Raw genomic sequence first — 57,671 nt, 5'->3', positions numbered from 1 at the left:
TTTGATTTTAACCAAAACGACCTGTTATATAATCTTCTGTCCGCTGGTCAGATGGATTTTCAAATATCTTATCAGTCTGATCAAATTCAACCAGATCTCCCATCAAAAAGAAGCCGGTATTATCGGAAACACGCGCCGCCTGCTGCATACTGTGGGTAACAATTACAATAGTATAATTATTCTTTAGCTCATCTATTAAATCTTCAATTTTAGCTGTTGCTACTGGGTCAAGGGCTGAAGCCGGCTCATCCATTAATAAAACTTCAGGTTTAACTGCCAGAGCTCTAGCAATACAAAGTCTCTGCTGCTGTCCTCCAGAAAGACCCAGAGCTGAATCATCAAGCCTGTCTTTCACTTCCTCATATAAGGCAGCCCCCTTTAAACTTTCAATTACAATTTCTTCTAATTTATCTTTGTCCTTAAGGCCGTGAATTCTGGGCCCATAGGCGACATTATCAAATATTGATTTCGGAAACGGATTAGGCTGCTGAAAAACCATTCCAACTCTTTTTCTTAATTCAACTACATCAACATTTTCCTTGTAAATATTTTCATTATCAAAAAGAACTTCTCCCTCTACCCTGCTACCCTCAATAAGGTCATTCATTCTATTTAAAGTCCGCAAAAATGTTGATTTACCACAACCTGAAGGCCCAATTAAAGCAGTTACTTTATTTGATTCAAGCGGTATATTAATATTTTTTAGAGCCTGAAAATCATCATAATAAAAATCAAGATTTTTTACTTCCATTTTAATTTCACTCATAAATTTACTCCTTCCAGCTTAATTTGTATTCTTTTTGCTAAATTTAATTCTCATAAAAATAGCAACTAAATTAATCAATAAAACTAATACCAGTAATACTACAGCTGTACCATAAGCAATTGGAATCTGCTTTTGGGGAAAAGTACCGGTAGCAACCAGTGCATAAATATTATATGGTAAGGCCATTACTTCTGAAAATACTGAGTTGGGAAGACGCATTGAAAAGAAAGTAGCTGCCGTAAAAATTATAGGTGCCGTCTCCCCAGCTACACGTCCTACTCCCAGTATACACCCAGTTAAAATTCCGGGCAATGCAGCTGGTAAAACTACATTTTTTATCGTCTGCCATTTAGTTGCCCCCAGTGCCAGAGAAGAACTTCTGTATTCATCGGGAACTGACATTAATGCTTCTTCTGAAGCTCGAATTATAGTTGGCAAAATAACAATAGCCAGCGTAAGAGCTCCTGATAAAATGGAAACTCCAAAATTAAGATATTTTACAAAGATAGATAGACCAAAAAGCCCAAATACAACTGAGGGTACACCTGCTAAATTATTAACACCTATTCTAATTATTCTAATTAATTTTCCTTTTTTGGCATATTCAGTCATATATATTGCTGCAAAGACTCCAAGCGGGGTAGCAACTAAAATTGCTCCACTAACCAGATAAAAAGAACCAACAATTGCCGGTAAAATTCCACCCTCTGTCATTCCGTTCTTAGGCATAGAGGTTAAGAATTCCCAACTAATTACCCCCAGACCTCTTTTAAAGATAAAAAATATAATTACGCCCAGGACAGCTATTGAAGACAGCATTAATAATCCCAAAATACTAAATACTATTTTTTCTACTGCTTTTCTTTTAGTTAATTTATTTTCCATTATTCTCCACTCACCTTTTTCTTAAATCTCTGCTGAGCAAAATCTGCAAAGATATTAAAAATAAGAGTTATTAAAAATAAAATTATTGCTATTCCAAATAATGCCTGATAATGCTCACTTCCAACCGGAGCTTCTCCCATTTCGGCAGCAATTGTTGCAGTCATTGGCCTAACAGGTTTTAAAATATTACTTGGAAACAGCGAAGCACCCCCAGCAACCATTAAAACTGTCATTGTTTCTCCAATGGCTCTTCCCATTCCTAAAATTACAGCTGTCACAATACCAGAAGAAGCTGTGGGAAGTATAACTCTGAACATGGTTTCTAATCTATTAGCCCCTAAAGCCAGGGAGGCATCTCTGAAATTTTGAGGAACTGCTGTAATTGCATCTTCTGCCAGACTAACAATTGTCGGCAAAGCCATAATTCCCAGCATTATCATTGCATTTAAAGCAGTTAATCCGGTAGGCAGGCCAAAAACTTCTCTTAAAAATGGACCTAAAATCTTCATTCCAAATAGTCCATAGATAACAGAAGGCACTCCAGCCAGCATTTCTATTGTTGGCTTAACAATATTCTTAAATTTTTTGGGCAAAATATAAGCAATATGAATTGCAGATGCAACTCCAAAAGGAACTGCAATAACCATTGCTCCAATTGTTACCACTATTGAGCCTGACAAAAGATTAAAAATACCATAACCTGGCGGATCATAAGTTGGATACCAGTCACTGGTGAAAAGAAATTCCAAAATTCCTACTTTAGAAAAAATTGGAGCTCCCTCTTTAAACAAAACAATAATAATCCCTGTTAAGAAAAGTATTGATGAAAAAGCAAAAAATAAAAGTATATTTTTAATTATTTTTTCTTTAGTCTTCCAATTTAACATAAATTTCACCTCTCAAGTATAGAAAAAATTTTATAAATAAACATTGAAAAAGGGAGAGGCCTCTCCCTTTTCCAGGTTGATACTAGTATATTTGATGTTTATCTATTAACTTTATAAAACTTTATAATTTATCTTTTAGTGAAGAGGTACAAATCCCTGCTCTTTTACTAGAGCCTGGCCTTCAGCACTTAAGATAAAGTTGATAAATCTGGCTGTTAAACCCTCTGGCCAGCCATCAGTAAACATGAATAGCGGACGAGCAATTGGAAATTCTCCACTGGCTACTGTTGCATTAGAAGGTAGAACCCCATTAACTTTAACAGCTTTAAGTGAATCAGATAAATAACCAAGTCCCACATAACCGATAGCACCTTCAGTATCAGAAACAACTCCGGCAACTGCACCATTAGAAGCCTGTAATAAAGCTGCTTTAGTCAATCTTTCTTTACCAAGTGTAATCTCATTAAACACTTCAAAAGTACCAGAACTTGAATCTCTAGAGACAACTACTATTTCCATATCTGGTCCTCCAAATTCTGACCAGTTAGTAGCTTCACCAGTATAAATTGATTTAATATCTTCCAGGCTTAATTCTTCAACCGAATTGGCTGGATTAACTACAACAGCAATTCCATCCATTGCTACTCTGTGAGGCACAGGATAAATTCCATTTTCTACTGCAGCTTGAACCTCTGCTTGCTTAACAAATCTAGAGGCATCTGCAATATCAACAGCACCATCAATCAAAGCAGCAATACCGTTACCTGATCCACCACCACGAACAGAAATATTTACATCAGAATTTTGCTCCATATAAACCTCAGCCGCTTTTTGAGCAATCGGCAGAACTGTCGAAGAACCCTGAATTGTAAGTTCTTCCTGAGCCATTACACTAAAGGGCATAACAGCTACCAGTAAGAGTGCCAGCACAACAACAAAAGAATTAATTTTACTCATTAATTTTTTCCCCCTTAAGGAATTTTTATTTTCTTTATTAACTTGACTCTGATTAAATGATAACAGCCTAATGTTACAACAGTATGTCACTAATGTTAAAATAATGTAAACAAAAAAACCGCCCTCATTGATATAATACTTCCAATGTAGGCGGTCTAATTAAAAACTTATTTAATTTTTTAAAAGTAAAAGAAGCTTAATTTTATCTTAGCATAATTGAGTGCTTAAAATAATTTATCAGCTTATAAATACATTTAAGCAATTAACTCTTTAATTTCTTCTACTGATGCAACCCTCCCTTTTATCTTAACCTTTCCATTAATACCAATTGCAGGAGTACTCATAATTCCAGCCATTGCAATTTCTTTCATATCCTCAACTTTAATTATCTCTGCCTCAATACCTGCTTCTGCTACAGCTTTCCTGGCATTGTCAGCAAGATTGACACAATTTTTGCATCCTGGTCCATAAATAGTAATTTTCATCTTTAACACTCCTCAGATTTGATTTGTAATTTAATTTCTTAAATCAATTTATAATAATCAAATTTCTATACAGGTTATTTAATTAAAAATTAGATAATTAAATTAAACATATATCCTACCCCAATAATTGAAACTCCAACAACAGTTACAAAAACGGCAATCAATTTAGGTTTAATTACTCTACGCAGAATAATCATTGCTGGCAAAGATAAAGCAGTAGTTGCCATCATAAAACTTAAAGCTGTTCCCAGAGCAACACCTTTACTCATTAAAGCCTCCACAATTGGTATGGTACCAACTGCATTAGAGTAAAGAGGTATCCCAACAATAACAGCAGCAATAACTGATAAAGGATTATTTACTCCTGCATATTCAGCCAGTAATTTGGCCGGTGCATATCCGTGTATTACAGCACCCAATCCAATGCCAATTATTACATACTTCCAGACTCTACTCACAATCTCTTTAACTTCGGCCCGAGCGAAATCAATTCTATCACTCCAGTTTAGCTTTTCAATCTCACTTTCCTCTGCGCTGATCTGGTAAACATATTCTTCTACCTGTTTTTCCATTCCTAAAATCTCAATCACAATTCCACCAACAATTCCGACAACAATACCACTGATCAAATAGATAGTCCCGATTTTCCAACCAAAAATTGTATAGAGCATAACCAGAGCTACCTCATTAACTATTGGTGAAGTAATTAAAAAAGAAAAGGTAATTCCAAGTGGAATTCCAGACTCTACAAAACCAATAAATATTGGAACAGATGAACAGGAACAAAATGGTGTCACAACTCCAAGTAATGAAGCCATAACATGTCCTGTAATTTTTCTATAACTACTTAAAAGTTTTTTTGTTTTTTCTGGGGGGAAATAACTCCTAATAATTGAAATAAAAAAGATCATTATAGAGAGCAAAAAAATTATCTTAGTTGTATCATAGATAAAGAAATGAACAGAGTCTCCCAATCTACCTGCTGAGTCCAGGCCAAAGAAATTATAAGTTATCAAATCTGCCAATTTTTCAAATAATAAAAACATTAACAACAGCCTCCTTTAGAAGCTGATTTAATCTCAGCTGCTGTATCTAAATTATCTATCTTAGATTGAAGTTCTGGCAAATTTAATTCAGTTAGCGAATTTGAACTTAAAGAAATCAGACTGGCTAAATAACTGTCATAGACCCCTCTATCGATTGAATAATAAATCCACTTACCACTTTTTTCTTCTATTAAAAGATCCAGCTCTTTAAAATAACTAAGGTGTTGAGAAACACTTGATTGAGATTTTCCCAGCAGCTGTTGAAGCTGACACACACAGTACTGACTATCCAATAAAAGTTTAAGTATTTTTATTCGATTTTCATCAGCTATACACTTTAAAAAATTAAGTAACTTATCCATCAAAATTCTCCTTTTGGCTTTTAATATTAATAAATACTAATATGATAATAACATTAAATATTAGTTAAGTCAATATTTTTTATACTAATTTCTACTTTTTTAGTTGTTAAAGCTTGTCATAGCAAAATTATATTTTAATTTTATAGTTTATCAACTACAAAATTAAGCAAAGAAAATACCTGCTCATATTAGTCAGAGCAGGTATTAAAGTTAAGACTTATTCAGCTGCTTTTAAATAAAAAGAAAATTCACTTCCAGCACCTTCACGACTTTTGACCTGAATATCACTTCCATGTTGTTTTATAATATTACGGACAATTGAAAGACCAATCCCGGTGCCACCAAGAGCTCTACTCCGAGCTTTATCGACTCTATAAAATCTTTCAAAAATCCTTTCCTGATCAGATAATGGTATTCCAATTCCATTATCTTTCACAGAAATATAAACTTTATCAGCTTCAGCTTCTACATTAATGCTGACTTTTCCACCTGCAGGAGTATATTTAATTGCATTATCAATCAAATTAATCATTACCTGCTTTATCTGCTCCCGAACCATATAAACAAGCGGCAGATTGGCTGCTATCTCAATTTTTAGATCAATATTTTTATCTTCTGCTTTTTTTTCTAATAAATTAACTACTTTAGTTAATACTTCCCCTAAATTATCTGCTTTAAGATCAAAAGACTGAGACTCAATCTTTGATAAGTTAAGTAGATCTTTAATTAAAACTGATAAGCGATCAGTTTCCTCTTTAATTATTTTTAAGAATTTGTCTCGTGTCGCCGGGTCTTCAATATTACTTTCTAAAAGTGTATCTAAATAACCAACCATCGATGTAAGCGGAGTTCTTAATTCGTGTGAGACATTGGCCACAAAATCATTCCTAACTGTTTCTAATTTTCTTAATTCAGTAATATCAGTTAATACAATTACCCCACCAGTAACATTTTTCTGCTCATCCAGTAGGGGGATAAATGTTGCATGAATAATTTTTGGCTCAGGATTTTTATACTTAATCTCCCTGCTTATACTTTCTTTTTTATCAAAAGCACGCTGCAGGTACATATCAATTCTGTGACTAAAAAGAGTGCTAATCAGTTCTTTTCCCTTAACCCTCTCTGCCTCAATATTGAATATTCTACGTGCAGCAGGATTAATTAAGGCCACTTTTCCTTCTTCATTAACAGCAATTACACCATCAACCATACTTTCTAAAATTGCTTCAATCCTATTTTTTTCCTGTGAAATCTCTGTAATTTTTTCTTCCAGTTCTGCTGCCATAAAATTGAACATTCGAGCCAGTTTTTCAATTTCACTATTATATTTTCTTACAGGAATTCTCTGGCTTAAATCACCCTCAGATATTTTTTCTGCTGTTTCAGTAACGGTTTCCAGCGGTTTAACAATACTGAAGGTAAGCCGCCAAGCTAAAAGAATTGTAATTACTGCCAGAATGAGAAAGAAAAAAAGATAACTTTTTATATCTTCTACTAAAACACTTCTAATAAATTGAAGCGGACGCGCCGTCCTTAAAATTCCAATTATTCTATCCTGATCTTTAATTGGAACAGCATAATACAGCATTTCTTCTCCAATTGTTTCACTATAACGAATTTCACTGCCTGAATTCTGATTGCGAAAAGCCTCAGCCACTTCCGGCCGATTTCGATGATTATCCATCTCACTGATCTCATAATGAGAATCAGCCAGTACATTCCCATCAGCTGCAATAATTGTAATTCTGGTTTCCGAATCTCGGGACCAGTTGGCAGCTTTTTTTTCCAGACTTGGGCTTAAATTATAGATTTCTTCTGCTTTAATATTATTAAGCATCAATTGAGAATAATGATCCAGACTAATTCTCTCCTGTTCTAAATAAAATTCTCGATGATTTGTACTAAAGTAGTAAAAACTTAATGCAATGATAAAAAGCTGCATTACAACGAAAATTATAATCAAACGATTCTTGATACCTAAATTATTCCATTTTAACAAATTTATATCCCACCCCTCTAACTGTGGCTATATAATCAGCTTCAATTTTTTTGCGCAGTCGCCTAATATGAACATCAACTGTTCTTGTATCTCCAGCATATTCATAGCCCCATATTTTTTCTAAAAGTAAATCTCGACTTAAAACTCTTCCCTGATTGATAAGCAGATAGCGGAGAAGTTCAAATTCTTTGGGAGTTAAAACAATCTGCTCTTCTGCATAAATTACTTCATGACGAGAAATATCCAGTTTTAATTTTCCGGCTTCAATTATCTCATCTTTTATTTTTTCACTATCTTCTCTAAACTCTTTAACCCTTCTAAAGATTGCCTTAATTCTGGCAACTAATTCTCTGGGGCTAAATGGTTTTGTCATATAATCGTCTGCACCCATCTCCAGGCCAAGAATTCTTTCAACTTCTTCCCCTTTAGCAGTTAGCATGATTATCGGGATCTGCCGCAGTTGTTTATTAGCTCTTACCCGGCGACAGACTTCCATACCATCAATTTCGGGTAACATTAAATCTAAAACTATCAGATCAATTTCTTCAGAAAGTTTTTCTAATGCTAGTTTACCATCTGCAGCAGTCTCAACTGTATAGCCCGCGTTTTTTAAATTAAATTTGATTAATTCTCTAATATTTTTTTCATCCTCAACAACAAGAATCTTTTCCATTATAAATCCTCCTGGATTTCTGATTTTTGAGCAAATTAATCTTTTTTATTTATTTTATATTTATTCTTAAAATCTTTTCTGGCTTCAGCAGTCCACTTTGTAATAAAATTTGTTTTTGCTTCCGTATAACCATCACGATTATTTTTATACTCTGCTTCTAAATTCTTTTTTAAAGCTCCATAATTTTCTGCTATTTTTGGATGAGCAATCAAATAATCTCTAAAATATAATTCATCCCAGTCATCAAGATAGCGTAGATGTAAGTGAAACACTTTGTCTGCAAAGCCGTGTGGAGTATAGCCTTTATTAAAAACTAGATTAAGTTCTTGAGAATCCTCATTTCTATGCATCAAAGTCCAGCCGGCATTTTTTAGCTCTGCTTCAATCTTTGCGATCCCAGCTTCTCTGCTTATTTCCAGCAAAATATCAACAGTTGGCTTGGCCAGCAGCCCAGGAACTGCAGTACTACCAATGTGATTAATCCGTTCAATATATTTTTTCGGCAGAGCAGCTAGTAAATTCTTCTTTTCTTCCCGGTACCACTCTTTATATTCCGAATTATGTTTTTTTAAGATTATGGGAAACAGCTGCCATAATTCTTCCAGCGACATTTCAGAAAATGATTTAGTCATAGAAACCTCCTTAAATCTTTATCTGATTTTGTACTTCAGACAAAATAGCTTTGATTATAATTTATTAAATTATCATTAGAACAATTCTTTAAATTAGGATAACAATCCAAACTTCAAGCATCCCCAGAGAAAAGAGTTTTTTTAATTGGCCCTTTAGTCGAAACAGGTTTGAGTATAGCTAATTATGAAAAGTTTTTTCCCTGTCTGAACGAAGTGAGTTAGAAAAAACTAATAATTAGCTATCAACGAAAACCGTTGTGAAGACTATGGACAATTAAAAATAGCTCTTTTCTCCATTATAGCAAAAAGAGCCTCCTATAAAAAGGAGGCCCCAAGCAAATAAATCTATATCAATGTTAAATCTTTGTAAATTTAAACCACATCTACTTCCTGAACATCTTTACCTGTGCTTTCATCTTCATAAATTTCAATTATGCTGTAAGCAATATCAGCCATTTGATCACTGATATGCTCAAGATCATCAAGTAATTCTAAAAGAATAATACCGGAATTAGGATCACAGCTTCCTTTATCGGAACCTTTGATTCTACTAATACTTTCCTGTCGAAATTGAATTTGCATTTGATCTAATCTTTCTTCTGCTTCCAAAATTTCAGCAGCGATTTCAAGGTCATCAGTTTCAATCAATTCCAAAGTCTTATCCAGTACATCACAGATAATTGAATATACTTCCTGAATTGTTGCCTGAGCATCAGAGGAAAACTTGAGTTTATTTTCTAATCTATTTTCGATTAACTCTGCAATATCATCAGCATCATCAGCAATACTTTCAATATCATCAACCACAGCAAAATATTTATCTAAAGTTCGGATATCAACATCATTTAATTGCGCCTGAGGTATTTTCTGAATAAAATGTAAAAGTTCTTCCTCCATTTCATTTACTATATCCTCATGATGTCTAATCTTTCTGATTACTTCACCATCTTTACTCAAAAATCCGTCTACAGATTCGCAGACCATATCTCGAGAAATTTTACCCATTGCCGCAATTTCTTTTTTAACCTGATCAATTGCAACATAGGGGGTACTTAACATTCTATCATCTATAAAAGTAGTTCCTCTTTTTAGAGTTAAGTCTTCACCTGGAAGCATTTTTTTAACTAAATAAACCATAAAACCTGTAAATGGTAACCAGACAAGTGTATTCACAACATTAAAGAATGTATGCGTATTCGCCAGAAGCCTTTCCTCAGAAGGATTTATCTGGCCAAAAATTCCACTGATATTTAAAATTAAATTTTCAAGTAAAGAACCAAAATCTGGCACTATATAAAGAAATGCAATCATTATTCCAGCTCCCAGAACATTAAATAAAAAATGGGCAGCTGCAGCTCTTTTAGCTGTTAAATTAGCACCTATCGCGGATAAAATAGCAGTAACAGTTGTACCAATGTTACTACCTAAAAGAATTGGAATTGCAGCTTCGTAATGAATAGCTCCTGCAGTCACCAGTCCTAAGAGAATACCAAATGAAGCTGAACTACTCTGAATAGCTACTGTAACAAAAATACCTGTTAAAATACCCAAAATTGGATACTGAGCAAAACTTTCCATCCAGTTGACGAAAACAACTGAATCCTTTAGGGGTTCCATGGTATCCCCCATAGTTTCTAAACCTAAAAATAATAAACCAAAACCTAATAAAATCTGTCCAATATACTGAAATTTTTTGCTTTTAGAAAATAAATATGTAAAAGCACCAATTGCTATTGCATGAAAAGCATAATCACCTAATTTAAAAGCAATTAACTGAGCAGTTACTGTAGTACCTATATTGGCACCCATAATTACTCCAATTGACTGGAATAAAGTCATTAAACCAGCATTGACAAAACCTACAACCATAACTGTAGTTGCACTACTACTTTGAATTATGGCGGTAACAATTGTTCCAACTCCAACTCCCATAATTGGTTTTGAAGTCATGGCAGCCAAAAAATGACGCAGTCTTTTCCCGGCAGTTTTTTGTAACCCCTCACTCATCTGCTTCATCCCATAGATAAAGAGGCCCAGACCACCGAGTAATCCTATAGCCATATCAATTCCCAAACCTATCTCCCCTTTCGTTTTTTTGAGTTTATCCCGTTATTAAATTACCCGTTTATGAATAATACTTAGATAATACAGATTATCTTCTTAGAAATATATTCTTTTTTTGTAAAATTTTATTTAAAAAATAACAGGAAAAAAAGCAGCCAGCTACGGCTGCTCTATTAAATTTATATCCTCTATCTTAAATTAAACACCTATCTTTACTTCATCATCTTTAGACATGACTACTACATCATCTGTTAAAAGATCTGAGTAAGTATAAGAAAGTCGCCTAATTTGATTGTGATCTTTAATTCTAACTACAAAAACATTTTCATGAGTTTTTTCCAAAACCCCTTCTTTTTCTACCGCTTTTCGTCTGCCTCGATTGGCTTTAACACTTACTCGATGACCGACAAATGATTTTACTTCCTCTTTTATTTTATCAAGAACATTTTCTTCCATTCAGATTCACCTCATTTTGAAAACAATTCAAAAATAATTATATCATAAGTTGCCCATTTAAGCAAAACTTATGCCCTTATAAGTAGTAGTGATAAGAGATGATGATAATGGAATTTTTATTCTTTTGGCTCATTCTTATTCAAGTTTTCATTTTCAAAGGCAAATTTGTAAGGTGACTCATCTGCAAATTTATCAACATATTTTGCTCCCCGTTTGGTAGCCAGCAAAGTTCCAGGACCACCAACACAGCCGCCCTCACAGGCCATTCCTTCAATCAAATGTCCAGCAAGAACTCCAGCCTTTGCTTTCATTAAGGTCTTTCTACAATCTGCCAGTCCATCTGCTTTAGTAATTGGCGGATCTATTTCATATTTTACTTTCAAATTCTGCCTGATTGCTTCAGCAACTCCACCTGCATTAGCATAAGCGCGACCATAATATGATGCATCTCTAATTTCCTCTTCTGCATCAACTTTGGTCAGCTCAATATCTGCCGCTACAAAAATCGCTGCTAGCTCTTCAAAGGTAATTACAAAATCCACCTCATCTTTTACTTTATCACTTAAGGCCTCCAGTTTTTTAGAAACACAGGGGCCAATAAATACAACTTTACTGTTCTGATTATCTTCTTTAACTGATTTAGCTGCAAAAATCATTGGTGAGCTAGATTCAGATATATTATCCTTAACTTCAGGCACATGTTTATCTGCCACATAAGTCCAGGATGGACAGCAGGAAGTGCCAAGATAGGGCTGCTTTTCTGGAATATCTTCTGCAAATAATTCAGCTTCATGCAGAGAAGCAAAATCAGCTCCCAGGCTAACCTCGCGCACTTCTTTCATACCCAGCTCTTTTAAAGCAGTTACAATTTTTTCTGCAGAAACTAAAGGACCAAACTGACCGACAAAGGAAGGTGCAATAATTGCCCGGACATCTTCCCCTTTTTTAATTGATTTTAAAAGCTGATAAATCATAGATTTATCTGCAATAGCTCCAAATGGGCAGGCTATAATACACTGACCACAGCTTACACATTTATCCTGATTTATTTGAGCTCGATTATAATCATCACTTTCTATGGCATCAACACCACAGGCAGCTGCACAGGGGCGCTCGTAGTTTACAATTGCCTCATAAGGACAGGCTTCCTTACACTTCCCACAGTTGATACATTTTTCCTGATCAATAACTGCAGCGTGCTCTTCAATAGTAATTGCATCAACAGGACAGACAATACTGCAGGGATGAGCAAGGCATTTACGACAGTTATTAGTTACAAAATGAGCATTTGTCGGACATTTCTCACAAGCAAAACGAATTACATTGACCAGAGGTTCCTTGAGCTGATTATCGTTTTTAAGAAAATCTCTGATTCCCTCTGAAAGCAGTTTATGTTCCTGGTTTGTTTCATAGTCCATTCCCAGTCCCATCCGAACCCGGGCAGCAACTATTGCTCTTTCTTTAAAAATACTTGATCTATATGTAGCTTCTTCAGTATCAATGATTCGATAAGGTATTTTATCAAATTCTTCACACTCAGCATCTTTGAGAGCCAGCCTTGCCAGCTCAGCAAAGACCATCCGTCGAATTTTAACTATATCAGTATAAATTCCTTTTAATTTGCTCATTTTATCCTCTCCATTACTTTACTGATTACCATCTGAGTTTGAGCTGAGGTAATAAGATCATCATCAACTTTAACTACAGGAGCATTTTTGATATCTCCGCACATATCCAAACATTCAACTCTATTTATCTCAATTTGTTCTGGATACTCCTCCTGTAATTCTTCTAAAGTATCTAAAATATTTAATGCTCCTACAAGTGAACAGTGGCTGCCCACACAGATTTCTACTTTAACCATTTTTCTGCCTCCTTCCAAAATTCCAGCTAAAAATTTAATTATTTAACCTAAATCATTTATTTTCTTTCATTTCATAAATTCTATTACTTATTGAAATCATTTCCGAAATAGAAAGTTTTTCACCACGTTTTTTAAGACCAATACCTTCATCTTCTAAAGCTTGAGTTACAAGATCACGGTCAAGATTGATTACAGCTGATTTACTCAAACTATTACGCAGGGTTTTACGCCGCTGCTGAAATATTGATTTTACAACCTGAAAGAAGAATTTTCTGTTAATTACCTCTTCCTGATAAATATTTTTCTCATAGGGAGTTAAACTGACAATAACCGAATCAACATCCGGCTGAGGTATAAATACAGATGCAGGGACCTGATGTACGATTTCTGGCTGCATGTGATACTGAACTGCAACACTTAAGGAACCAAATTTTTTGGTTTCTGGTCCGGCACAAATTCTTTCTCCAACCTCTTTCTGCACCATAAATACCATCTGTTCAAGCTCCAGCTCACTCTCTAAAACCCCCATAATTATTGGAGTAGTTACATAATAGGGAAGATTTGCAATCAGCTTCATCTTCCGATTTTCAGGATTATATTTAGCTGCTGTTTCTTCCCATTTGATTTTCAGCGCATCCTGATTAAGCAAAGCTAGTTTTTCCTGATCTGCAAAAATATCTTCTAGAACTTCAACCATTGCTGCATCTTTTTCTACAGCCAGCATATTACCACTCTTTAGCTTTTCTAGTACTGCCTGAGTTAGTGAGCCAATCCCAGGACCAATTTCAATTATAAATTCATCACCTTTTATCTCTGCTGCTGCTGTAATAATATCAATAATATTAGAGTCAATTAGAAAGTTCTGACCGAGACTCTTTTTTAAATTTAAGTTGTGCTCACGCAAAATCTTTTTTGTTGCTGAAGGTGTTGCAATCTTATTTTTCATATTAATTTTAAATCATCCTTATTAAATTATTTGTTATAATTTTATCATATTCACTCAGTTCAGGCAAAGTTGGAAGTTCTGATAATCAAGCAATCTTTTAACTTAAGCTGACAATTTATTTTTAAGCTTCAATAACTTTTTCAGCCAGACGATGAGTTAATAAATCTGCTGCCAGTTCCTTTTTATTATTCTCTCCTTTTCTTACCCTTTCTAAAAATTCACTGATCATATCTACAAAACCCCGATCATATCCCATCTTATTCCAGCCAGCTGTCTGAGAAATAATTTCTTTACCATCATTATAATTAACAATTTGAGTTATGTTTTTTATCTTCTTTTTCTGTTTAAAGCTCATTAGTTCAAGAGTTTCTTCAGTAATTGCATTATCTCGATTCATAATTCCAATTGCAGTGTTTTCTCCCTGACTGAGCTTTAAGATAACCTGAACTAATTTATTATTTCTTTTAATTTTATTGACATCAACTTGATTCAAATCAACTTCGCCCATTAAATACGAAATCATATCAATTACATGAATAAAATCATCCATTATAAAACTGCGGGGATCCCCGGGAAGTTCTCTTCGATTTTTCTCCATAATTATTGTTTTAGGATTCTCAATTGCCAATAAAGGCCTATAAGTTGGAACATAACGACGATTAAATCCGGTCATCAAAATCACATTATTGTTTCTAGCCAGTTTAATCAGCTCTTCAGTCTGTTCTAAATGATAGGTAAGTGGTTTATCAACAAAAGTGGGAATATTATTTTTTAAAAGTTTTTTGGCTAAAGAATAATGTGCTTCTGTAGCTGCATGAATAAAAGCAGCGTCTAAATCTTCTTTTAGCAGCTCATCAACTGAGCTATATAAGTTATCAACTCGATATTTTTTCCCCAGCTGCTTTAGAGTAGTTTTGTTACGAGTACAGAAATAAGGATCTACAGCTTCCATTTGCGTAATTAAAGGTAAATATGCTTTTTGAGCAATATCTCCCAGCCCAATTATTCCTATTTTCATTTAAATAGCCTCCCTGTTTTATCTTCTTTTTAAAGACTTTTAGACAGCAAATTTAAAATTTCCAAATTTCAATTAAATTTTAAAATCCATAGATTCTTTCAGCATTTTCAGTTGTAATTTCTCCCATTTTTTCAGCAGTAATCCCTTTTATTTCTGCAGCCTTTTTTACAATTTGTTCTAAATAGGCCGGTTCATTTCTTTTTCCCCGATAAGGTGCTGGAGTCAGATAGGGGGCATCAGTTTCCAGCAAAATTCTATTCAACGGCACTTTTTTTAAAGCATCTCTAATCGGCTGAGCACTGCTAAAGGTAATTAAGCCCCCAAAGGCTGCATAATAATCTCTATTTATAATTTCTTCAATCTCTTCCGGCCCATAGGCATAACAGTGGAAAATTAAATTTTCGGCAAAATCAGCAGCCTGGGCTAAAATTTCTAAAGTCTCTGCTGCCGCTTCTCGAGAATGAATAACTACCGGAAGCTCAAGTTTGAGCGCCAGATCAAGCTGTTTTTTAAAGGCTTCTTTTTGAATCTCACGAGGTGAATTATCATAATAAAAATCAAGTCCACATTCTCCAATTGCCTTTACCTTAGAGGAAGCAGCTAAAGCCTTAATCTCTGCCAGACTTTCTCTGTTTACAGTATCTGCCTCATGTGGATGAATCCCAACTGAAGCATAAATAAAATCATATTTTTCGGCCAGTTCCACAGCCCGCCGACTCCCTTCCAGATCTGCACCAATATTTACAATTTTTTCTACACCCTTTTTGTGGGCTCTAGCAAAAACTTCTTCTCTATCCTGTTCATAATCATCAAAATCCAGGTGAGCATGAGTATCTATTAAACGCAAATTTTTTCCTCCCTCTATAAATTAAATTTAAATTCTAATAACAAAACTTTCTATTATGCAGGTAAAAAATTATTGAATAATATATATTACCTTCATCTTGTATTATATCACTAGAACTTAAAAAATAAAATAAGAGATAAACCAGGCTGTCTTTAATTAGGGATCTTAGCCACCAAAACACTTCTGAGCCAAATTTATCAGCTATAACGGTTTATTTATCTACCCATTGGTGGTATAATTAAAGTTAGTGTTTAAAATTAGGAGTGAGTTTAATGAAAAAAAATATATATCTAGATAATGCTGCAACCACTAAGGCTCTACCTGAAGTAACAAGTGCTGTAGTTGAGGCTTTAGAAAAAAATTATGCTAATCCTTCTTCACTACACAACTTTGGCTTAAAAGCAGAAAAGGTTTTAAAAAAAAGCAGAAAAATTATTGCTGAATATCTCGGTATCCAAAGCAAAGAAATCATCTTCACTTCCGGAGGTACAGAAAGTAATAATCTGGCCATTAGAGGAATTACGGAAGCTTATAAAAATAGGGGAAAACATTTAATCACCTCTCCTATCGAACATTCTTCTGTGGCTGAGCTATTTAAAGTTTTAGAAAAGGAAGGCTGGCAGGTAGATAGAGTTAAGGTTGATCAGGAGGGACATGTTGATCTTGAGCACCTAAAATCTTTAATCACCAAAGACACTCTTTTAGTCAGCATTATGCAGGTTAATAATGAGCTGGGAACTATCCAGCCCCTGGAAAAAATCGCTAAAATAATTAAAGATAAAAATGCACTCAGCTTTTTCCATGTAGATGGTGTGCAGGGTTTTGGTAAAATTCACAGCCAGCTTGATCAATGGCCAATAGATCTTTATTCAATTAGTGGTCATAAAATTCACGGTCCTAAAGGCGTAGGAGCTTTATATATCAAAAAAGGTATAAATTTAAAGCCTCTTATTTATGGAGGCGGACAGGAAAGGAATTTGCGCTCAGGTACAGAAAATGTGCCGGCAATTGCTGGTTTGGGCGAAGCAGTGAAAAAGCTGCCCGAATTAACTACTAAAGCTATTTTTGAACAAAAATTGGTTAAACTTAGAAAATACCTCTTAAATTATTTAAATGACATAGAAGAGGTGGTTATTAACTCACCAGAATTTGGAGCACCACATATTATTAATTTTTCTATTCCGGGAATTAAAGGAGAAACCATGCTGCATGCACTGGAAAGTAGGGGAATCTATATTTCTACAGGTTCAGCCTGTTCTTCCCAAAAAAAGGGGAGTAGAATAATTAATGCCTGCGGATTATCACAGGCTAGAAGCGAGAGTGCACTTAGAGTGAGTTTAAACAAAGAAATCACAAAAGATGATTTGAATTATTTTATAAAAACTTTAAAAGAACAGATAAATTTTCTTAAACTTTTTTAATGAGGTGAAAAATTTTGTATGATTTAATAATTATTCGTTATGGAGAAATTGGCTTAAAAGGCGATAATATCAACGATTTTATCTCTCAGCTGGTTGCAAATATTGAGAGAGCAACCAGAGATCTGGGAGAATTTGAAATCAGCACAGTTTACGGGCGGATTTTTCTTTACGCAGAAAGTGATAAGATTGAAAAAATTGTAGGAAGATTGGTCAATGTTCCGGGAATTATTTCCTTAAGTCCTGCTCAGCGGTTTAGAATCGGAAAAAAAGTCGCTAACTTTGAACAGCAGGATTTTGAAAAACTAAAAAGAAAAGTTGTTCAACTCTTTAAAGCTGAAGTTAAAAACTATCCCACTACTTTTAAGGTCGAAACTACTCGGGCAGATAAATCTTTTCCAATGGAAAGTCCTGAACTTAATCGAGAGCTGGGAGCAGAAATTTTGAGAGAAGTGGAAAGCAAAACTAGACCACTCAGTGTTGATGTTCATCAGCCAGAACATCTATTTGAAATCGAAATTAGACGGGGTAAAATATATATTTTCATCAGGCGAGAGGCTGGCCCGGGAGGGCTGCCGGTTAAGTCATCCGGAAAGGCTCTGCTTTTATTATCTGGAGGTATTGACAGTCCTGTTGCTGGCTGGCTGGGTTTAAAAAGAGGACTGACCTTAAATGCCGTTTATTTTAACTCCCCTCCTTACACATCAGAAAGAGCCAAAGAAAAAGTTGTTGATCTGACAAAGGTTTTAAGCCGTTATGGTGGAGAAATCAAACTACAGATTCCTTATTTTACAGAAATCCAGCAGGAAATATTAAAAAAATCTCCAAGAAGATATACCGTAACAATTATGCGGAGAATGATGATTAGAATCGCCAACAGACTGGCTGAGATGAACGGAGAACTTGCCCTGGTTACCGGTGAGAGCCTGGGACAAGTAGCAAGTCAGACTTTAGAAGGTCTGCGTTCTTCTGATGAAGTAGCTGAATTTCCAGTTTTGAGGCCTTTAATTACCATGGACAAAAATGATATTATTGCTCTGGCAAAAAGAGTTGGAACTTATGAAATTTCGATTAGACCTCATGAAGACTGCTGTACAATTTTTGTGCCTGATAATCCTGCAACTCAGCCTAAACTTGACACTATTCATTTTGGCGAAGAGGATTTAGAAATTGAAAATTTAATTGATCGAGCTATAGAAAAAATGGAAGTTATTACAATTAGTGAAGGAGCAGCAGAATAAATATTTTCATTCAAAATTTTAATTGTACTTAAAAATAAACGGAGTAGATTTTCTCTACTCCGTTTTTCTCAACTTAATTTTTAAAAACATAAGTTAAACCCTGCTTAAACAGGATTTAACTTCCTTCCTTAAATTCTTCTAAAATCTTATCTAAATTCTCTTTTAACTGAAAAAGTGCTTCTTTATTTCCCTCAAAATTCCTGTATAATTTTTCCGGAATCTCAACAATCTCTTCTTTCATTTCTTTTCCTTTTTCAGTTAACTTGACCATAACTATCCGCTCATCTTCTTTAAATCTAAATTTTTCAAGCAGTCCCTGCTTAACCAATTTTTTTACCACCGGAGAAATAGTTCCTGAATCAAGATAAAGCTTTTCGCCCAGTTCCTTTATTGAAATCTTTTCTTCTTCCCAGAGGACCAGCATTATTATATACTGAGTATAGGTTAAATTATACTTATCCAGTAATGGTTTATATAACTGAATCACTTTGCGGGAAAGTGCATAAAGCGGGAAACAGATCTGATTTTCTAATTTTAACTTCTCAAATTGATCCATCTTATCACCTCTATTTTATTTTATGTGATTAAATTGAATTCAACTTAATTTATTATACACTTTAATTATGCTCGCTGTCAATATAATTTTACTCAATTACTAAGAAAAACTTTCTACAATTTTATGATATTCTCCCTTAGATTTAAGAAGATGAGTTAAAATTTCTCTCACTGCCCCAGCTCCACCTTTAAATTCAGAGACTAAATCGGAGATTTCTTTAACTTCATCTGCAGCATCAGCAGGACATCCTGCGAATCGGGCTTTGCTCATCACTGCCAGATCATTTAAATCATCACCCAGATATGCCAGATTACTATAATTAATCCCCTTTTTTTCCATCAACTTCTCTAAAGCAGTTTTTTTATCTCTAACCCCCTGATAGTATTCTTCAATCCCTAACTCAGCAGCTCTCCTGGCTACCACTTCAGATTTTCGACCAGTCATAATAATTACATCATATCCCATTTTTATTGCAGCCACTACCATTAAACCATCTTTAACATTAAAAGCTTTAAATTCATTTTTCCCATTATCTAAATAAACTTTACCATTTGTTAGTGTACCATCAACATCCAAAAAAATTGTATTTATCTCCTTCAATTTTATCCCTCCATTTTAAATAAAATATGCAGACTAATTTTATTATATTGTTTTATCAAGATTTCTGCAATGCCAACTGCTCTAAAAAATAAACCCTCAGTGATTAAACTGAGGGTGATTTGGTAAAATATTCTTTTGCTTAAACTGTACTCCGCTGTTTTTTCTGCTCAAGCTTCAATTTCGCTGCTTTTTCGGCCTGTTCTTTTTCTTTGGCCCGATAATTTAAATAACCGGCTGAAATTATTAAAAATGCACCGATGATTGAAAAAATATCCGGAATCTCCTGAAATAAGACAAAACCAAAAACTGAAGAAAAGACAATATTGGCATAAGTATAAATTGACAGTTCACTCGCTTCAGCATGGCGGTAAGCATTAGTCATAAATAATTGAGCAACTGCAGCAAATAGCCCCAAAGCCAGTAACGCAAGTGCCTGAACAGCAGTTGGAATCACAAAACTTCCGCTGAGCATAAAAGGTATCATAGCTATGGTTGAAAAAAAACTAAAATAAAATACAACTGTAGCTGCCGAATCTGTTTTGCGCAGCTGCCTTACTAATGTATAGGCAACCCCGGCAAATATACTCGACATTAAGGCGATTAAGGATGGTATAAGATTTGAATCAAAACCTGGTCTTATCACAAGAATAGCACCTAAGGCAGCGGTAACTAAAGCAATTAACTGCTTTTTAGTAATCTTCTCTTTTAAAAATAGAGCAGCAAAAATCATTACAAAAAATGGTGACATTTTATTTAAAATTACTGCATCCGAAAGTTTCATATTTGCCAGAGCATAAAAATAAGCTGCAATTCCTAAAAGTCCAAAAGTACTGCGTAAAATCAAAAGTTTTTTGTTATTTCCAATCAGAGAGCTGCCGCTTTTTTTTACCAGACTGAAAGCAACAAAAATACCAACTAAATTTCTAAAAAATATCTTCTCTGCTGTCGGCATATCACCTAAAAATTTAACTGTAGCTGCCATTAACGCAAAAAAGAGTGATGATAAAAGTATAAATGTTATTCCCTTTTTTCTGTTTTCCATTTTTTCCACCTCATCTTATAATATTATAGAATTATAGAGTTATTAAAACTTATCAACAAGTAACTGTTTAAAACACTTTTTTGTTCCCACTTCTATGATATTCATTATCATTATTATATATAGTCTTTATCCTTATGTAAAGTAAAAACTCCACCTTTTAGGTGAAGTTTCAAAATTAGTTTTCAAATTTTAATTTCTCTCTTTCAAGGCTTCCTTGAGAGTGTGCCAGGACAATACTGCACACTTAACTCGGGCCGGCATATTTGAAATATTTTTCAAAGCCATTGCATCCTTTAATTTCCTTAACTCCTGCTGATCATCTATATCTTTTTTGATCATGGCAATAAAAGTCTCCACCAGCTCCAGCGCCTCTTCAATACTTTTTCCTTTAATTAAATCAATCATAATCGAAGTTGAAGCCTGTGAGATAGCACAACCGCTGCCGGTAAAAGCTGCATCACTGATTAGATCACCATCAAACTTAAGCTCAAGAGTAATATCATCTCCACAGCTTGGATTATGGCCGTGTTCACTCAAATCAGCATTATCTAAAGAATGCTTGTTGCGGCTGTTCTTATTGTGCTCCATTATTAATTCTGTATAAACTGAATCAAGATCCATATCCAAAAACCTCCCTTACCTTCTCCAGGGATTCCAGAAAACGATCCACTTCTGCTTTAGTATTATAGAAATAAAAACTGATCCGACCGGTAGAGTTAAGACGATAAAATTTCATTAAAGGCTGAGCACAGTGATGACCTGAGCGAATTGCAATTCCTTCACTATCAACTATAGTAGCAAGATCATGAGAATGAATATCTTTTAGATTAAAAGATATAATTCCACCTCGATTTTCTAAATCAAGTGGGCCAGCTATTTCTACATAGTCCAGATCCTCCATCTTTTCCAGTGCGTATTTCGTTAATTCCAACTCATGTTCTTTAATTTTATCCAGTCCAATCTCCTCTAAATACTCAATTGCAGCCTGCAGTCCCACTGCTCCTTCTACATTAGGAGTACCGGCTTCAAATTTTTCTGGAAGTGGAGCATAAGTAGAACCCTGTTCTTTTACATATTCTATCATACCTCCCCCTTTTAGAAAAGGAGGTAATGTTTCTAAAAGTTCTTTTTTACCGTAAAGAACGCCTATTCCCATTGGTCCCAGCATTTTATGACCGGAGAAAGCATAAAAATCAGCATCTATATCTCTAATATCAGTTCGGATATGGGGAGCCCCCTGAGCACCATCAACTACAACTAATGCTCCTTTTTGATGAGCAAGCTCTGCCATTTCTTTAACCGGGTTAATTACTCCACTCACATTTGACATCTGAGAGATACTAAAAACCTTAGTTTTTTCAGTCAGTTTTTCCTTTAATTCTGAAAGTGGAATTCTGTAATTTTGATCTGGATATAAATACTTCAATTTTAAATTTTTCCGCTCAGCCAGCTGCTGCCATGGCAAAATATTGCTGTGGTGTTCTAGAACAGAAATTAAAATCTCGTCTCCATCCTCTACCAGAGCCTCCATGCTGTTTGCCAGCAAATTTAGTGATTCAGTAGTGTTACGGGTAAAAATAATCTCCTCCGATTTTTCAGCATTAATAAAATCTTTAACTTTTGCTCTGGCATTTTCGTAAGCCTCAGTAGCACGAACACTTAATGTATGAGCTCCCCGGTGAGGATTGGCATTAATGGTCCGATTGTAATTATCAACTGCATCTAAAACAGACTCAGGTTTTTGAGTTGTAGCTGCATTATCAAAATAAATCAGTTCCTTACCATTGATCTGCTGCTTAAGAATCGGAAAATCCGCTTTATATTTTTCAGCAAATTCCTGACCTGATATTCTTTCTTTAACTGCGAATTCTTGTTTTGACGTCATTGATAACACTTCCTTTGAGGTCATTTAGAGGTATCTTATCAAATATTGGATTAAAAGATGCCTCAACCATTAACTGTTTGGCTTCAGCTTTTGTCATCCCTCTGCTCATTAAATAAAAAAGCCTCTGTTCATCTATTTGTCCGGCACTTACAGCATGTTCTCCTTCCACATTATCTTCTTCCGAAAATAGTGCGGGAATTGAATCAGAATCTACAGTCTTATCCAGAAGCAGCACTTCTTCCCTCTCTGAGCCTTTTGCCTGACCGGCACCTTTTTGGAAATATAAGTCTCCTCTAAATACTTTCTGGGCCTTATCTTTTAAAACTCCCTTTGATTCAATTTCGCTGCTGCTGTGACGTCCCTGGTGGTTCATCTTAAAACCAAGATCCAGTTTGCGTTCCCCATCCGCAAAATAAACAGAACTAATACTGGCTCTACTCCCGTCAGCAATTAAGGTATTTTCATTATTAGTTACTGAGTTCTTTGCTCCCAGTTCGATCGGAATCCAATTGAGTTCTCCCTGGTTGGAAACGAGAGAAATATTACTGTCAAAATTATCACTCTGATCATTGAAACGCTGTACCTTAACAATATTTAAAACAGCATTTTCCTTTACTATTACCCGGGTTAGGCCATTATGGAAAGCTTTTAAGTTCTGATCCTGCATTCGATAATCAATTACAATTGTCAAATTAGAGTTTTCTTCGGCTACAATTAAATTATTATCGATTAAAAATGGGTTTTCCTGATCGAGCTCATAAAAAATCTCTACCGGGACCTTCAACTCCACATTTTGGGGAGCTTTAATAAAAAGTCCGGTATTATAAAAAGCTTCAACCATTGCTAAATATTTAGGATCAAGACCCTGATTTCCTTTTTTAACTTTTTTATCTTTAAATTGATCCAGATAATTTATAATTTCTTCTTCATTATTTAGATTATCTGTCATTTTTTTGATCATCAGTTCCTGCTGCCACTTTTTTTCTTTTAGATACTCTTTATTATAAGGACTGTATTCTGGAAACTGATAATCAAATAAATTTATTCTTTTATAATCACCCTTAGTCAAATTTTCATAAATTTCGTAGCTTTCTTTTCTTCTACTGCTTAAAAGTTTCGACTGACCGGTAGTTAAATTATCTACTAAATTTTTATTATACATTTTATATCACCTATCCTATAGTACCTTCGAGTTCAAGGTTGATTAAATTATTCAATTCAACTGCATATTCTAATGGTAGTTCATTTGCAATTGGTTCCACAAAACCACGAACAATCATTGCCTTGGCTTCTTCTTCACTAATCCCTCGGCTCATCAGATAAAAAACTGCTTCTTCACTGATTCGTCCTACTTTAGCTTCATGCCCAATATCAATATCATCAGTCTGAAGTTTCATTATCGGGAGTGTGTCTGATTTAGATTCATTATCAAGCATTAAGGATTCACAGGAAACTGAAGCCTTTGCTCCGTGAGCATTATTAGTTGCCTTGAGCAGTCCGCGGTAATAAGCATGACCTCCATCCTTGGCAATTGAACGAGAATTAACTGTAGAAGTAGTATTTGGAGCTGCATGGATTACCTGTGCTCCTGTATCTAAATACTGTCCTTCAGCAGCAAAAGTAACACCTGTAAATTCTGCTCTGGCTCTGGCTCCTTTTAAAATACTCATTGGATAAAGCATCGAAACTTTGGAGCCAAATGAACCAGAAACCCACTCAATAACTCCATCTTCGTCAACCAGTGCCCGCTTAGTGTTTAAATTATACATGTTGCGAGACCAGTTCTCTATTGTACTATAGCGTAGTTTTGCACCTTTGTTGACAAATAATTCCACAGCTCCTGCATGAAGGTTATTAACTGAATATTTTGGGGCTGAGCAGCCTTCAATAAAGTGAGCATTTGCTCCTTCTTCTAAAATAATCAGTGTATGCTCAAATTGACCTGAGCCAGGTGCATTCTGGCGGAAATAAGACTGCAGAGGTATATCTACATCTACTCCTGCCGGAACATAAACAAAAGACCCACCTGACCAGACGGCTCCATGCAGAGCTGAAAATTTATGATCATTAGGTGTGATTAATTTCATAAAATGTTCCCTAACTATCTCTTCGTGTTCTTTAACGGCGTTCTCCATATCCATATAAATAACGCCCTGTTCAACCAGTTCTTCTTTTAAATTATGATAAACAACTTCTGAGTCATACTGAGCTCCTACTCCAGCCAGAGACTCCTTTTCTGCCTCCGGAATACCCAGAGCATCAAAAGTGTTTTTAATCTCTTCTGGAACCTGATCCCAGTCACTCTCAAGATCAGCATCTGGCCTCACATAGGTAATAATATTATCCATATCCAAATCCGAAATATCAGCTCCCCAGGTGGGAACCTCTTTATTCTGATATATTTTTAAAGCCTTTAGCCTGAATTCAAGCATCCACTCCGGTTCATTTTTCTCCCGGGATATTTCTCTTATTACTTCAGGAGTCAGACCTTTTTGTGCTTTATAGCGATGTTTTTCTTCATTTTTTTCGTCATGCAAACTGCGATCAACATCTTTGACTTCTGTCTTTTCACTCATCTTAAAAACCTCCCTGTTCTAAAAACATTAAGCAATGACTTTCTGATCTTAAATCCCCCAATATATATTAAACTATCATCTTTATTATAATCCAATTTTATTTATAAATTTAAGTTAACAATTTGTTTTAGAATTGCTTTCATCTAGATGTTCAGCTTTATATTCAGCATAACCTTCTTTTTCGATCGCTTTTGCCAGCTCCATATCCCCTGACTTAGCAATTCTACCATCAACAAGCACATGAACATAATCCGGCTGCAGATAGTCCAAAATCTGGTTATGGTGAGTAATTATTATCATTGCATTATCTTCAGAAGCAAGCTTTTTAATTCCTTCGGCGACTGTTTTTGTAGCGTCAACATCCAATCCAGAATCTGTTTCATCTAGAATTGCAAGTTTTGGCTCTAAAACTGCCATCTGTAAGATTTCATTTTTTTTCTTTTCTCCTCCAGAAAAGCCTTTGTTCAAATAACGATCTGCATATGACTGATCAATATCCAGCAGGTTCATCTTTTCTTCTAAAAGAAATTTAAAATCGAAAATACTCTGCTGTTCACCACTAACTGCTGTTTTTGCAGTACGCAAAAAGTTTTCCACCGTCACTCCTGGAATTTCCTGAGGATACTGAAATGATAAGAAAATACCCTTTTTAGCTCTTTTGTCAACTGCTAATTCATTAATGTTTTCTCCTTCAAACTCGATTTCTCCATTTATAATTTTGTGTTCCGGATGCCCCATCAAGACATTAGCCAGAGTAGATTTTCCGGCTCCATTTGGCCCCATAATCACATGAATTTCGCCTTTATTCACTTCCAAATTGATTCCATTTAAAATTTCTTCATCTTCTACCTTTGATTTCAGATTACAAATTTTAAGCAATTTTTTAGCCATAATCTATGTCATCTCCTTTATTAAAGTTATCTGCTCAGCATTCTGCTATTTATATCCTACAACATTACTCAACTTTAGTCAAGGATTTAGCTAAAAAAGTAACTTAATTAACAATAAAAAAAGATGGCACCAGGTATCTGGAGGTAATTTCCAGACACTCGCTGCCAATAAGCTTTAAATTTATATTTCTTTTTCTATATATTTTTTCCTAAAAATCAATCTTACAACCACATAAAATGGAACAGCGGTTAGGGCTCCGATAAATCCAAATAAATAAACACCTGATAAAACTACAAATAAAACTGCAATCGGATGAATCTCCAATCTTCTTCCCTGGACAAGGGGTCTAATAACATTTCCTTCTAAATATTGTGCAATCAGAATAATTGTCAGAACTCCTAAAAATAAAAACCAGCTATTTGTTACAGCAACAAAAACAGCCGGCAGGCTGCCAAAAAACGGTCCAATAATAGGAATTAAAGAAGTTATCATTGCTATTAAAGACAAAACAACAGCATTAGGAAGTCCAATAATTAAAAAACCTGCAAACATTACTAAGCCCAGAAAAAATGCTACAACCAGCTGAGAACTGATAAAAGTAGAGAGTATTTGATCAATTTCAACTCCCATTTTTTCGACTTTCCTCTTTTTAGATTCTGGAACAAATGTCATTAAATTATCAAATATCTTTTTATCATCTTTAAGTAAATAAAATAATACAAATGGAATCAACAAAATTATTAATCCAAAATTAGTAATAGAACTAAAAATCCCCATATAATTATAAGAAGAAATTTTCTGAGCCAGATTATTTGCATAAGAGAATATTCTTTCCCTTAAATTCAAATCTTCTAAAAAAGACTGATCAAAATTTATATATTCTCTCAAACTTTCAATTATACCCAGGATAAAATTGTAAATATAGTCATAATTACCACTTAAGCTCTGGCTGAGCTCTTTGCCCTGATTGTAAATAATACTGCCGCCAAAATAAAAGACCATTGTTATAATTGTAATAACCACCAAAAATGAAATCACTATTGAAAGAGATTTGTTTTTGATCCATTTATGCAAAAATCTAACCAGTGGCCTCATTAAATAATATAAAAAAGTACTGAACAAAAGCGGCAGCAGCACAAAACTGAGTACGGAAGTTAAAGGTGCTGTAAAATATGGTATCTGGCCAGCTAAAAAAATTATTATCAGAATAATTATTACTCCGTGTCCAATTCTAAAAAAACGTTCTTTGAACATAAAAGCCTCCTTAAATCATTTCATTTTCAACCTATAAAAAAATCTATATTGCCCAACAGGAATTATGTATTATGATGCTTATTCTCTGATACAACTTTAATGGCTCTGGTAACAACAGAAAGTACATCAACTGAATGCTGTTGTTCGAGCTCTTCTGTTTTGGAAAAAACTTCTCCTTTAGAAGTGGCAACATATTTTGCAGGCAAACGATTCAAAGCATAACTTGCCATATCCAACAGACAATCTTCATCCTTGCAGACATCATTAAATTCCTCTCTTTGAAGCATCTCGTCTAACATTTCTAATACAACTTCTTCAGTTAAGTTATTCAAACTCTTTTTTAGACTCTTTAATTTTTCATTTCTTAACATAATTTACCTCCCACTTATTTAGAATTAAATAATTTTAATTAAGAATTTCCCCTATTAAATTGACTGCTTAAATTAATATTTCTTTATAAATAGTAAAAACCCTGCCTAAAAATGACAGGGTTTAAATAATAATTAAATATTTCTATTTTGATACTCACCAAATACTTCTCTTAATTGATCATTTATTTCACCTAAAGTTGCTCTAACTCTAACGGCTTGAATAATAGCTGGAATTAAATTTTCATTAGTTTTGGCAGTAGATTTAACTGCTTTTAATGCTTTTTGAAGCTTTTTTTGGTCTCTACTGCTTTTGATTTTTTTCAGATCTGCTATCTGAGCTGTTTCTAGAGCTGGATTAAGTTGATGCAGTTCTATTTCCGAGTTCTGATTCTCTGTCTGGTATCGATTGACTCCAACCACCACTTTCTTTTTTTGGTCAATCTCTTTTTGCTTTTGATAGGCGCTTTCCTGAATTTCTCGCTGTATATAACCTGTTTTTATTGCTTCTATCATTCCACCAAGTTGATCAATTTTATTTAAATATTTACGACTTTTTTCTACAAAAGTATCCGTTAATTCTTCTAAATAGTAGGAACCTCCAAGTGGATCAATAACATCAGCAATTCCACTTTCTTCTGCAATAATCTGTTGAGTTCTCAAAGCTATTTCTACTGCTTCTTCAGAGGGAAGAGACAAAGCTTCATCATAAGAATTTGTATGCAGAGATTGAGTGCCACCAAAAACAGCTGCCATTGCCTGGATTGTTACTCTAATTATATTATTTAAGGGCTGACTGGCTGTTAAAGCAGTTCCCGCAGTCTGGGTATGAAAACGCAGCAGTTTCGACTTCTTCTTTTCTGCCCCAAATTTTTCTTCCATAATTTCAGCCCAGAGTCTCCTGGCCGCTCTAAATTTAGCTGTTTCTTCCATTAGATTCATCTGAGCAGCAAAGAAAAATGACAGTCTTGGAGCAAAATCATCAATATCAAGACCAATTTTTAAAGCTGCTTCCACATAAGTCAAAGCATCTGCCAGAGTAAAAGCAAGTTCCTGAACAGCAGTTGAGCCTGCTTCCCGAATATGATAGCCACTAATACTAATTGTGTTAAAGCCAGGCATCTTTTGAGAACAATAATCAAAAATATCTGTAATCAGACGCAGTGAAGGTTCAGGTGGGTAAATATAAGTTCCTCGAGCAACATATTCTTTCAAAATATCATTTTGAATAGTCCCGGACAGCTGTTCAGGCGCAATCCCTTTCTCTTCGGCCGCTACAATATACATTGCCAGAACAACTGCAGCCGGTGCATTAATTGTCATTGAAGTACTAACTTCGGCCAGGGGAATATCATCAAAAAGAATTTTCATATCTTCTACGCTATCAATTGCTACCCCTACTTTTCCTACCTCTCCCTCAGCCAGCTGATGATCAGAGTCATAACCAATTTGTGTGGGAAGATCGAAGGCAACGCTCAAACCAGACTGCCCCTGTTTTAAAAGATATTTGAATCGATTATTTGTTTCTCTGGCAGTACCATATCCCGAATACTGTCTCATTGTCCAGAGACGGGAACGATACATTGTTGGATAAACTCCTCTGGTAAATGGAAACTCTCCAGGAAATGAAAGCTTCTTTTTATAATTAATATTCTGAGAATCCAGGGGTGTATAAAGAGGTTTAATTTTGAATTCTGTATCAGAAGAAAAAACATCCTTCCTCAAACCAAAACGTTCTGCTGTTTTTTGATATTTGTTTTCCTGCCAGCTTTTTTCATTCTCCTTTAAACTCCAATATTCATTTTCACTCTGTTCTTTATCTTTATATTCTCCCATAAATATAGCTCCTTTTATCAAGTTTTAAATCAAAACCCAAATCAAAAGCCTCCATATTAATATCAATAGTTTCCGGGGGGACCTTTTCGATTATTGCCTTTTTAATAAACTCTACTGGAATTTTGTTCTGTATAATTCTGGAAATAACCCCCAATACAATCATATTAGCAGAAATTTCTTCCCCAATTTTTCTAGCAGCCAGATCTAGAATATTTAGCTGATAAACATTATCTTTAAATTCCTGTCTAACAGCAGAAATATCAATTCTACTATCAACAATAATTACTCCATAACTTTTTAAATCAGATCCGTACTGATCAAAGGACTCCTGAGTCAAACAGACTAAAAGATCAGGTTTAATAACTTTAGGAAAATCAATCTGGTCTTCATCAAAAACAATCTCAGACCGGCTGGCTCCCCCTCTTGATTCCGGACCATAAGACTGACTCTGACTAATATTTAAATTATCAACCATAACTCCTGCCTCAGCCAGAATTTTCCCAGCTAAAATCATTCCCTGACCTCCGGCACCACTTAGTCTAATTTCATATCTATTCATTATAAAGCCCCCTCTTGATTTGCTTTTGCAATAATCTTTTTATAACGGACAGTATATTCACTCTCAGGACTATCCACTTCTTTTAAAATTCCCAGGGGATACAAAAGCTGTTTTTTCTCAGTACTGAGCTGCTGCCACTTTTTAAAGTCTACTGTATTCTTTTTCTGACTCTTCAACATCTCTACCGCATCTCCGCTTCCGTTCTGACGTCCATAACTAACCGGACACTGCGAAAAGCTTTCTACAAAAGAAAATCCCTTATGTTTTAAAGCAGCAAGATATAACCTTTTTAACTGCCGGGGATCAAAAGTAGCTCCTCGGGCAATAAAAGTTCCTCCTGCTCCTTCGACAAGTTGTGCCAGATCAAAGTTTTGATCAATATTGCCATATGGAGCAGTGGTTGCCATATCACTGGGAGGAGTCATTGGCGAAAATTGTCCACCTGTCATTCCATAAATCTGATTATTAAATAAAATAACTGTTAAATCAATATTCCGACGAGCAGCATGAATTAAATGATTGCCACCAATTGCAGTCCCATCACCGTCTCCAGTCATTACAATAACATTTAAGTTGGGATTGGCCATTTTAACTCCTGTAGCAAAAGCAATAGCTCTCCCGTGAGTAGTATGCAGAGTGTCAAAATTTAAATAACCGGTAGCTCGGCCAGAACAACCAATACCTGAGATCACAACTGTTTTATCCTGATCTAAATCACTTTCAGAAAAAGCTCTAATAAATGAATTTAAAATAGTCCCATGGCCACAGCCCGGACACCAGATATGAGGTAATTTATCCATTCTTAAATATTTTTCAGTTTCCATTATAATACCTCCTCCATTAGATCTCTGATTGCTTCCGGCTTAATTAATTCTCCTGCATAAGAATTTATCCCGAGAACTCTGGCCTGACCGGCGACTGCTCTTTCAACTTCTCTGATCAACTGCCCCTGGTTTAATTCAGGTACAATAATGGTCTCAACCTGAGCTGCCAGTTTGGCGACTTCCCTTTCTGCAAACGGCCACACTGTCTGTAGTTTAAACCAGCCAGCTTTCAGATTATCTTTTCGTCCAGTATTGACAGCACTAATCGCTGTTCTGGCAGTCGATCCATAACTCAAAACTGCCACCCGATCATCATTTCTAATATCTTTCTGATAAAATATTATCTGCTCCAAATTATTGTGCAGCTTATTATGGAGTCGGTCCTGCATCAATTTGGCAGTCTCCTTTTTACCATCAGGAAATCCACTCTGATCATGAAATAAACCACTTGTATGATATTTAAAACCACTACCATAATCAGCCATGGGGGGAATTAAGTCATCAGTCTGCTGATAAGGAAGATAACTTTTTGGATCCTGATCTGCAGTGGGTCGCTTTCTGTTAATTATTTCGATTTCTTCACTGTCATTTAAATATATTTTTTCTCTCAAATGCCCAATAACTTCATCCAGCAGCAAAACAACCGGCTGCCTAAATTTCTCACTTAAATTTACTGCTTTAATTGTCAGTTCGTAACTTTCTGCTACAGAAGCAGGTGCCAGAGCAATTATTTCCTGATCACCATTTCTCCCCCAGCGAGTCTGCATCAAATCTCCCTGGGAAGGTGAAGTGGGGAGACCGGTTGAAGGACCAACTCTCTGTACATTAACTACAACTAAAGGTGCTTCTACCATAGTTGCAAAGCCCAGATTCTCCTGTTTGAGAGCAAATCCTGGTCCACTTGTAGCAGTAATTGATTTTTTACCAGCAAGTGAGGCACCTACCACTGCAGCCATTCCGGCGATTTCGTCTTCCATCTGTAAAAACTTGCCTCCAATTTTAGGCAGTTCTCTGGCAAAACCCTCCGCAATTTCGGAGGCGGGAGTAATTGGATAACCGGCAAAAAATTCTACCCCTGCTGCCAGTGCACCTTCTACAACTGCCTGATCACCCTGGAGAAGAACCGCTCTTTTTTCTGGCTTAAATATTTTAGTCTTCATCACTTGCCACCACCTTCAACACAAAGTCAGGACAAATCAACTCACAATTATGACAGCCTATGCACTTTTCTAAATCAAAAATTTCTACTATCTTTTTACCTTTAATTAAAATATCTGTTGGACAAACCGAAACACAAATACCACAGTTTTTACACCAGTCAGGATGTTCAATTTCTATTCTCTCACCTCTGGCCATGATTTTCACTCCTTAAAAATAATTTTATTTTCTGCCCATTTCAGGCGGAGATGAAGCCAGCTGCTCGATACTCTCTACTTTAAAAAAAAGAAAATTTTTAAATTTATTTAAAAGTATTATTTTAATTTTCTGACTTTTATTGCTGTAAATTAAGCCGGCAGGTATACTGCTGGCCTAATCTTTAATTAATTATAACTACCCTAAAACTGATAACAGTACTCCCGCTGCAACAGCAGAACCAATTACTCCTGCTACATTAGGTCCCATAGCATGCATTAATAAAAAGTTCCCTGGATTTGCTTCATTTCCAAGCTTCTGAGAACATCTAGCTGCTTCAGGTACTGCTGAAACACCTGCTGCACCAATTATTGGGTTGATTTTTCCATTTGTTAAATAATACATTAATTTCCCCATCATTAAACCTGAAAAAGTACTTAAGGCAAAAGCAGATAATCCCAGTCCAATAATGGAAATAAACTGAATAGTAAAAAACTGTTCAGCTTTCAAACTTGCACCAACACTCAACATTAAAAGAATTGTAACAATATTTATCATTGCAGTACTGGCAGTATCTGATAATCTTTTTGCAACTCCACTTTCTTTTAATATATTTCCTAACATCAGCATACCAACCAGAGTTAATGCCTGTGGTACAATTAATCCAACAATTAATGAAACCAGAATTGGGAAAATTAATTTCTCAATTTTTTTAACTCTCCTCATCTGACCCATTTCAATTGATCGTTCTTCTTTGGTAGTAAAAAACTTAATAATTGGCGGCTGAATTAAAGGTACCAGAGCAATATAGATATAAGCTGCAATAGCTATTGGCCCCAGTAAATGCGGTGATAATAATGATGTTAAATAAATAGATGTTGGTCCATCTGCACCACCAATTATTGCAATCGAACCAGCCTCAGCTGGATTAAATCCTAATAATCTTGAACCAAAAAAAGTAGTAAATATTCCCAACTGAGCCGCTGCCCCCAACAACATTGTTTTGGGTTGAGCAATTAGTGGTCCAAAATCAGTCATAGCTCCAATTCCTAAAAATATTAAAGGAGGATAAATCCCCAACCTTACACCTTCATAAAGATAATGCAGCAAACCACCAACAGTTTTAGCTGTTGGGCCGGACATTAATCCTGTTCCTGGAATATTAGATAGGAAAATACCAAAGCTAATTGGTAATAGTAAAAGGGGTTCATATTCCTTAAATATTGCAAGGTACATTAAAATAGCTGAAATGATAATCATTCCAATATGACCCCAGCTCAATTGAGCAAAACCACTTCCCTGTAAAAATAATATTATTTTATCTGTCACAAATAGTACACCATCCTTTTACTGTTAATTTAAAATAAACAAATTATCTCCAGAATTAACCTCTTTACCTTCTTTTACACATACCTCTTTAATTACGCCATCTTTTGGTGCAGTAATATCATTTTCCATTTTCATTGCTTCCAGTACTGCTAGATGCTGTCCTTCCTGAACTTCTTCTCCTTCTGTAACAGCAAGCATCAGGATCTGACCTGGCATTGGTGCTTTAATTTCCAGTTCGTCATCTTCAGAAACCGAAGAAGTTCTTGATTTTTCTTTACTCTTAATTTGAGCTGCTCTCTTTTTAGCTGCTGACTGTTTATCTGTTGTACTATTACTATCTTTTGAAATAGTAGAAAACTTACTTTTACTCTGATTATTACTTTTATTAATTGATTTAATATTATTACCCTCATCAACTAATTCTACTTCAACTTCATAAATTTCGTCATCAATTTTTATTTTATACTTTTGCATATTTCTTCCCTCCTGAGTAGTAAATCCTGCCGGATGATCTTTAAGATACGAATCTATCGCTGCAGCAATAACAGCTCTTTTCTTCTTTTCTGTTTTTGCTATATTTCCTTCTTTTTCAACCTGCTTTTTGGCTTCTTTTTTACTTTTTAAAAAGAATTTTTCCATTAACCAGCCCTGAAGCTTCAAAATGATAGTTAATAAAAGCAGTACTAAAAAAACAACGGAAAGTCCAATTACGGTAATCTCCAGTGTTTCTCCTAAGACATTCATCTAATTCCTCCCAACTTAAAATAATCAAATAATTGTAAAAGCAATTTCAAACTACTATTTTATAACGGAATATTACCGTGCTTTTTATCCTGTCCATCTTCGCGTTTGTTAATCATCATCTCAAGACCATTAATTAGTTTATTTCTGCTTTCTTCCATCTTGATTACATCATTTACCATTCCTCTTTTTGCTGCAATATATGGATTGGCAAAGTTATCCTTATATTCGTCTATTTTCTCCTGCCTCAGCTGACCTGGATCATCTGCGGCCTTTATCTCTTTTCTGTAAATTACATTGGCTGCTCCCTCCGGTCCCATAACTGCTATCTCTGCTATCGGCCAGGCATAAACTAAATCAGCTCTTACCGAACGACTTCCCATCGCTATATACGCTCCTCCATAAGCTTTGCGCATTATTAAAGTAATCTTGGGTACTGTCGCTTCTGAATATGCATACAGTACTTTCGCTCCATGCCTGATTACTCCTCCGTATTCCTGTTCAACTCCGGGTAAATATCCGGGAACATCTACTAACGAAATAATGGGAATATTAAAACTGTCACAGAAACGAATAAATCTTGCTATCTTAGTTGATGCATCAATATTTAAACAGCCGGCTAAAAATTGAGGTTGGTTTGCTACTATCCCCACGCTGCGCCCATTTAATCTGGCAAAACCGATTACTGCATTTTTAGCAAAATAAGGCTGAATTTCCATAAAGCTATCCCTGTCAACCAAAATTTCTATTACATCTTTAACATTGTAAGCTTTTTTCGGGTTTTCATTTACTATCTCTTTTAATTCTTCTGTACTTCGACCTGGACTGTCATTACTCTCCAGGCTTTCAGGTTCTTCTTTAAAATTATCGGGTATGTAAGATAATAGTTTTCTGATCCTGGTTAAAGCTGCTTCCTCATTAGCTTCCATAAAATGAGCTACACCACTAATTTCATTATGGGTGGCTGCTCCTCCAAGTTCTTCTGCTGTTACTTCTTCCCCAGTTACTGACTTAACTACACTGGGACCGGTTATAAACATCTTGGATGTCTGGTCAACCATAACTATAAAATCTGTAATTGCTGGTGAATAAACTGCTCCACCGGCACAGGGCCCTAAAATTGCTGTAATCTGGGGTACCACACCAGAAGCTTTAGTATTACGATAAAAGATCTCTCCATAGCCATTAAGGGAGTCTATACCCTCATTGATTCTTGCTCCACCGGAATCATTTAAACCAATAACTGGCGCACCGTTCTTAACAGCTAAGTCCATTACTTCAGAAATCTTTTGTGCATGAGCTTCTCCAACAGAACCTCCCATTACTGTAAAGTCCTGAGCATAAACATAAACCAGCCTACCTTCGATAGTTCCATAACCTACTACTACACCTTCTCCTGGCACTTCCTTTTCGTCCATGCCTAAAGATGTACTGCGATTTTCTACAAACATATTTAATTCATTAAATGTGTTATCATCAAGTAAGTATTCTATTCTTTCTCTGGCGGTTTTTTTATTCTTTTTGTGCTGCTTTTCTATTCTTGCCTGGCCACCACCCTGTCGAATCGTCTCTTTTTTATCTTCTAATAATTTTTCCTTATCTTCTACTGACATTATTATTCCTCCTTAGCAAATGGTTCACATAACTCTAACAAGACTCCGTTAGTACTTCTGGGATGAACAAAAATAATTTTCATATTGTCTGCACCAGCGCTTGCCTTATTTCCTATCAATCTAGCTCCCTGAGCCTGCATTGCTTTTATCTTATCCTCAATGCTGTCGACTAAAATAGCAAAGTGATGAATCCCTTCCCCGTTCTTTTCGAGAAATCTGGCAATAGTACTCTCTTCATTTAAGGGCTCAAGCAACTCTATTTTACTCTCTCCAACTTTTAAAAAAGCTATCTCAACCGCCTGTGTCTCCACGATTTCTCGCTTAATAAATTTTAAACCCAGGATGTTTTGATAAAAGTTAAGGGCATTCTCCAGATTCTGAACTGCAATCCCTATATGTTCTATATTTTTGAGATTCATTTTACCTCCTTTACTTAATCGACACCATTAAGGATAGCAAAAAACTGACCACAAGTCAACTAAGATTGTTAAATTATTATCAACAAACTCCTCAACAAGCTGAACTGGCGCGGTTTCTACCGCTAATATTTTTGCTAAATAATCTTCAAATATGCTGGCCTGTTGGCTCAATCACTATTACCTTTTAACTTCCTGATCTAAGCAAACGAATAAATTCATCCAGGCACTGATTAAATATTCTCAACATAATTTACTATCTCTGATAGAGGAGTACCACTAGCAAAAATTTTTTTAACTCCTAACTGATAAAGATAATTATAATCACCCTGAGGAATTATTCCCCCTATAATAACAGGAGTATTTTCTATTTTTTCTTCCTCCAATAATCTAAATAACTTTTTTAAAAGTGTTTTTTGAGCCCCAGAAAGAATACTAACACCAATCAAATCAACATCTTCCTGCAGGGCAGTGCTCACAACATCCTGAGCTGTATTCCTGAGACCGGTATAAATTACTTCCATCCCTGCATCTTTTAAAGCACGTGCAACCACTTTTGCTCCCCGGTCATGGCCATCCAGACCTAATTTAGCGATCAAAATTCTTTTTTTACTTTTCAATAGAATCCTCTCCTATCTGAATTTAATATTTTAATCTAATTTTATTCTTTCTTCTCCACTATAAATGTTAAAACGCTTACCCCTGCAGAAACCTATCAAAGTCAGATTTCTTGCTCTAGCTATTTTAAGTGCCGCCTCTGTCGGGGCCGATCTTGAAACTAAAAATGGTATTTTTTGTTTCAAGATTTTCACAACCATTTCTGAAGAAATTCTACCGCTGGTGAGAACAATTTTATTTGTAAGTTGAATATTGTCCTTTAATGCCCTGCCAATAACTTTGTCGAGGGTATTATGACGTCCGATGTCTTCAAACTGATAAATAATCTGATTATCTGTAGCCAGGGCTGCAATATGAGTCCCCCCTGTCTGCTGGAAATATTCTGAATTCTGCTGTAAGTTGCTCATTAAAAGCGGAATTTTAGCTGCAATAAGTTTTAAATCAGAACTAATGTGACTGGCTGCTGCACAGTCTTTAAGATTAATAAAAGTTGATCCTCCTCCACAACCCGAAGTTAGCGTTCTTTTTTTATAGGCTGCTGGTGAGAAATCTCCTTTTACTTCAATCATAGCTACAGTTCTGTCATATTTAAAATCAATTTTTTTTAGATCATTTTTACCCTCGATAATTCCTTCTGCCGCCAGAAAACCCATAATCAATTCTTCCAAATCTTCCTGAAGCACCATCAGAGTCAAAAACTGATAGCCATTTATAAAGAGTGTCAGTGGTTCCTCACTAATTATCAAATCCTGCTCATCAATAAATTTGTTTATTTTAAATTTTCTGATATTTTTTCTGATTATAACCTTCTCTGCCATTTCTTACACTCCTCTTAAAACTATTAACAAACAATACCCAAACTAATAAAGCCTCTTTAATTCAGTAACTTTGTATATTTTTATACTTCGCTAACAATTACTATTAACCTTTATTTTTTTAATAAAAATTTGGAAAGAAAAAAATGCCCGGAGAGCACTTTTTCAGGCCCCGGACATTCATGATTTTTTAGCTTTTATATTTCGAAGTAATACCAGTCAATTTCTGTGCCATTTCGGCAAGATCTTCTGCAGCATTGACAATATCAATAGTTGAATTACTCTGCTCATCTGAGGCAGCTGCTACCTCTTCTGCAATTGAAGCGGATTCCCTACTTATTTCCGAGATATCCTCTACAGCTTTACTAACATCTTTACTATTATGCTTCATATCCTGAGAATTATAAACAATTTCATTTATTAAATTACTCAATCGCGAAACAACATTTTCAATTTCTGCAAAAGTTCTTTCTGCTTCTGCAACTGCTCTGCTGCTTGCCCTAACTCCCTGATCAGATTCTGTCATCATCTCTGTAGTATCACTGACTTTTGTCTGAATCTCTTTGATCAGACTATTTATCTCATCTGTTGCCTGAGATGATTCTTCTGCAAGTTCTCTTATTTCTTCAGCAACAACACTAAAACCACGACCAGCTTCGCCAGCCCTTGCAGCCTCAATTGCAGCGTTTAAAGCCAGTAGGTTTGTCTGATCTGCAATTCCATTAATAATCTCAACAATTTTACCTATCTGTCCGGATAATTCATCTAATTCTGATACACTCTTTAGAACATTTTGCTGATTATCAACTACAACTTCTATCTCATCTGCCGTAGTTTTTACTGCTTTATTTCCTTTATCAATCTCTTTTCCTGCTTCAGCAGCTTCAGTTTTAATTACTTCTGCTTTTTCAGTAATCGCATCTATTTTTTGATCAAGCTCTACTATGTTTTCTTCCGTTTGAGCAAGCTTATCATTCTGCATAACTGTTCCTTGAGCTAAATTGTTAATAGAACGACTAACTTCCTCAGCCGAAGCTGACATTTCCTGACTGCTGGCTGAAAGTTCTTCACTTGATGCTGCCAGATTTTCAGCAATATCCGACTCTTTTTTAACCGATTCTAAAAGATTATCTTTCATTCGTTTTAAAGCGGCCGCAATTGAACCTATTTCATCACTGCGAATGCTGTATTTTGTCAGAAGTTCTTTGTTATTATCTCTTAGATCAAAATCTGCCAGTCGATCTATAATTCCTGTTAATAAACTAATTGGGCTGGCCAGATAACTGGCAATTAAATAGGTTAGCAATAAAGAAATCAATAAAATTATGAGCCCAATTATTAAAAACTGGTTTCTTAACTCTAAATATGAACTTTTAATATTGTCAATATATACTCCGGTACCAAGAATCCAGCCCCAGGGTTCAAATCCCTTAACATAAGAGAGTTTTGGTTCAATACGATTTTCCTGATCATAATACTGCCACTGATATTCTACAAAACCAGCCTCATTTTCTTTTACAACCTCAACCATTTCTTTAAATAAATATTTTCCATCCGGATCCTGAATTGAGCCAATATTCTCCCCCTCTAAAGACTTAGAGTAAGGATGCATTATCATTACAGGCTGCTGATCATTAATCCAGAAATAATCTCTATCATTCTGGCCAAAAGTCATCTTTTCGACAGCCGAAGCAGCTCTTTTCTGAGCCTCTTCTCGACTTATTTCACCATTTATTTCCATCTGGTGATAATATTCTATGACTCCAAGTGCCGAATTTACCATTTCCCTAACCTGAGTTTCTTTTTCCTGATAAAGTGTATCATTCAAATTGTTTAAAGAATAAAAACCAAGAGTAAGCACTGTTATAACAACCAACATTACAATAAATGTTATCATTTTCTTTTTTATACCAAACTTAATCTTCTGCACTAAATACTAACCTCCCTAAAAAAATAAATATAATTATTCTGATAAAAATAATCATATTTGTTATTAAATATACTTCTTTACTCAGGTTGATTTTCCTGCTTTAAAAAGAAAAAAACTGCCGGAAAGCAGTTTTTTTTACAAAATTAATATTTTAATTTAAAATCAACTATATTTTTAAGCTGTTGACCATTGAGATAGCTCCGCAAATTGTCTTTAAAAATTTCAAAACGCCGCTGGTCGTTTGTAGGCGAAAAGCCAGAAGTATGCGGTGTTAAAATCACATTATCCAGATCCCAGAGTTGACTGTTTTCCGGCAGAGGCTCTGGATCTGTTACATCAAGTCCTGCTCCTGAAATCCAGTTGTTTTTTAGAGCCTCAATCAGCTGATCCTGTTTAATTAAAGTACCTCGACCTATATTAACTATAAAAACAGAGTCTTTCATTAATTTAAATTCATCTCGTCCAATTATGCCTTCTGTTTTAGGAGTAGCCGGGAGAGTCAAAATAAGATAATCCGATTCCTTTAATAGTTTATCAAGGTCATCACTTAAATATATTTTATCCACATATTCGGGAGTTTCAATCATGGTTCTTTTTAAGGCCAGAACTTTAGCTCCCCAGGCCTTTGCTCTTTTAGCCACTGTACTACCGATATCCCCAAAACCTAAAATCCCAACTGTGGAATTAAAGAAATCCTTAATTTCAGTTTTACGCTGCCAATTTTTGTCCTTCTTATCATAGGCATAATCAATTAAATTCCGATTATGAGCCATAATCATCGAAAATACATGTTCGGCTATTGGTTTCCCATAAACTCCACTTGAATTTGTCAGTAAAACATCATTTTTTTGATATATTTCTTGATTTGCATAGCGGTCAACACCAGCACTGGGGAGATGAAGCCACTTCAAATTTTCAGCCTTTTTGACCAAATCAGTTTTGGGCCAGCCAAATACTATCTCCGCCTCTTTAAGTAAAGGTAGATAATCCTCGCTGGAATCAATTAAATTTAGTTTGAGTTCCGAATCCAGCTGATTTATTTCTGCTTCAGCTCCTGCTGGCAGGTCAAAAATTTCATTTTTGATAACTAATATATTGTGCAATTTAGTATACTCCTCTCTTTTATTTTAAAACTAAAATTTTTGAAAATTTAGCTTTCCAGTTCTTCAATTTTAGCCTCTATTAACGATACAATCTCTTTGATTGTTTTTTCGCCCTCAATTTTTAGAATCGGACAATTTAATTTCTGCATCCACTCTTCGTGGGTTCTCCTGTTTCTGAATTCCGTCTGATCATAATCATATCTTGCCGCTGAATCTAAAAATTTCTGGTGCCTCTCAAACATTTTACCTCCGGGCAGCACTGCACTGCCGAACCGCTGCTGCTCTCTGCTTTTTAGCCTTCTTAATCTAACATTAATTGGTGTCCAGAGATAGATCACAAGATCAAAGGAATCCCTAAAAACATCTCCCCAGCCACAAAAAGAACCACTAATTATCCAGCGGCTTTCATTTCTAAGATCTTTTTTTAGCAGACAGCGGCGTTCTTCAATTGAACGTAGTTGCTGATAGGGGGGATCAGTTGGTTTCCAGAAATAATTATCAGCATCAAAATGAGCAAAATTATGTTTTTTGCTCAGTGCTTTAGCAACTGTTGTAGTCCCAGAACCTGATGGTCCTAAAATATGTAGATGATTTATCATTTTTCTGCTCCTTATTAGCTAAATTAACATTCTGTTAAGATATTTATTCAATAAATTTAGTTAATTACCTGCTTTTAAAACAAAAAGCGAGCAGAAATCTGCTCACTTTCATTAAGAAACAGTCTTTTCACTAATTATTAATCTAAGTGAAATAAGCATTTCTACTCCACCAATTATAAAGTAAATAATATGCAAAAAATTAATAGTTCTCATCATTACACACTGGACAACAATCCAACCAGCAAGAACAAGCCCCATAAAATGGCTAATATAAAAGCTATAATCATAGTTTTTAAATAAAATAACTGCTGCAAAAATATTACCTAATCCTATAATTACAAATAAAATTATACCTGGAACTAAAAAACTATTAAAAGGTGAGTTCTCTAAAACATCAATAGGAATCCCCATTGGGCTAAGCGGATTAATAATTGCCCCTCCACCGCCAAATAAAGCACCTATTCCAACAAAAAAATGAAAAAAAGTTAATAGTTTTTTCATAATTTTCCTTTCTTATCAGGCTTCAGCGCTATTAGTTATTTAATCAGCTTCTGAACTAAATTTGGAATTTCTCCTTTAATTTTTTTAAAATAAGCCATTAAAAAATTCCTCCACATTTATATTTTTGTCTCCTATAATAAAAAATATTTAAATCTCAGCGTAAATTTTATTAACTTAAAGTTCTTAGAATCAATTTAACTTTACAGCTGTACCGTAAGCTAAAATTTCTGCTGCGCCGCCCATTACCTGTGAGGTTGTAAAGCGAACATTTACTACTGCATCCGCATTTAAACTTTCAGCTTCCTCAATCATTCTTTTTAGAGCCTCTTCTCGAGCTTCACTAATCATCTGAGTATATTCCTTTACCTCGCCTCCAACTATATTTCTTAAGCCAGCCATAATGTCACTGCCAATATGTCTGGCTCTAATTGTATTTCCCCTTACAAGACCCAGCTGCCCCGATATTTCTCTACCTGCTACACTCTCAGTATTTACGATGATCAAATTTTTCATTTTTTTTATCCTCCCACCTTTCCTTGATTAAGGCAATTAAAATTATTAGCAGAGCAATAATTAAACCACCAAGAGCAAATCTAATTAAAAGTGGTAAACCTGGGTCATTAATGATGACCAGCATTAAATGATAAAGACCACTCCCGATTAGAAAAGCAAGACTGATTAACAGAAGAATTATTCCAATTTTTTTCAGCATTTACATCACCCTTAAAATAAAAAGTGTTCACTTTTAAACCTTTATAACATCAAGAATCGCAAGCAAATAAAATATAATCCCTGATAAGCCAATTAACCCCAGATACTTCAACTTTGGGTATTTGTATCTAAAAGCAGAAAAGAAACTCAAATTCTAAATTATCAATGCGTTTCCTCCCTTTTTGGTCCCGGGTGCATAGAAAAATATCCCATTTATTTAAAACTGGAAAATCATATAGGCCTCTCTCCATGCTGCAGCTGCAAGTATCAAGAATGAAATAATAATTGCAAAGTAGTTTTTCTTCTTTAGTTTATCTCGCTCCGATTTAGGTACAGCTTCAGATTTTTTTAAAAAACTCTCTGACTTATTTATCGCTATTTTATCAGTGGCCACAGCCAGAAGTACGGCAGCCATCATCTCATATGGTCCACTTCGCATAAACACTTTCCAGCTCGGCGCCAACTTTTCTGTCATCTGAATAGCAAAAGAATTTGTACCAAGAATTAGACCATATAGTGTGGTCCAGGCCAGAGGGACCAAATAACCAAAGGCAAAATATTTAACCCGGAGAATATAATTACCAGCTATAATAACAAAAAACCCAAGTGTATTTATAATAAAAATTTTAAAAAATTCTAATACCAAACTGAAAGCTGCACTATCTCCGGCCAAATTACTAAGAGCCATTCTTCCTCTTAATAAACCATCTGGCAGAAAATGATAGGAAATAAACCAGCTTGAAAAAAGCAGGAATAATGAAAGTAAATATAGACCAAAAAATCTTACAATTATTCTATCACTTTTTAATAAATTTTTCACTTTTTTCTCCTTATCTCAGCTACTGTTAAATTTTAAATTTAACTGTCAATTATTAGAAAATATCAATTCTAATCTATATATCTAATATATATAAACAGAAGCAATAAATTTATTTCTTCTCAGCTGTCATAATTAAGGGAATTGAATTTAATTCTCTAAACTGGTCTCCATTTGAATTACCATAAACATTCTTTATTTTAAATCCAGCCTGATTTAAATCTGCTTCCAGCTCTGACCTGCAGAGCGGATATAACTCAATTTTATTTTTCGATAAAATTTGATCATTAAAGTGATCGATCAATCTTGTTATAAAATAAATTACATTTTTCTCTTCAGCATATTTATAATCCCGCTCAAAGCGGACAGAATCATCCTGACTGTAAATTGTGGGCAGTCCATCTAAATCAAGCTCCAGGATTCGATAATAATTTACTATCTGAATAAATATTTTCCCACCAGCTTTTAAGAGCTCAGCTGCCAGTTTTAAAAACTCTTTAATTTCTTCTTTTTGAAGATGAACCAGCACATTACCAATTATATAAATACCATCAAAGCTGGCATCCTTAAATTTTTCCTTTAAATGCAGCATACCCAGCCTATAAAAGTCAACATTTACCCGGGCTGCTTCTATTTTTGATTCGGCTATTGAAATCATTTCCGCATCTATATCAACCGCTTGCAGCTGATATCCTTTTTCTGCCAGAGCTATACTGTAACTTCCGGTGCCACAGCCGACATCAAGCAGTTTTATATCATCTTTTTTATCCTTCAGATCCTTAAATGTATTATCAATCAATTCCAGCTTTTTGTCATTAAGTGGAAAAATTTTATCATAGTTTTTACTGAACTCTGAATAAAATTCCATATTTATCACTCCCAGACCAAAGTTAATTAAATTACTTATCATTATCAAATTTAGCCATTAATCAAAAATGTCCTGCTTCATAAGTAAATTTAATTTTCAAAAAAACTCTATAACCAGAGGTGTGGCTATAGAGTTTTTTGCAGTTATTATTTTTTGATTGGAATCCAGATTTCTGATCTGTAATCTTCAGCCTCAGGATTACCGGGTAGATAGACTTCTAATTCAGGTCCTCCAGCATGTTCATAGCCTGTGGAAGGGAACCATTCTGAATAAATACGCTGCCAAACTTTTTGAATCGCATCAGGCATTGGGCCCACAACTTCGAATACTGCCCAGCTGTTTGCTGGTATAAATCTTGCTTCAACTTCAAAATCAAGCTCCCTATTTGGCTCCTCAACTGCAATCATATACCTCATTCTATCCTTATTTTCTTCATAATCCATACAGATACCAAGAATCCCCATTTGATCAGCAAGTGGATACAACTTTTCGCAAAACCCATTTTGATTGCATTGATCCCAGAACTCAGGTATTTCTTTGAAATTCTGTCCATCAAGAGTAGAAACCTGAATACTCTTCCCAACAACTTTAAACTCTTCTTTTTCAACAATTCGATAATCCATATTTTCAGCCCCCTGTAGTTTTAGTTGGAAAAAGAGACGCGGATAGGCCTTTAATTTTGAGTCAGTATTTTTTACTGTTGAAGGATTTATCCCGTGAAGTCTGCTGAATGCTTTAGAAAAGGATTCAGCTGTTGAATAACCATATTTAACTGCCACATCAATGACTTTAGAATTATCTGAGGCAAGATCTTGAGCCGCTAAAGTAAGCCTTCTCTTGCGGATGTATTCTGCGACAGTATAACCTGCTAACATATTAAACATCCTTTGAAAATGGAATTTTGATAAACAGGCTATTTTAGCTACTTCTTCAATCTTAAACTCCTCACAGATATTTTCTTCAAGATAATCAATGCTTTGATTTAATTTTTTAATATATTCCAAACCGATCTCCCCTTCCATAAATAATCATAACAGAATATATATACTGCAGCCTGTCAATTAATGCTTTCTGATGACAGATCTTATTAATTTTTTATAAGAGCTGATAAATCAAAAAAATCTTTGTTATTTTCTGCAGCCCAATTGATGATCTCTGGATAAAGATCAACTAGTTTTTCATCATTCTTCTTGTTTTGATATAACTGAAGTAGTCTTTGATTAAACTCCCTGTATTCTTTAAACTGACGTCCCTGAATCATAATCAGCTCTTGAATATTTCTAGTCTTCTCAAATAACTTTTCCTCAAAATTTTCTGCTGCAAATACTATAAAGGTGGCCCAGGTCATATACTCATTAAAAGTCATTGGTATGCTGCTATAACCCTGCTGCTGATTCCATTTTTTAAAGTTACTAAAAGCTGGAGCAATATCAGATAAATAATTATTTGTTGCCGGATTAACATAATTATGGTCAATTTCAGTAAATAAATTACTAATAAATAATCCCCGCTGTTCATCTTTGCTTAATTTACCATTAAAACTCTGGCTGTAAGAATCAAGCCCCTGAACAAAAATAAATGTTTCCTGATAATCATAGTTTTTTGCCTTAAAGGCAAAAGTATTATGAGGAGTGGAACCAGCCAGAGGAGAAAATACTATACGGTGAGAATCATATTCAACCAAAAAATTCATTTCAAGCCAGCTCCAAATCTGCTTGATCATCGATTTCTTTTCAAATTGATTTATCTGATTTTGATAATAATCTTGATGATTTTTATAAAAGGCCAAAAACTTACTCTTTTCAGCAAAATCTAAAAAGAGATTAAGATTCATGCTAAAATTATTATCACTGTAAAATGGATAGTTGGAATTTGCTATCAGTTTTTCGCCTTCAAAATTATAATAAGCGGAATAATTTTTCCATTTATTATAATTGCCGCGTGATTTAGTTAATGAATCACTTAGCTTTTTTACAATTGGATGCTGTTTATATTCCTTGAAATATCTTTGAACCTCCTGATAATATTCAGTATCCTTATAAATCATCCCTGAACTCTGTCCATATTCGCCAAGTGAAATGATAATGTGAAGCAGCTCATATGTTTTTGGAATTTCAATTCTTAATTTTCCTCTATTCTGCTCAATATGCTCTTTTTTTATTTCGATTCCTGAAATTATGGAAACAGTTTTTAAATCTGAAGTAGAATAAGTGTATTTCCAGGGCTGCCATAATAAAAGTATAATTAATGATATTACAAATAAAGCAACTATCCAAAACCATTTCCCTTTGATTTTGAAACACATGCTGAACCTCCTGTTTGTTTTTAAACAAAACTATAATAATCCTTGTCCATATTTATTTTTGATTTATCAAGTAAATAACCAGCTTTTGCTAGAACTTTTGCCGAAGCAGAATTATCTTTTTCAACAATCCCCCAGATTACCTCTAAATTAAGTTCTTTTTGAGCCCAGGCTGAAAATACTTTAACCGCTTCCGTAGCATAACCAGCACCCTGATATTTTTCTTCCACTGCATAACCAACTTCAACAAGATCATCAACAGGACTTAGGCCAATGTGACCAATTAATTCTTTGTTTTTCTTTAGCTCAATTCCCAGAACAAATGGTTTTTTTAAAGGGTCTACTTCTGAATAAGATTCAATCAAAAAATTAATAACTTCTGCGGCTTTTTCTTGATTCTTATAGTACTGATCTGACAGCCATCTTCTAATTCCCTCTTCCTGACTCATCTGAAAGACTTTTTTCAAATCACTTTTTTTAAACAATCTCAGCTTTAATCTCTTTGTTTCAAAACTAATTTCATTCTTCATTAAAATTTTCCCAACCTTTGTTTTAATTTTGTCTTTTCACAATATAGTTATATAATATAAATTTCACAATCTAAAAATAAAATAAATAACTCCCTTTATAAATCTGCCACAGGGGTTTTATCTTCCAGCCAGGTCAGTTCTGTATCCAGCATGAATTGATGGGGCCAGTTTATATCTGTATCTACCCAATTTTTATAAGTTTTAATAACCTGATAAAATTTTTCCACTAATTTTTGATCAGGGATGGCCATTAAATCATCGATAGTTTTCATCAATTGATCCGGCTTATCTTCAATTTCAGCCAAAACTCTCAGAAACCACTTATGAAAAGGATAAAGACATTCATTTTCTGCTAAAATCAAGCGCCCGCCAAATAGAACCAGATTATTAACTGCCCGATTGAGCAGATACTGATTATTTAGTTTAATCGCCTCTTCTGCATACCATTTCCAGGCTTCAAATTGAGCATAAAATCTCTCTATTTTATCCTGTTTTTCTTTAACCGGATAAACTGTAATTTTAGCGAGCAGACCTGCTAAATCAGCAATTCGAGAAAAAATTATTTCTGCTCCCTCAAAAGCAAAACGAGCTGGCTCACTTCCTCTTTCGGCAACTTTTTCCATAAACTCTAAACTTATATATTTGCCGTCAATATACTCGGTTGGAGCCACAGCTAATTCTGGATCAAAATATGTAAGTTTTCCTATATTTTTTCTTGTAAGGTAATCTTCTTTGCTAACAATAAACAACACATCTAAATCAGAGCTTTCCCGCTCAAAACCATGAGCTATTGATCCACATAAAAGCAGAGCTTTTATGTCGGTATTCTCAATAATTTTATTCTTCAAATTCTCAAGTGTTTTTTTGTGATGTTGATACATATTATTCCTCCAGCAAATTATTAATTATAAAAGCTTATATATCTCATTAAATTATCTTCGCTATTAAAGTTAATAATCCTCTATTAAATAAAAAACCTCTTCTGCTGTTAACAAAAGAGGTCTCTAAAATAATATTATATTTTTTAATTTTAATGTTTTCTCCAACATAACCACCATTCAGAACACTCCACCTCTCCCTGTTTAATTAATTCTTCTCTTTTTTCAAGATGAGACTTATTATTTTCTGGATGCTTGATCAGCTTATAATCAAATACCTGACTGTCGGACCAATTAAACTGTTCTTTATTTTTTTTAGCCATTTTGCTCACTCCTCACTATTTGATATTGATTATTATTTTCAATTATAATAAAAATAAGTATTTTTGTCAAGTAAATAAGCAAAAAAGAGCAGCCATTTAAGCTGCCCTTTAAATCTTTAATAATTTTCATTCATAATAAAGTTATTAAATCTAATCTAATTCTGTTAATACAACACCTATTAAACCAGGGCTAGTATGCACAACCATTACCGGACTAATTTCGCTAAAATATGTTTCTTTTACCTGGGCCAGCTCTTTAAATTTATCGAGAAGCCCCCTGGCTTCTTCTTCGGCTGCTGCATTCATTACATCAACTACATATTCCTTGCCTTCCTCCAATTTATCTTTGATAATAGAATACATTTTCTTTAGTGAACGCCGTCGTCCTCTAACTTTATCAAAAGTAAAGTATTCTCCATCTTCATCAATAGCAATAATAGGCTTAATATTTAAAAATTCCGCAATAGTTCCTGATACTTTACCAATACGCCCACCCTTTTTGAGGTATTTAAGAGTTTCAACTACAAAAAAGACCTCTATTTTATCCTTTTTAGCTTCTACTTTTTCAATTATTTTATCAAATGATACTTCAGCTTCATTTACCAGAGAACTTGCATAAAGAACCAGTCTTCCCAGTCCTTTAGAAAGCATCTTAGAATCAATAACTTCAACTTTTATTCCATCTATTTGGTCTGCAACCATCATACAGTTACTGTAAGTTGCGGACAGTCCACTCGAAATATGAATAGATATAATATGGGTATAGCCTTCATCTTTTAACTCATTATAAACATCCATAATTTCCTGTGGGGAGGGCATAGAAGTAGTTGGGATTTCTTTCTCAAAACTCTCATAGACCTCTGCTGGAGTTATATCAACTCGGTCATGGTACTGAGAATCACTGTAAATAACTTTTAAAGGAATAGATTTAATCCCGAATCTCTTTAAATCATCTTGAGTTAAATCAGATGTACTATCAGTTACAACCGCAATTTTTTCTTTCATTATTTTTTCTCCTTCTAACTGTGACTTAATTTAAGCATAATCAAAAATTTTAAAATTTTGTTGACAACAAATCATATTATAGCAGAAATAAGCCTATTTAAGCAAATTTATGGTTAAAGTTAACTACACAATTACCACCATCGTTCTTACAACTGTAAAGAGCTTTATCTGCTTTATCAATTAATTCTTCAAAGTTGTTTTCTTTGTTTAAAGTTACAGTCCCGATACTGCAAGAAATTGCAAGTTCTGGCTCCTTTTTAATCTTAACTTTTTCTATACTTTCCAGAATTCTAACTGCCACCTTACTGGCAGCCATAGTACTGGTCCCGGGAAGTCCAACTACAAATTCGTCACCTCCATAACGAGCAAAAAGATCAAAATCTCTGATAACTTTATTAACAGCCTCTGTAATTGACTTTAAAACTTGATCTCCGATTAGATGTCCGTAATTATCATTAATTGATTTAAATTTATCAACATCAAACATAATTACCGAAAGAGGAGTTTTATTTTCAACTGACTTAAAATATTCTTCCTGCATTAAATCGAAAAAATACTGACGATTGAAAATCCCGGTAAGTCCGTCCTGGGTAGCTCTTTCCTTATACTGCTGGCCCCTAATACGCTCCGTAATATCAACACAGCTGCCGACAAAACCAGCAAAGTTTCCCGCTTCATCATAAAATGGAGCTCCTGTATCATCAATCCAGCGGTATTCTCCATCATGTCTCTGCAGTCGGTAAACCATGTTGAAACGCTTTTTTTGATTAAAATTTTCTAAATAAATTTTCATACATTCTTCTTTATCATCAGGATGCACTCCATCTTCAAACCAGCCGTTGCCATATTCCTCTCCTAAACTTCGCCCCCTAAAATCAAGCCAGGTTTGATTGAAGTAATAACATTTTGCATCAACACCAGAAACCCAGATTAAATTAGGCGTATTTTCAACAATTCTTTTATACTGCTCAAGCTTTAAACCCATCTGCTGATCTCCTCTCTACTATTCTTACAATTTTACTTATATTTAAATATATTATACTATTTTTAGAACCTAATGTACAACTAACGTTTAACATTCTTTTTTTTAGATTATAATTTTCTAAAATCAAAAAAGCAGCTTCAACTCTCTTACGAGAATCAAAGCTGCTCCTGGATTAACTTATATAATTTATCTTCTCAAATTTCTAATGATTTCATCAAACTCATCCTTGGAAATTTCTCCCTTTGCATAACGCTGACGGGCGGTTTCTTCGGCACTGTCTCTATGGTCACTTCTTATCTGTTCTCTATTATAGTAAGAGTTATTATTCCGCTGATTATAATTTTTGCCTTCATTGCCTTTCTGAACAATAAAATAAATTACTGCTGCCAGAATAATTACCCAAAAAAACATCATAAATCCTCCACCTCCTAGATAATTGTTAAATCCCATGTGGCCAAATCCACCCATGTGACCAAATCTAAACATATTATCACTACTCCTTTTATAAACTTGAGTGCTTTGCTTTAATTATATCATAAAGTAAGAATGTGAAGGAAATATGAATTTTATTATATTTTTGGAATTATACTTAATTTGATTAAATTGTTTCTGCTAACTAATGATAAGGATACATCTATTTTCTAAAATAATCTACGCCTGACTTAAAGAGCATCTGATCTTTTTGACCTATTATATTTTTAGCAACATTATTTCCAATTCTCTCTGAATGTCCCATTTTACCCAAAACCCTACCATCTGGACTGCAGATTCCTTCTACTGCTGCAATTGAACCATTAGGATTATGCGGCATTTCCATAGTTGGATTTCCCTTTAAATCAACATATTGAGTTACAATCTGTTTTTTAGCATTTAATTCTTTTATCATTTCAGCTGAAGCAACAAAACGCCCTTCACCATGAGAAACAGGAATTGTATGGATATCTCCCGGTTTTACTTTAGTCAGCCAGGGAGAATTATTGGAAATAATTTTTGTATTTACCATTTGAGATACATGCCGCCCAATTGTATTATATGTTAAAGTAGGAGAATCAGCGGTTAAATCTCGAATCTCCCCATAAGGTAGCAATCCCAGCTTAACCAGAGCCTGAAAACCATTACAAATTCCAAGCATCAAACCATCTCTATTATTTAATAAATTCATAACTGCCTCTTTAATCTCCGGATTTCTAAAAACAGTGGCAATAAACTTACCAGATCCATCGGGTTCATCTCCAGCACTAAAACCACCAGGCAGCATGACAATCTGGGAATTTCTAATTAAAGCAGCTATTTTTTCTATTGAACTTTCTATCTGTTCTGGTTCTAAATTTTTAAAAATAAAGGTCTCAATTTCAGCTCCTGCTTCTCTAAACTGTCTCGCTGTATCATACTCACAGTTTGTTCCCGGGAAAACTGGAATCAATACCCGGGGTTTAGCAGTCTTAAAGTTTGCAGAAAAACTATTTTGACTCTGAGAAAGATCAACTTTAAGTAATTTTTGCTGTTCTTTAGAAGAAATTAAATCAGCAAATTCTTCTTCCTCAGTTGTAGTTTTATATATTTTTTCCAGAGGTTCTTCCCAGCTCTTTAAAGCAGCTTCAATATTAATTTCTATCTGAGCAACTTTAATTACTTCTTCAATTATGGTTCTACCAATTAATTTGAAATCTATTCCGTCAAACATCTCTGCTGGTTCATATTTTCCGTCAACTTCTAAAACTAAAGCACCATATTCAGGCGAAAAGAATTCTGATTCGCTCAGCTGAGAAGTTATTTCAACCCCAATTTTGTTGCCAAAGCTCATCTTTGACAGGGCTTCAGCCAGCCCTCCAAATGTTACTGCAGAAGCAGCTTTTATTTTTCCTGCTGCTATTAACTGTTCTACTTTTTTATAGGCCTGTTTGAGTTTTTCTATATTTGCTAATTCGTCCTCTCCTCGCTCTACAGGAAGATAGATAATTTTACTATTAACATCTTTAAACTCTGGAGAAATCACATTATTAATATCAACAGTATCAACTGCAAAAGAAACTAAAGTTGGCGGTACATCTATTTCATGAAAAGTTCCTGACATACTGTCTTTACCACCTATAGCTGGTAATTCAAATTCTTTTTGTGCCTGATAAGCTCCCAATAAAGCACTAAAAGGCTTACCCCATCTCTCAGGATCCTGACGCAGACGCTCAAAGTACTCCTGAAAAGTAAACCTAATTTTACTGTAATCACCACCAGAAGCCACAATTTTGGCAATTGATTCTATAACAGCATAAAAAGCTCCATGAAAAGGACTCCAGGTAGTTAATTTTGAATCATAACCATGGCTCATAATTGTCCCCGTGTTTGTTTCTCCTTCTATTAGCGGTATTTTAGCTGACATAGCCTGAGTTGGAGTTAACTGAAACTTTCCTCCATAAGGCATTGTTACACTTCCACCACCGATTGAACTATCAAATTTTTCAACCAACCCTTTTTGACTTGCTACATTAATATTCGCCAGATTCTGCAGCCATTTTGATTTCAAATTATCTGCTTCAGCCAGACGTTCAACTACAGCTCTTTTGAAATAATTATCAGCCGCTTCCGGTTTGGTAACCTTAACTTCTGTAGTTTGAGTAGCCCCGTTTGTATCCAGAAAACTTCTACTCAAGTTAACAATATCATCACCATTCCAGCGCATAATTAATCGATTATGATTTTTAACCTCAGCTACAACGGTTGCCTCTAAATTTTCTTCTGCAGCCAGAGCAATAAAACTCTCAACATCTTCTTTGCCTATAACAACTGCCATTCTTTCCTGTGACTCCGAAATAGCAAGTTCAGTCCCATCCAGGCCTTCATATTTTTTTGGTACAGCGTCTAAATTAATTTCCAGTGCATCTGCCAGCTCACCAATGGCTACAGACACTCCTCCAGCACCAAAGTCATTACAGACTTTAATTTTCTTACTCACTTCAGGATTTCGAAACAAACGCTGTATTTTTCTCTCAGTCGGTGGATTACCTTTTTGTACTTCAGCACTGCTCTCTTCTATCGATTCTTCTGTATGCACCTTGGAAGAACCAGTTGCACCTCCACAACCATCACGACCAGTTTTACCACCAAGAAGAATAACTATATCCCCAGCTAAGGCCTCTCCTCGAAAAACATTTTCTTTAGGAGCTGCTGCAATAACTGCTCCTATTTCCATATGTTTAGCGAGATAACGTTCATTATAAATTTCATTAACCATCCCTGTTGCCAGACCAATCTGATTACCATAAGAGCTGTAGCCATCCGAAGCTTCCTGGACGATTTTTTTCTGTGGTAATTTACCTTCCAGCGTCTCCTCAATTGGAGTTCTTGGGTCCCCAGCACCGGTAACTCTCATTGCCTGATATACATAAGAACGCCCGGAAAGCGGATCTCTAATCGCTCCTCCAAGACAGGTGGCTGCTCCACCAAAGGGCTCAATTTCTGTCGGATGGTTGTGAGTCTCATTTTTAAACATCACCAGCCAGTCTTCATCCTTACCGTTTACGTCAACTTTAACTTCTATACTGGCTGCATTTACCTCATTTGAAATTTCTAAGTCTTCCAATTTCCCTTCTGCTCTTAATTCTTTCATTCCCATTAAGGCAATATCCATAAGGCAAATATCTTTTTCTTTATTCTGATAAATCTTTTTGCGTCCCGTTAAATATTCTCGATAGGCTTTTTTAACCCCCCGGGTAAATTTACTCTCTTCAATTTCTACATTCTCAATTTTAGTCAAAAAAGTTGTATGTCGGCAGTGATCAGACCAGTAAGTATCCAGCACTCTAATCTCAGTAATAGTCGGATTTCTTTTTTCATCTTCTCTAAAATATTTCTGAGTATGTTTTAAATCTTCAATACTCATTGCCAGGCCAAATTCAGATAAGATATTTTTTAGTTCTTTTTCATCTGCTTTAATAAAACCTGTTATACTTTCAACTTTATCCGGCAGTTTATAACTCATTTTTAAATTTTCCGGTTTCTTTAGCTCAGCCTCTCTGGAGTCAACTGGATTAATATAGTAATCTTTTATTTTTTCGACATCTTCTTCACTTAAATCACCTGTTAAAATAAAAATTTGGGCCACTCGCACAATAGGCTTTTCATCATTATTTAAAATCTGAATACACTGTTCAGCAGAATCTGCCCTCTGGTCATATTGTCCCGGCAGATATTCTACTGCAAATATCTTAGCTTCTGCAGCTGCTGTAATTTCCTCCTGATAAGTCAGATCCACAGGCAGCTCTGCCAGGATTGTCTCACACGCCTTTCTGTAAGCCGAATCCGAAATAGCTGTTATATCATAGCGGTTCAACAATCGCAGTCCTTCTAGACTATCAAGTTCCAGACTTTCTCTAAAATCATGCAGAAGTTCTTCTGCCTTAACATCAAAACCTTCTTTTTTTTCAACAAAAACCCGTCTGATCTGCTCTGCCATTTTTAGCTCTCCTTTTTGAAAATTTTATATGCAAAAAAATCTCTTGCAATTTAATTATAGAATGATACACTTAAGTAGTAAAATTAATAATACTTATACTATTGATAAGGAGTGTTAATCAATGGCTTTAAATTATGAATTATATAAAGTCTTTTATCAGGTAGCCAGCTCTTTAAGCTTTTCCAGAGCTGCTGAAAATTTATTTATATCTCAGTCTGCAGTCAGTCAGAATATTAAAAATTTAGAAAATGAATTAAATACTGACCTATTTATTCGCAGTACCAAAAAAGTTGAGCTGACTAAAACAGGTAAAATTCTGTTTGAACACATTGAACCGGCGTATAACTTAATAGAAAATGGAGAAAAGAGTATTAAAGAAATCAATGCTTTAAAAAAGGGTGAAATTCACATTGGAGCGAATGATACAATTTCCAAAGATTTTTTGCTTCCCTATTTAAATAAATTTCATCAGCTCTATCCAGATATTCAAATCCAAATAACAAATAGAACTTCCAGTACCTGTATTGAACTACTGCAGCAAAATAAGGTTGATCTAATTATTAGCAATCTACCAAATCAAAAAATTAACAAAGAAATGGAAGTTAAAACAATATACAGTTTTAATGATATCTTCATTGCCGGAAATGAGTTTAAAGAAATTAAAGGACAAATTAAGCCACTAAAAATACTTAAAAAATATCCGCTCTTAATGCTTGAACCTAAAACAACTACCCGTAGATTTCTGGATAAAACTTTAAGTGAAATGGAAATAGAAATTACACCGGCAATTGAACTTGGCAGTGTTGATCTTTTAATTGAAATGACCAAAATTGGACTTGGAATTGCTTTTGTGCCGGAATATTGTCTCAATCTCAACAGCAATGATTTATTTAAAATAAATATAAAAGAAAAACTGCCAGCAAGAAAACTGGCTGTTGTAAAAATGAAAAATATTCCACTGTCTAATGCGGCGGAAAAATTTCTGCACTTATTTAAATTAAATTGAATTTACAGAACTAATTTCTTCAAATAATACTTTATTTATAAAAATTTCTACCAACTGGGGGTCAAACTGACTCCCAGAACATCTTTTGAGTTCTTCAACTGCATATTCAATTGAATATGCTTTTTTATAAGATCTTTCATTTGTCATGACATCAAAAGAATCAATAATAGTAATAATCCTGGCAATTAAAGGTGTTTTTTCTCCCTTTAGCCCCTGAGGATAACCATTCCCATCCCAGCGTTCATGATGAGATAAAACTCCAAGAGCAACTTCATTTAAGTGAGGTATTGATTCTACAATTTGATATCCAATTTCTGGATGGGTTTTTATTATATCATATTCTTTTTGATTTAACTTTGCCGGTTTCTTTAAAATAGATTCTGGAATAGCGACCTTCCCTATATCATGCAATTTTGCCAGCATGGATAGTTCGTCTAATTGATACCTGTTCAAACCTGCTTTTTTCCCCAATTCAATTGCCAGTTGATCCATCCTGGAAGCATGATCTTCTGTTTCAAAAGATTTGACTTGCAGAGTTTTAAGCACTGATTTAATTATATGGCTTTTAAAACTATAATTCTCAGTTAACTTATTTAAATACATATTTTCTGTTGCTTTTTTTATAACCGCAAAAATATTCTTATTAGATGCTTTCTTAACTGCTGCGCCAGCTCCAAGACTCAGCTGAACTTGATCGGCATATTTTTCTTCAGATGCTAATTTGATTTTATCCATTAACTTTTCTGTTTCCAGAAGATTTCTTTCTGGTAGAATTACCAGGAATTCATCTCCTCCAGCTCTAAAAATAAGATCTTTTTTGTCAGCCAATCTTTCTATAATTCTGGATATTTTTTGGATTATTTTATCTCCTAATTGATTACTTAAAGTTTCATTAATCAATTTTAAATTATTAATATCTAAAACAATAAAACCAACTGATATATCTTTTAAAGTATCAGGGTTTTCTAAAATACTATCATTTAAATATTTTCGATTATAGAGATTGGTTAAATCATCGTGATAAAGCATATATTCAATCTCTTTTTCTCGCTTTTTTTGTTTAGTTATATCTTTGATAATATAAATCAATGTTTTGTGATCCTGATAGGGCATTATTTTAGAATTAATTAATAAATATTTTTCAGCACCAGTTTTTTTAAATTTAACCTCATAATTTTCTACTTCATTATTTAGATCAAAGATAACTTTCTTTAATTCCAAATTATTAATAATTATCTTTTCAAAATTATGACCCAGAAGTTTAACTGCATAAGAATTACAGTATTTAATCCCATTATTATCAGTCACAATAATTCCCACCGGACTGTTTTCAACAATCAGATCATATTTTTTTTCGACCTGTTTGGAATAGAATCTTAGCTCCAGCAGCTTTTTTATTTTTTTGAGAATTACCGATTTGCTTATCGGCATTTTAACATACTCATTCAAATACCCATTAAATCCCTCTCTAATTAATCCTTTTTGCGGATTCCTGCTTATCATAATTAAGGGAAGCAAAAGAGGTTTTTGATCTTTTATAAGTTTATTTATTAAATTTTTCTTATCATGATAAGAATACTGATCAGTTATAATTAAATCAATATTATTGAACTCATCTAGATTTTTTATATCTAAAATATTATAATTAAAGCTCAAATTATTCTTTAATAAAGTAAAGTCTTTTTTGTGTTTAGTTAAAATAAGTATTTTATCATTTTTCATTACTTTCACCCGGGCCGATATTGACGTTACGTCAAATCTAATAGTTTTTTTAAAAATATTAATAGTTATCATAGTTGTCAGGTTAGGAATCTGTATAAAATGCAGGAATCCCCTCCCCT

The 57,671-nt window shown here is 34.6% G+C and carries 59 protein-coding genes; 3 read left to right on the top strand and 56 right to left on the bottom strand.

Going from position 1 to position 57,671, the window contains the following annotated elements:
- Nucleotides 1-7: 7 nt before the first annotated feature.
- The 17 genes from pstB to DFR80_RS10115 all read right to left on the bottom strand — a co-directional run bounded on the left by pstB (nucleotide 8) and on the right by DFR80_RS10115 (nucleotide 15,887).
- Nucleotides 8-766: a phosphate ABC transporter ATP-binding protein PstB gene (gene pstB / locus DFR80_RS10195; protein WP_076545851.1), complete on the bottom strand. Its 759-nt coding sequence runs from the start codon at nucleotides 764-766 to the stop codon at nucleotides 8-10.
- An 18-nt stretch (nucleotides 767-784) separates the two neighbouring features.
- Nucleotides 785-1,651, bottom strand: a complete 867-nt coding sequence (pstA, locus tag DFR80_RS10190) for a phosphate ABC transporter permease PstA (protein ID WP_076545850.1) — start codon at nucleotides 1,649-1,651, stop codon at nucleotides 785-787.
- On the bottom strand, nucleotides 1,651-2,538 hold the full coding sequence (gene pstC, locus DFR80_RS10185; protein WP_076545849.1) for a phosphate ABC transporter permease subunit PstC: 888 nt from the start codon (nucleotides 2,536-2,538) through the stop codon (nucleotides 1,651-1,653). The genes pstA and pstC overlap by 1 nt, the downstream gene beginning before the upstream one ends.
- 135 nt (nucleotides 2,539-2,673) lie before the next feature.
- Nucleotides 2,674-3,495 (bottom strand): phosphate ABC transporter substrate-binding protein, encoded by an 822-nt coding sequence (locus DFR80_RS10180; RefSeq protein ID WP_076545848.1) that lies wholly within the window; start codon nucleotides 3,493-3,495, stop codon nucleotides 2,674-2,676.
- Between the two features lie 254 nt (nucleotides 3,496-3,749).
- Complete coding sequence (locus DFR80_RS10175) at nucleotides 3,750-3,980, bottom strand: thioredoxin family protein (RefSeq protein ID WP_076545847.1); 231 nt, start codon at nucleotides 3,978-3,980, stop codon at nucleotides 3,750-3,752.
- Nucleotides 3,981-4,069: 89 nt separating this feature from the next.
- Nucleotides 4,070-5,026 carry a permease gene (locus DFR80_RS10170; protein ID WP_076545846.1) on the bottom strand — a complete coding sequence of 319 codons (957 nt, stop codon included), beginning with the start codon at nucleotides 5,024-5,026 and terminating at the stop codon, nucleotides 4,070-4,072.
- Nucleotides 5,026-5,388, bottom strand: coding sequence for a helix-turn-helix transcriptional regulator (locus DFR80_RS10165; RefSeq protein WP_076545845.1), 363 nt, complete (start codon nucleotides 5,386-5,388; stop codon nucleotides 5,026-5,028). Before DFR80_RS10165 ends, DFR80_RS10170 begins: the two co-directional genes overlap by 1 nt.
- 217 nt (nucleotides 5,389-5,605) lie before the next feature.
- Nucleotides 5,606-7,387, bottom strand: a complete 1,782-nt coding sequence (gene pnpS / locus DFR80_RS10160) for a two-component system histidine kinase PnpS (RefSeq protein ID WP_076545844.1) — start codon at nucleotides 7,385-7,387, stop codon at nucleotides 5,606-5,608.
- Nucleotides 7,371-8,060: a response regulator transcription factor gene (locus DFR80_RS10155; protein ID WP_076545843.1), complete on the bottom strand. Its 690-nt coding sequence runs from the start codon at nucleotides 8,058-8,060 to the stop codon at nucleotides 7,371-7,373. The genes pnpS and DFR80_RS10155 overlap by 17 nt, the downstream gene beginning before the upstream one ends.
- A gap of 35 nt (nucleotides 8,061-8,095) precedes the next feature.
- Nucleotides 8,096-8,692 (bottom strand): GrpB family protein, encoded by a 597-nt coding sequence (locus DFR80_RS10150; protein WP_114489912.1) that lies wholly within the window; start codon nucleotides 8,690-8,692, stop codon nucleotides 8,096-8,098.
- A gap of 372 nt (nucleotides 8,693-9,064) precedes the next feature.
- Nucleotides 9,065-10,765, bottom strand: coding sequence for a Na/Pi cotransporter family protein (locus tag DFR80_RS10145; RefSeq protein WP_114489911.1), 1,701 nt, complete (start codon nucleotides 10,763-10,765; stop codon nucleotides 9,065-9,067).
- Nucleotides 10,766-10,954: 189 nt separating this feature from the next.
- Nucleotides 10,955-11,212 (bottom strand): Veg family protein, encoded by a 258-nt coding sequence (locus tag DFR80_RS10140; protein WP_076545841.1) that lies wholly within the window; start codon nucleotides 11,210-11,212, stop codon nucleotides 10,955-10,957.
- Between the two features lie 116 nt (nucleotides 11,213-11,328).
- Nucleotides 11,329-12,840 carry a 4Fe-4S dicluster domain-containing protein gene (locus DFR80_RS10135; RefSeq protein ID WP_076545840.1) on the bottom strand — a complete coding sequence of 504 codons (1,512 nt, stop codon included), beginning with the start codon at nucleotides 12,838-12,840 and terminating at the stop codon, nucleotides 11,329-11,331.
- On the bottom strand, nucleotides 12,837-13,076 hold the full coding sequence (locus DFR80_RS10130) for a (2Fe-2S) ferredoxin domain-containing protein (protein ID WP_076545839.1): 240 nt from the start codon (nucleotides 13,074-13,076) through the stop codon (nucleotides 12,837-12,839). Before DFR80_RS10130 ends, DFR80_RS10135 begins: the two co-directional genes overlap by 4 nt.
- Before the next feature lie 52 nt (nucleotides 13,077-13,128).
- Nucleotides 13,129-14,022, bottom strand: coding sequence for a 16S rRNA (adenine(1518)-N(6)/adenine(1519)-N(6))-dimethyltransferase RsmA (rsmA, locus tag DFR80_RS10125; protein WP_076545767.1), 894 nt, complete (start codon nucleotides 14,020-14,022; stop codon nucleotides 13,129-13,131).
- Nucleotides 14,023-14,143: 121 nt separating this feature from the next.
- The gene (locus tag DFR80_RS10120; RefSeq protein ID WP_114489910.1) at nucleotides 14,144-15,040 is read right to left on the bottom strand and encodes a Gfo/Idh/MocA family protein; all 897 of its coding nucleotides are present in this window, start codon (nucleotides 15,038-15,040) and stop codon (nucleotides 14,144-14,146) included.
- Nucleotides 15,041-15,119: 79 nt separating this feature from the next.
- Complete coding sequence (locus tag DFR80_RS10115; protein ID WP_076545765.1) at nucleotides 15,120-15,887, bottom strand: TatD family hydrolase; 768 nt, start codon at nucleotides 15,885-15,887, stop codon at nucleotides 15,120-15,122.
- A gap of 272 nt (nucleotides 15,888-16,159) precedes the next feature.
- Between DFR80_RS10115 and DFR80_RS10110 the strand changes: the two genes are divergently transcribed.
- Together DFR80_RS10110 and thiI are read left to right on the top strand one after the other, a co-directional pair.
- The gene (locus DFR80_RS10110) at nucleotides 16,160-17,308 is read left to right on the top strand and encodes a cysteine desulfurase family protein (protein WP_114489909.1); all 1,149 of its coding nucleotides are present in this window, start codon (nucleotides 16,160-16,162) and stop codon (nucleotides 17,306-17,308) included.
- Nucleotides 17,309-17,322: 14 nt separating this feature from the next.
- Nucleotides 17,323-18,546, top strand: a complete 1,224-nt coding sequence (gene thiI / locus DFR80_RS10105) for a tRNA uracil 4-sulfurtransferase ThiI (RefSeq protein ID WP_076545763.1) — start codon at nucleotides 17,323-17,325, stop codon at nucleotides 18,544-18,546.
- 115 nt (nucleotides 18,547-18,661) lie between these two features.
- On the opposite strand, the gene DFR80_RS10100 is transcribed toward thiI, so the two are convergent.
- From DFR80_RS10100 to DFR80_RS09920, 38 genes are all read right to left on the bottom strand, one after another.
- Nucleotides 18,662-19,102, bottom strand: coding sequence for a MarR family winged helix-turn-helix transcriptional regulator (locus DFR80_RS10100; protein ID WP_114489908.1), 441 nt, complete (start codon nucleotides 19,100-19,102; stop codon nucleotides 18,662-18,664).
- A 99-nt stretch (nucleotides 19,103-19,201) separates the two neighbouring features.
- Entirely contained in the window at nucleotides 19,202-19,702 is a 501-nt protein-coding gene (locus DFR80_RS10095) for an HAD family hydrolase (RefSeq protein WP_076545761.1), read from the bottom strand.
- A gap of 139 nt (nucleotides 19,703-19,841) precedes the next feature.
- Nucleotides 19,842-20,744, bottom strand: coding sequence for a DMT family transporter (locus tag DFR80_RS10090; RefSeq protein ID WP_076545760.1), 903 nt, complete (start codon nucleotides 20,742-20,744; stop codon nucleotides 19,842-19,844).
- Between the two features lie 189 nt (nucleotides 20,745-20,933).
- Nucleotides 20,934-21,365, bottom strand: a complete 432-nt coding sequence (gene sufU, locus DFR80_RS10085; RefSeq protein ID WP_114489907.1) for a Fe-S cluster assembly sulfur transfer protein SufU — start codon at nucleotides 21,363-21,365, stop codon at nucleotides 20,934-20,936.
- Nucleotides 21,355-22,629, bottom strand: coding sequence for a cysteine desulfurase (locus tag DFR80_RS10080; RefSeq protein WP_114489906.1), 1,275 nt, complete (start codon nucleotides 22,627-22,629; stop codon nucleotides 21,355-21,357). Before DFR80_RS10080 ends, sufU begins: the two co-directional genes overlap by 11 nt.
- Nucleotides 22,601-23,791 (bottom strand): Fe-S cluster assembly protein SufD, encoded by a 1,191-nt coding sequence (gene sufD, locus DFR80_RS10075; RefSeq protein ID WP_114489905.1) that lies wholly within the window; start codon nucleotides 23,789-23,791, stop codon nucleotides 22,601-22,603. Before sufD ends, DFR80_RS10080 begins: the two co-directional genes overlap by 29 nt.
- A 10-nt stretch (nucleotides 23,792-23,801) precedes the next feature.
- Nucleotides 23,802-25,205, bottom strand: a complete 1,404-nt coding sequence (sufB, locus tag DFR80_RS10070; protein WP_114489904.1) for a Fe-S cluster assembly protein SufB — start codon at nucleotides 25,203-25,205, stop codon at nucleotides 23,802-23,804.
- Nucleotides 25,206-25,319: 114 nt separating this feature from the next.
- Entirely contained in the window at nucleotides 25,320-26,096 is a 777-nt protein-coding gene (gene sufC, locus DFR80_RS10065) for a Fe-S cluster assembly ATPase SufC (protein ID WP_076545755.1), read from the bottom strand.
- Between the two features lie 180 nt (nucleotides 26,097-26,276).
- A complete protein-coding gene (locus DFR80_RS10060) occupies nucleotides 26,277-27,350 on the bottom strand; it encodes an AI-2E family transporter (protein ID WP_076545754.1) in 1,074 nt (357 codons plus the stop codon).
- 62 nt (nucleotides 27,351-27,412) lie between these two features.
- Nucleotides 27,413-27,721 (bottom strand): late competence development ComFB family protein, encoded by a 309-nt coding sequence (locus DFR80_RS10055; RefSeq protein WP_076545753.1) that lies wholly within the window; start codon nucleotides 27,719-27,721, stop codon nucleotides 27,413-27,415.
- A gap of 132 nt (nucleotides 27,722-27,853) precedes the next feature.
- A complete protein-coding gene (locus DFR80_RS10050; RefSeq protein ID WP_114489903.1) occupies nucleotides 27,854-29,554 on the bottom strand; it encodes a methylmalonyl-CoA mutase in 1,701 nt (566 codons plus the stop codon).
- A complete protein-coding gene (locus tag DFR80_RS10045) occupies nucleotides 29,541-30,113 on the bottom strand; it encodes a 2-oxoacid:acceptor oxidoreductase family protein (RefSeq protein ID WP_076545751.1) in 573 nt (190 codons plus the stop codon). The genes DFR80_RS10050 and DFR80_RS10045 overlap by 14 nt, the downstream gene beginning before the upstream one ends.
- Nucleotides 30,113-30,937, bottom strand: coding sequence for a 2-oxoacid:ferredoxin oxidoreductase subunit beta (locus DFR80_RS10040; protein WP_114489902.1), 825 nt, complete (start codon nucleotides 30,935-30,937; stop codon nucleotides 30,113-30,115). The genes DFR80_RS10045 and DFR80_RS10040 overlap by 1 nt, the downstream gene beginning before the upstream one ends.
- Nucleotides 30,937-32,097 (bottom strand): 2-oxoacid:acceptor oxidoreductase subunit alpha, encoded by a 1,161-nt coding sequence (locus DFR80_RS10035; protein WP_076545749.1) that lies wholly within the window; start codon nucleotides 32,095-32,097, stop codon nucleotides 30,937-30,939. Before DFR80_RS10035 ends, DFR80_RS10040 begins: the two co-directional genes overlap by 1 nt.
- Nucleotides 32,087-32,293, bottom strand: coding sequence for a 4Fe-4S binding protein (locus tag DFR80_RS10030; RefSeq protein WP_076545748.1), 207 nt, complete (start codon nucleotides 32,291-32,293; stop codon nucleotides 32,087-32,089). Before DFR80_RS10030 ends, DFR80_RS10035 begins: the two co-directional genes overlap by 11 nt.
- A 195-nt stretch (nucleotides 32,294-32,488) precedes the next feature.
- Nucleotides 32,489-33,619 (bottom strand): sodium ion-translocating decarboxylase subunit beta, encoded by a 1,131-nt coding sequence (locus tag DFR80_RS10025; RefSeq protein WP_076545747.1) that lies wholly within the window; start codon nucleotides 33,617-33,619, stop codon nucleotides 32,489-32,491.
- A gap of 24 nt (nucleotides 33,620-33,643) precedes the next feature.
- Entirely contained in the window at nucleotides 33,644-34,363 is a 720-nt protein-coding gene (locus tag DFR80_RS10020; RefSeq protein WP_114489901.1) for an OadG family transporter subunit, read from the bottom strand.
- Nucleotides 34,364-34,422: 59 nt separating this feature from the next.
- Nucleotides 34,423-35,973 carry an acyl-CoA carboxylase subunit beta gene (locus tag DFR80_RS10015; RefSeq protein WP_076545746.1) on the bottom strand — a complete coding sequence of 517 codons (1,551 nt, stop codon included), beginning with the start codon at nucleotides 35,971-35,973 and terminating at the stop codon, nucleotides 34,423-34,425.
- Between the two features lie 2 nt (nucleotides 35,974-35,975).
- The gene (gene mce / locus DFR80_RS10010; protein ID WP_076545745.1) at nucleotides 35,976-36,392 is read right to left on the bottom strand and encodes a methylmalonyl-CoA epimerase; all 417 of its coding nucleotides are present in this window, start codon (nucleotides 36,390-36,392) and stop codon (nucleotides 35,976-35,978) included.
- A 230-nt stretch (nucleotides 36,393-36,622) separates the two neighbouring features.
- Nucleotides 36,623-37,009, bottom strand: a complete 387-nt coding sequence (locus DFR80_RS10005) for a cobalamin B12-binding domain-containing protein (RefSeq protein ID WP_114489900.1) — start codon at nucleotides 37,007-37,009, stop codon at nucleotides 36,623-36,625.
- 30 nt (nucleotides 37,010-37,039) lie between these two features.
- Nucleotides 37,040-37,825 carry a formate dehydrogenase accessory sulfurtransferase FdhD gene (fdhD, locus tag DFR80_RS10000; RefSeq protein ID WP_114489899.1) on the bottom strand — a complete coding sequence of 262 codons (786 nt, stop codon included), beginning with the start codon at nucleotides 37,823-37,825 and terminating at the stop codon, nucleotides 37,040-37,042.
- 187 nt (nucleotides 37,826-38,012) lie between these two features.
- Entirely contained in the window at nucleotides 38,013-39,752 is a 1,740-nt protein-coding gene (locus DFR80_RS09995) for a methyl-accepting chemotaxis protein (RefSeq protein ID WP_114489898.1), read from the bottom strand.
- A gap of 143 nt (nucleotides 39,753-39,895) precedes the next feature.
- On the bottom strand, nucleotides 39,896-40,855 hold the full coding sequence (locus DFR80_RS09990; RefSeq protein ID WP_076545741.1) for a D-2-hydroxyacid dehydrogenase: 960 nt from the start codon (nucleotides 40,853-40,855) through the stop codon (nucleotides 39,896-39,898).
- Nucleotides 40,856-40,902: 47 nt separating this feature from the next.
- Nucleotides 40,903-41,454: an AAA family ATPase gene (locus tag DFR80_RS09985; RefSeq protein WP_076545740.1), complete on the bottom strand. Its 552-nt coding sequence runs from the start codon at nucleotides 41,452-41,454 to the stop codon at nucleotides 40,903-40,905.
- Nucleotides 41,455-41,565: 111 nt separating this feature from the next.
- Nucleotides 41,566-41,955: a hypothetical protein gene (locus tag DFR80_RS09980; protein WP_076545739.1), complete on the bottom strand. Its 390-nt coding sequence runs from the start codon at nucleotides 41,953-41,955 to the stop codon at nucleotides 41,566-41,568.
- Nucleotides 41,956-42,144: 189 nt separating this feature from the next.
- On the bottom strand, nucleotides 42,145-42,468 hold the full coding sequence (locus DFR80_RS09975; protein ID WP_076545738.1) for a YbjQ family protein: 324 nt from the start codon (nucleotides 42,466-42,468) through the stop codon (nucleotides 42,145-42,147).
- The gene (locus DFR80_RS09970) at nucleotides 42,440-42,667 is read right to left on the bottom strand and encodes a hypothetical protein (RefSeq protein WP_076545737.1); all 228 of its coding nucleotides are present in this window, start codon (nucleotides 42,665-42,667) and stop codon (nucleotides 42,440-42,442) included. The genes DFR80_RS09975 and DFR80_RS09970 overlap by 29 nt, the downstream gene beginning before the upstream one ends.
- Nucleotides 42,668-42,883: 216 nt before the next feature.
- Complete coding sequence (locus tag DFR80_RS09965; protein WP_076545736.1) at nucleotides 42,884-43,486, bottom strand: hypothetical protein; 603 nt, start codon at nucleotides 43,484-43,486, stop codon at nucleotides 42,884-42,886.
- A 109-nt stretch (nucleotides 43,487-43,595) separates the two neighbouring features.
- Nucleotides 43,596-44,393: a class I SAM-dependent methyltransferase gene (locus tag DFR80_RS09960; RefSeq protein ID WP_233493817.1), complete on the bottom strand. Its 798-nt coding sequence runs from the start codon at nucleotides 44,391-44,393 to the stop codon at nucleotides 43,596-43,598.
- 104 nt (nucleotides 44,394-44,497) lie between these two features.
- The gene (locus tag DFR80_RS09955; RefSeq protein ID WP_199505803.1) at nucleotides 44,498-45,355 is read right to left on the bottom strand and encodes an AraC family transcriptional regulator; all 858 of its coding nucleotides are present in this window, start codon (nucleotides 45,353-45,355) and stop codon (nucleotides 44,498-44,500) included.
- 83 nt (nucleotides 45,356-45,438) lie between these two features.
- Nucleotides 45,439-46,656 carry a DUF4932 domain-containing protein gene (locus DFR80_RS09950; protein WP_076545734.1) on the bottom strand — a complete coding sequence of 406 codons (1,218 nt, stop codon included), beginning with the start codon at nucleotides 46,654-46,656 and terminating at the stop codon, nucleotides 45,439-45,441.
- Between the two features lie 20 nt (nucleotides 46,657-46,676).
- The gene (locus DFR80_RS09945) at nucleotides 46,677-47,183 is read right to left on the bottom strand and encodes a GNAT family N-acetyltransferase (protein ID WP_076545733.1); all 507 of its coding nucleotides are present in this window, start codon (nucleotides 47,181-47,183) and stop codon (nucleotides 46,677-46,679) included.
- A gap of 95 nt (nucleotides 47,184-47,278) precedes the next feature.
- Nucleotides 47,279-48,064 carry a hypothetical protein gene (locus DFR80_RS09940; protein WP_076545732.1) on the bottom strand — a complete coding sequence of 262 codons (786 nt, stop codon included), beginning with the start codon at nucleotides 48,062-48,064 and terminating at the stop codon, nucleotides 47,279-47,281.
- Nucleotides 48,065-48,213: 149 nt separating this feature from the next.
- Entirely contained in the window at nucleotides 48,214-48,384 is a 171-nt protein-coding gene (locus DFR80_RS15210; RefSeq protein ID WP_158537708.1) for a hypothetical protein, read from the bottom strand.
- Between the two features lie 150 nt (nucleotides 48,385-48,534).
- Entirely contained in the window at nucleotides 48,535-49,389 is an 855-nt protein-coding gene (locus DFR80_RS09935) for a DegV family protein (protein WP_076545731.1), read from the bottom strand.
- Nucleotides 49,390-49,486: 97 nt separating this feature from the next.
- Entirely contained in the window at nucleotides 49,487-50,374 is an 888-nt protein-coding gene (locus DFR80_RS09930) for a sensor domain-containing diguanylate cyclase (protein WP_076545730.1), read from the bottom strand.
- Nucleotides 50,375-50,560: 186 nt separating this feature from the next.
- Nucleotides 50,561-50,860 carry an SHOCT domain-containing protein gene (locus tag DFR80_RS09925; RefSeq protein WP_076545729.1) on the bottom strand — a complete coding sequence of 100 codons (300 nt, stop codon included), beginning with the start codon at nucleotides 50,858-50,860 and terminating at the stop codon, nucleotides 50,561-50,563.
- 148 nt (nucleotides 50,861-51,008) lie between these two features.
- Nucleotides 51,009-54,824, bottom strand: coding sequence for a phosphoribosylformylglycinamidine synthase (locus DFR80_RS09920; RefSeq protein WP_076545728.1), 3,816 nt, complete (start codon nucleotides 54,822-54,824; stop codon nucleotides 51,009-51,011).
- A 121-nt stretch (nucleotides 54,825-54,945) separates the two neighbouring features.
- On the opposite strand from DFR80_RS09920, the gene DFR80_RS09915 reads away from it, so the two are divergent.
- Entirely contained in the window at nucleotides 54,946-55,830 is an 885-nt protein-coding gene (locus tag DFR80_RS09915) for a LysR family transcriptional regulator (RefSeq protein ID WP_076545727.1), read from the top strand.
- Here the strand turns inward: DFR80_RS09915 and DFR80_RS09910 are convergent.
- The gene (locus DFR80_RS09910) at nucleotides 55,822-57,552 is read right to left on the bottom strand and encodes an HD domain-containing phosphohydrolase (RefSeq protein WP_158537707.1); all 1,731 of its coding nucleotides are present in this window, start codon (nucleotides 57,550-57,552) and stop codon (nucleotides 55,822-55,824) included. The two genes, DFR80_RS09915 and DFR80_RS09910, sit on opposite strands and share 9 nt — an antisense overlap.
- Nucleotides 57,553-57,671: the final 119 nt, after the last annotated feature.

Source organism: Halanaerobium sp. ST460_2HS_T2 (assembly GCF_003337665.1).
In the GTDB taxonomy this organism is placed as follows: domain Bacteria; phylum Bacillota; class Halanaerobiia; order Halanaerobiales; family Halanaerobiaceae; genus Halanaerobium; species Halanaerobium kushneri.
The sequence above is the reverse complement of the archived record's forward strand: the minus strand, read 5'-3'. Positions and strand labels throughout refer to the sequence as shown.

Excerpts from the sequence above, each read along its gene's own strand:
- DFR80_RS10040 (WP_114489902.1), bottom strand. The coding sequence starts at position 30,937 with ATGGAAACTGAAAAATATTTAAGAATGGATAAATTACCTCATATCTGG.
- fdhD (WP_114489899.1), bottom strand. The coding sequence starts at position 37,825 with ATGGCAGAGAAGGTTATAATCAGAAAAAATATCAGAAAATTTAAAATA.
- DFR80_RS09980 (WP_076545739.1), bottom strand. The coding sequence starts at position 41,955 with ATGAAAAAACTATTAACTTTTTTTCATTTTTTTGTTGGAATAGGTGCT.
- DFR80_RS09985 (WP_076545740.1), bottom strand. The coding sequence starts at position 41,454 with ATGATAAATCATCTACATATTTTAGGACCATCAGGTTCTGGGACTACA.
- DFR80_RS10175 (WP_076545847.1), bottom strand. The coding sequence starts at position 3,980 with ATGAAAATTACTATTTATGGACCAGGATGCAAAAATTGTGTCAATCTT.
- DFR80_RS09915 (WP_076545727.1), top strand. The coding sequence starts at position 54,946 with ATGGCTTTAAATTATGAATTATATAAAGTCTTTTATCAGGTAGCCAGC.
- sufC (WP_076545755.1), bottom strand. The coding sequence starts at position 26,096 with ATGGCTAAAAAATTGCTTAAAATTTGTAATCTGAAATCAAAGGTAGAA.
- DFR80_RS10045 (WP_076545751.1), bottom strand. The coding sequence starts at position 30,113 with ATGAATAGATATGAAATTAGACTAAGTGGTGCCGGAGGTCAGGGAATG.
- DFR80_RS10180 (WP_076545848.1), bottom strand. The coding sequence starts at position 3,495 with ATGAGTAAAATTAATTCTTTTGTTGTTGTGCTGGCACTCTTACTGGTA.
- DFR80_RS10130 (WP_076545839.1), bottom strand. The coding sequence starts at position 13,076 with ATGGTTAAAGTAGAAATCTGTGTGGGCAGCCACTGTTCACTTGTAGGA.
- pstC (WP_076545849.1), bottom strand. The coding sequence starts at position 2,538 with ATGTTAAATTGGAAGACTAAAGAAAAAATAATTAAAAATATACTTTTA.
- DFR80_RS09970 (WP_076545737.1), bottom strand. The coding sequence starts at position 42,667 with ATGCTGAAAAAAATTGGAATAATTCTTCTGTTAATCAGTCTTGCTTTT.
- DFR80_RS09940 (WP_076545732.1), bottom strand. The coding sequence starts at position 48,064 with ATGTATCAACATCACAAAAAAACACTTGAGAATTTGAAGAATAAAATT.
- DFR80_RS09930 (WP_076545730.1), bottom strand. The coding sequence starts at position 50,374 with ATGGGTTTAAAGCTTGAGCAGTATAAAAGAATTGTTGAAAATACGCCT.
- DFR80_RS10170 (WP_076545846.1), bottom strand. The coding sequence starts at position 5,026 with ATGTTTTTATTATTTGAAAAATTGGCAGATTTGATAACTTATAATTTC.
- DFR80_RS09960 (WP_233493817.1), bottom strand. The coding sequence starts at position 44,393 with ATGATAAGTAATTTAATTAACTTTGGTCTGGGAGTGATAAATATGGAA.
- DFR80_RS10140 (WP_076545841.1), bottom strand. The coding sequence starts at position 11,212 with ATGGAAGAAAATGTTCTTGATAAAATAAAAGAGGAAGTAAAATCATTT.
- DFR80_RS09920 (WP_076545728.1), bottom strand. The coding sequence starts at position 54,824 with ATGGCAGAGCAGATCAGACGGGTTTTTGTTGAAAAAAAAGAAGGTTTT.
- DFR80_RS10020 (WP_114489901.1), bottom strand. The coding sequence starts at position 34,363 with ATGAATGTCTTAGGAGAAACACTGGAGATTACCGTAATTGGACTTTCC.
- sufU (WP_114489907.1), bottom strand. The coding sequence starts at position 21,365 with ATGGATCTTGATTCAGTTTATACAGAATTAATAATGGAGCACAATAAG.
- DFR80_RS09910 (WP_158537707.1), bottom strand. The coding sequence starts at position 57,552 with ATGAAAAATGATAAAATACTTATTTTAACTAAACACAAAAAAGACTTT.
- sufD (WP_114489905.1), bottom strand. The coding sequence starts at position 23,791 with ATGTATAATAAAAATTTAGTAGATAATTTAACTACCGGTCAGTCGAAA.
- DFR80_RS10090 (WP_076545760.1), bottom strand. The coding sequence starts at position 20,744 with ATGGAAAACAGAAAAAAGGGAATAACATTTATACTTTTATCATCACTC.
- DFR80_RS10155 (WP_076545843.1), bottom strand. The coding sequence starts at position 8,060 with ATGGAAAAGATTCTTGTTGTTGAGGATGAAAAAAATATTAGAGAATTA.
- pstB (WP_076545851.1), bottom strand. The coding sequence starts at position 766 with ATGAGTGAAATTAAAATGGAAGTAAAAAATCTTGATTTTTATTATGAT.
- DFR80_RS09935 (WP_076545731.1), bottom strand. The coding sequence starts at position 49,389 with ATGAAAGAAAAAATTGCGGTTGTAACTGATAGTACATCTGATTTAACT.
- DFR80_RS10150 (WP_114489912.1), bottom strand. The coding sequence starts at position 8,692 with ATGACTAAATCATTTTCTGAAATGTCGCTGGAAGAATTATGGCAGCTG.
- DFR80_RS10120 (WP_114489910.1), bottom strand. The coding sequence starts at position 15,040 with ATGAAAATAGGAATAATTGGGCTGGGAGATATTGCTCAAAAAGCATAT.
- DFR80_RS15210 (WP_158537708.1), bottom strand. The coding sequence starts at position 48,384 with ATGGCTAAAAAAAATAAAGAACAGTTTAATTGGTCCGACAGTCAGGTA.
- DFR80_RS10055 (WP_076545753.1), bottom strand. The coding sequence starts at position 27,721 with ATGTTAAGAAATGAAAAATTAAAGAGTCTAAAAAAGAGTTTGAATAAC.
- mce (WP_076545745.1), bottom strand. The coding sequence starts at position 36,392 with ATGAATCTCAAAAATATAGAACATATAGGGATTGCAGTTCAGAATCTG.
- pstA (WP_076545850.1), bottom strand. The coding sequence starts at position 1,651 with ATGGAAAATAAATTAACTAAAAGAAAAGCAGTAGAAAAAATAGTATTT.
- DFR80_RS10030 (WP_076545748.1), bottom strand. The coding sequence starts at position 32,293 with ATGGCCAGAGGTGAGAGAATAGAAATTGAACATCCTGACTGGTGTAAA.
- DFR80_RS10060 (WP_076545754.1), bottom strand. The coding sequence starts at position 27,350 with ATGTTCAAAGAACGTTTTTTTAGAATTGGACACGGAGTAATAATTATT.
- DFR80_RS10035 (WP_076545749.1), bottom strand. The coding sequence starts at position 32,097 with ATGAAGACTAAAATATTTAAGCCAGAAAAAAGAGCGGTTCTTCTCCAG.
- DFR80_RS09950 (WP_076545734.1), bottom strand. The coding sequence starts at position 46,656 with ATGTGTTTCAAAATCAAAGGGAAATGGTTTTGGATAGTTGCTTTATTT.
- DFR80_RS10015 (WP_076545746.1), bottom strand. The coding sequence starts at position 35,973 with ATGTCAGTAGAAGATAAGGAAAAATTATTAGAAGATAAAAAAGAGACG.
- DFR80_RS09945 (WP_076545733.1), bottom strand. The coding sequence starts at position 47,183 with ATGAAGAATGAAATTAGTTTTGAAACAAAGAGATTAAAGCTGAGATTG.
- DFR80_RS10165 (WP_076545845.1), bottom strand. The coding sequence starts at position 5,388 with ATGGATAAGTTACTTAATTTTTTAAAGTGTATAGCTGATGAAAATCGA.
- DFR80_RS10080 (WP_114489906.1), bottom strand. The coding sequence starts at position 22,629 with ATGACGTCAAAACAAGAATTCGCAGTTAAAGAAAGAATATCAGGTCAG.
- rsmA (WP_076545767.1), bottom strand. The coding sequence starts at position 14,022 with ATGAAAAATAAGATTGCAACACCTTCAGCAACAAAAAAGATTTTGCGT.
- sufB (WP_114489904.1), bottom strand. The coding sequence starts at position 25,205 with ATGAGTGAAAAGACAGAAGTCAAAGATGTTGATCGCAGTTTGCATGAC.
- DFR80_RS10050 (WP_114489903.1), bottom strand. The coding sequence starts at position 29,554 with ATGGGAGAATATAAAGATAAAGAACAGAGTGAAAATGAATATTGGAGT.
- DFR80_RS09925 (WP_076545729.1), bottom strand. The coding sequence starts at position 50,860 with ATGTTTAGATTTGGTCACATGGGTGGATTTGGCCACATGGGATTTAAC.
- DFR80_RS10135 (WP_076545840.1), bottom strand. The coding sequence starts at position 12,840 with ATGAGCAAATTAAAAGGAATTTATACTGATATAGTTAAAATTCGACGG.
- DFR80_RS10110 (WP_114489909.1), top strand. The coding sequence starts at position 16,160 with ATGAAAAAAAATATATATCTAGATAATGCTGCAACCACTAAGGCTCTA.
- DFR80_RS09975 (WP_076545738.1), bottom strand. The coding sequence starts at position 42,468 with ATGAAAAATTTGATCATCGTAAATACTGAGAGTGTAGCAGGTAGAGAA.
- DFR80_RS10100 (WP_114489908.1), bottom strand. The coding sequence starts at position 19,102 with ATGGATCAATTTGAGAAGTTAAAATTAGAAAATCAGATCTGTTTCCCG.